The organism is Serratia sp. BIGb0163 (assembly GCF_024809935.1).
Taxonomy (GTDB): Bacteria; Pseudomonadota; Gammaproteobacteria; order Enterobacterales; family Enterobacteriaceae; genus Serratia; species Serratia quinivorans.
Genome location: NZ_JANUDZ010000001.1, coordinates 1,260,957 through 1,318,627, shown reverse-complemented (window position 1 = coordinate 1,318,627; position 57,671 = coordinate 1,260,957). Strand labels below are relative to the sequence as shown.

The 57,671-nt window shown below is 53.7% G+C and carries 47 protein-coding genes (2 of these 47 cut by a window edge); 28 read left to right on the top strand and 19 right to left on the bottom strand.

Annotated elements, in window-relative coordinates; all coding sequences use genetic code 11:
• The 4 genes from fdhF to M2406_RS06360 all read left to right on the top strand — a co-directional run.
• Positions 1 to 1,811, top strand: partial view of a formate dehydrogenase subunit alpha gene (gene fdhF, locus M2406_RS06375; protein WP_259189320.1) — the 3' portion only. 346 nt of this gene lie to the left of the window's left edge; only the last 1,811 of its 2,157 coding nucleotides appear in the window; its start codon lies beyond the left edge, outside the window; it ends in the stop codon at positions 1,809 to 1,811.
• Between the two features lie 99 nt (positions 1,812 to 1,910).
• Complete coding sequence (hypF, locus tag M2406_RS06370; RefSeq protein WP_259189319.1) at positions 1,911 to 4,208, top strand: carbamoyltransferase HypF; 2,298 nt, start codon at positions 1,911 to 1,913, stop codon at positions 4,206 to 4,208.
• Position 4,209: 1 nt separating this feature from the next.
• A complete protein-coding gene (locus tag M2406_RS06365) occupies positions 4,210 to 5,241 on the top strand; it encodes a HoxN/HupN/NixA family nickel/cobalt transporter (protein WP_012145150.1) in 1,032 nt (343 codons plus the stop codon).
• A 368-nt stretch (positions 5,242 to 5,609) separates the two neighbouring features.
• Positions 5,610 to 6,116, top strand: a complete 507-nt coding sequence (locus M2406_RS06360) for a hypothetical protein (RefSeq protein WP_259189318.1) — start codon at positions 5,610 to 5,612, stop codon at positions 6,114 to 6,116.
• Positions 6,117 to 6,191: 75 nt separating this feature from the next.
• Here M2406_RS06360 and M2406_RS06355 read toward each other — a convergent pair whose 3' ends face one another.
• A complete protein-coding gene (locus M2406_RS06355; protein ID WP_259189317.1) occupies positions 6,192 to 8,066 on the bottom strand; it encodes a diguanylate cyclase domain-containing protein in 1,875 nt (624 codons plus the stop codon).
• 609 nt (positions 8,067 to 8,675) lie between these two features.
• Here M2406_RS06355 and M2406_RS06350 point away from each other — a divergent pair.
• The 3 genes from M2406_RS06350 (at position 8,676) to M2406_RS06340 (ending at position 12,567) form a co-directional block, all read left to right on the top strand.
• Positions 8,676 to 10,067, top strand: a complete 1,392-nt coding sequence (locus tag M2406_RS06350; protein WP_259189947.1) for a diaminobutyrate--2-oxoglutarate transaminase — start codon at positions 8,676 to 8,678, stop codon at positions 10,065 to 10,067.
• A gap of 5 nt (positions 10,068 to 10,072) precedes the next feature.
• On the top strand, positions 10,073 to 11,545 hold the full coding sequence (locus M2406_RS06345) for an aspartate aminotransferase family protein (protein WP_259189316.1): 1,473 nt from the start codon (positions 10,073 to 10,075) through the stop codon (positions 11,543 to 11,545).
• Between the two features lie 101 nt (positions 11,546 to 11,646).
• Complete coding sequence (locus M2406_RS06340; RefSeq protein WP_259189315.1) at positions 11,647 to 12,567, top strand: LysR family transcriptional regulator; 921 nt, start codon at positions 11,647 to 11,649, stop codon at positions 12,565 to 12,567.
• 273 nt (positions 12,568 to 12,840) lie between these two features.
• On the opposite strand, the gene M2406_RS06335 is transcribed toward M2406_RS06340, so the two are convergent.
• Positions 12,841 to 14,358: an alpha/beta hydrolase gene (locus M2406_RS06335; protein ID WP_259189314.1), complete on the bottom strand. Its 1,518-nt coding sequence runs from the start codon at positions 14,356 to 14,358 to the stop codon at positions 12,841 to 12,843.
• Positions 14,359 to 14,450: 92 nt separating this feature from the next.
• Positions 14,451 to 14,768, bottom strand: a complete 318-nt coding sequence (locus M2406_RS06330) for a hypothetical protein (protein ID WP_129939693.1) — start codon at positions 14,766 to 14,768, stop codon at positions 14,451 to 14,453.
• Here M2406_RS06330 and M2406_RS06325 point away from each other — a divergent pair.
• The 4 genes from M2406_RS06325 (at position 14,756) to M2406_RS06310 (ending at position 23,221) form a co-directional block, all read left to right on the top strand.
• A complete protein-coding gene (locus tag M2406_RS06325) occupies positions 14,756 to 17,191 on the top strand; it encodes a glucose/quinate/shikimate family membrane-bound PQQ-dependent dehydrogenase (protein ID WP_259189313.1) in 2,436 nt (811 codons plus the stop codon). The genes M2406_RS06330 and M2406_RS06325 overlap by 13 nt on opposite strands.
• A 278-nt stretch (positions 17,192 to 17,469) precedes the next feature.
• Complete coding sequence (locus tag M2406_RS06320) at positions 17,470 to 19,563, top strand: EAL domain-containing protein (RefSeq protein ID WP_259189312.1); 2,094 nt, start codon at positions 17,470 to 17,472, stop codon at positions 19,561 to 19,563.
• A 59-nt stretch (positions 19,564 to 19,622) separates the two neighbouring features.
• Positions 19,623 to 22,145 carry a heavy metal translocating P-type ATPase gene (locus tag M2406_RS06315; RefSeq protein WP_259189311.1) on the top strand — a complete coding sequence of 841 codons (2,523 nt, stop codon included), beginning with the start codon at positions 19,623 to 19,625 and terminating at the stop codon, positions 22,143 to 22,145.
• 149 nt (positions 22,146 to 22,294) lie between these two features.
• On the top strand, positions 22,295 to 23,221 hold the full coding sequence (locus tag M2406_RS06310; RefSeq protein ID WP_259189310.1) for an ABC transporter substrate-binding protein: 927 nt from the start codon (positions 22,295 to 22,297) through the stop codon (positions 23,219 to 23,221).
• A 43-nt stretch (positions 23,222 to 23,264) separates the two neighbouring features.
• Here the strand turns inward: M2406_RS06310 and M2406_RS06305 are convergent, their stop codons facing one another.
• Positions 23,265 to 25,052, bottom strand: a complete 1,788-nt coding sequence (locus M2406_RS06305; RefSeq protein WP_259189309.1) for a sigma-54-dependent Fis family transcriptional regulator — start codon at positions 25,050 to 25,052, stop codon at positions 23,265 to 23,267.
• Positions 25,053 to 25,331: 279 nt separating this feature from the next.
• Here M2406_RS06305 and M2406_RS06300 point away from each other — a divergent pair, with 279 nt between their 5' ends.
• From M2406_RS06300 to M2406_RS06270, 7 genes are all read left to right on the top strand, one after another.
• Entirely contained in the window at positions 25,332 to 26,852 is a 1,521-nt protein-coding gene (locus tag M2406_RS06300; RefSeq protein ID WP_012145138.1) for an aldehyde dehydrogenase family protein, read from the top strand.
• 120 nt (positions 26,853 to 26,972) lie between these two features.
• Positions 26,973 to 27,566: a tyrosine-type DNA invertase gene (locus M2406_RS06295; RefSeq protein ID WP_115184674.1), complete on the top strand. Its 594-nt coding sequence runs from the start codon at positions 26,973 to 26,975 to the stop codon at positions 27,564 to 27,566.
• Positions 27,567 to 27,984: 418 nt separating this feature from the next.
• Positions 27,985 to 28,686 carry a DUF1120 domain-containing protein gene (locus tag M2406_RS06290; RefSeq protein WP_259189306.1) on the top strand — a complete coding sequence of 234 codons (702 nt, stop codon included), beginning with the start codon at positions 27,985 to 27,987 and terminating at the stop codon, positions 28,684 to 28,686.
• A 96-nt stretch (positions 28,687 to 28,782) separates the two neighbouring features.
• Entirely contained in the window at positions 28,783 to 29,487 is a 705-nt protein-coding gene (locus tag M2406_RS06285; protein ID WP_259189304.1) for a fimbria/pilus chaperone family protein, read from the top strand.
• A 62-nt stretch (positions 29,488 to 29,549) separates the two neighbouring features.
• The gene (locus tag M2406_RS06280; protein ID WP_405050620.1) at positions 29,550 to 31,937 is read left to right on the top strand and encodes a fimbria/pilus outer membrane usher protein; all 2,388 of its coding nucleotides are present in this window, start codon (positions 29,550 to 29,552) and stop codon (positions 31,935 to 31,937) included.
• A gap of 14 nt (positions 31,938 to 31,951) precedes the next feature.
• Positions 31,952 to 32,527 (top strand): hypothetical protein, encoded by a 576-nt coding sequence (locus tag M2406_RS06275; protein ID WP_012145133.1) that lies wholly within the window; start codon positions 31,952 to 31,954, stop codon positions 32,525 to 32,527.
• A gap of 64 nt (positions 32,528 to 32,591) precedes the next feature.
• Entirely contained in the window at positions 32,592 to 33,074 is a 483-nt protein-coding gene (locus M2406_RS06270; protein WP_259189297.1) for a LuxR C-terminal-related transcriptional regulator, read from the top strand.
• 54 nt (positions 33,075 to 33,128) lie between these two features.
• Here M2406_RS06270 and adhP read toward each other — a convergent pair whose 3' ends face one another.
• The 5 genes from adhP to M2406_RS06245 all read right to left on the bottom strand — a co-directional run bounded on the left by adhP (position 33,129) and on the right by M2406_RS06245 (position 38,815).
• Positions 33,129 to 34,142: an alcohol dehydrogenase AdhP gene (adhP, locus tag M2406_RS06265; protein WP_012145131.1), complete on the bottom strand. Its 1,014-nt coding sequence runs from the start codon at positions 34,140 to 34,142 to the stop codon at positions 33,129 to 33,131.
• A gap of 153 nt (positions 34,143 to 34,295) precedes the next feature.
• Positions 34,296 to 34,496, bottom strand: coding sequence for a hypothetical protein (locus M2406_RS06260; protein ID WP_017892824.1), 201 nt, complete (start codon positions 34,494 to 34,496; stop codon positions 34,296 to 34,298).
• A gap of 292 nt (positions 34,497 to 34,788) precedes the next feature.
• Positions 34,789 to 36,543: an ATP-binding cassette domain-containing protein gene (locus tag M2406_RS06255; RefSeq protein ID WP_259189296.1), complete on the bottom strand. Its 1,755-nt coding sequence runs from the start codon at positions 36,541 to 36,543 to the stop codon at positions 34,789 to 34,791.
• Positions 36,544 to 36,780: 237 nt separating this feature from the next.
• Entirely contained in the window at positions 36,781 to 37,560 is a 780-nt protein-coding gene (locus M2406_RS06250; RefSeq protein WP_259189295.1) for a Fic family protein, read from the bottom strand.
• Between the two features lie 148 nt (positions 37,561 to 37,708).
• Positions 37,709 to 38,815 carry a succinylglutamate desuccinylase/aspartoacylase family protein gene (locus tag M2406_RS06245; RefSeq protein WP_115184681.1) on the bottom strand — a complete coding sequence of 369 codons (1,107 nt, stop codon included), beginning with the start codon at positions 38,813 to 38,815 and terminating at the stop codon, positions 37,709 to 37,711.
• Between the two features lie 14 nt (positions 38,816 to 38,829).
• Here M2406_RS06245 and M2406_RS06240 point away from each other — a divergent pair, with 14 nt between their 5' ends.
• Positions 38,830 to 39,285, top strand: coding sequence for an Lrp/AsnC family transcriptional regulator (locus tag M2406_RS06240; RefSeq protein ID WP_012145128.1), 456 nt, complete (start codon positions 38,830 to 38,832; stop codon positions 39,283 to 39,285).
• Positions 39,286 to 39,291: 6 nt separating this feature from the next.
• Here M2406_RS06240 and M2406_RS06235 read toward each other — a convergent pair whose 3' ends face one another.
• The 8 genes from M2406_RS06235 to M2406_RS06200 form a co-directional block, all read right to left on the bottom strand.
• A complete protein-coding gene (locus M2406_RS06235; protein ID WP_012145127.1) occupies positions 39,292 to 40,014 on the bottom strand; it encodes an ABC transporter permease in 723 nt (240 codons plus the stop codon).
• The gene (locus M2406_RS06230) at positions 40,014 to 40,706 is read right to left on the bottom strand and encodes an ABC transporter permease (protein WP_017892822.1); all 693 of its coding nucleotides are present in this window, start codon (positions 40,704 to 40,706) and stop codon (positions 40,014 to 40,016) included. The genes M2406_RS06235 and M2406_RS06230 overlap by 1 nt, the downstream gene beginning before the upstream one ends.
• Positions 40,707 to 40,742: 36 nt before the next feature.
• Positions 40,743 to 41,516: an ABC transporter substrate-binding protein gene (locus tag M2406_RS06225; protein ID WP_012145125.1), complete on the bottom strand. Its 774-nt coding sequence runs from the start codon at positions 41,514 to 41,516 to the stop codon at positions 40,743 to 40,745.
• 27 nt (positions 41,517 to 41,543) lie between these two features.
• On the bottom strand, positions 41,544 to 42,305 hold the full coding sequence (locus tag M2406_RS06220) for a dimethylarginine dimethylaminohydrolase family protein (RefSeq protein WP_115184682.1): 762 nt from the start codon (positions 42,303 to 42,305) through the stop codon (positions 41,544 to 41,546).
• A gap of 138 nt (positions 42,306 to 42,443) precedes the next feature.
• Positions 42,444 to 43,637 carry an MFS transporter gene (locus M2406_RS06215; RefSeq protein WP_259189288.1) on the bottom strand — a complete coding sequence of 398 codons (1,194 nt, stop codon included), beginning with the start codon at positions 43,635 to 43,637 and terminating at the stop codon, positions 42,444 to 42,446.
• A 201-nt stretch (positions 43,638 to 43,838) separates the two neighbouring features.
• Positions 43,839 to 44,762 carry a substrate-binding domain-containing protein gene (locus M2406_RS06210; protein ID WP_259189287.1) on the bottom strand — a complete coding sequence of 308 codons (924 nt, stop codon included), beginning with the start codon at positions 44,760 to 44,762 and terminating at the stop codon, positions 43,839 to 43,841.
• Positions 44,763 to 44,855: 93 nt separating this feature from the next.
• Positions 44,856 to 45,635: a TIM barrel protein gene (locus M2406_RS06205; protein ID WP_259189286.1), complete on the bottom strand. Its 780-nt coding sequence runs from the start codon at positions 45,633 to 45,635 to the stop codon at positions 44,856 to 44,858.
• Positions 45,635 to 46,651, bottom strand: coding sequence for a Gfo/Idh/MocA family oxidoreductase (locus M2406_RS06200; RefSeq protein ID WP_012145121.1), 1,017 nt, complete (start codon positions 46,649 to 46,651; stop codon positions 45,635 to 45,637). The genes M2406_RS06205 and M2406_RS06200 overlap by 1 nt, the downstream gene beginning before the upstream one ends.
• Positions 46,652 to 46,843: 192 nt before the next feature.
• Here M2406_RS06200 and M2406_RS06195 point away from each other — a divergent pair, with 192 nt between their 5' ends.
• Positions 46,844 to 48,802, top strand: coding sequence for a sigma-54-dependent Fis family transcriptional regulator (locus M2406_RS06195; protein WP_259189284.1), 1,959 nt, complete (start codon positions 46,844 to 46,846; stop codon positions 48,800 to 48,802).
• Between the two features lie 44 nt (positions 48,803 to 48,846).
• Here the strand turns inward: M2406_RS06195 and arsH are convergent, their stop codons facing one another.
• A complete protein-coding gene (gene arsH / locus M2406_RS06190) occupies positions 48,847 to 49,545 on the bottom strand; it encodes an arsenical resistance protein ArsH (RefSeq protein WP_112363374.1) in 699 nt (232 codons plus the stop codon).
• A gap of 86 nt (positions 49,546 to 49,631) precedes the next feature.
• On the opposite strand from arsH, the gene M2406_RS06185 reads away from it, so the two are divergent.
• The 4 genes from M2406_RS06185 to M2406_RS06170 all read left to right on the top strand — a co-directional run bounded on the left by M2406_RS06185 (position 49,632) and on the right by M2406_RS06170 (position 53,736).
• Positions 49,632 to 49,952, top strand: coding sequence for a transcriptional regulator (locus tag M2406_RS06185; RefSeq protein ID WP_218216964.1), 321 nt, complete (start codon positions 49,632 to 49,634; stop codon positions 49,950 to 49,952).
• 45 nt (positions 49,953 to 49,997) lie between these two features.
• A complete protein-coding gene (locus tag M2406_RS06180; RefSeq protein ID WP_259189282.1) occupies positions 49,998 to 51,287 on the top strand; it encodes an arsenic transporter in 1,290 nt (429 codons plus the stop codon).
• Between the two features lie 12 nt (positions 51,288 to 51,299).
• Positions 51,300 to 51,731 carry a glutaredoxin-dependent arsenate reductase gene (gene arsC, locus M2406_RS06175; RefSeq protein WP_115184687.1) on the top strand — a complete coding sequence of 144 codons (432 nt, stop codon included), beginning with the start codon at positions 51,300 to 51,302 and terminating at the stop codon, positions 51,729 to 51,731.
• Positions 51,732 to 52,266: 535 nt separating this feature from the next.
• Positions 52,267 to 53,736: an MAC/perforin domain-containing protein gene (locus tag M2406_RS06170; RefSeq protein WP_259189281.1), complete on the top strand. Its 1,470-nt coding sequence runs from the start codon at positions 52,267 to 52,269 to the stop codon at positions 53,734 to 53,736.
• Between the two features lie 44 nt (positions 53,737 to 53,780).
• On the opposite strand, the gene M2406_RS06165 is transcribed toward M2406_RS06170, so the two are convergent.
• On the bottom strand, positions 53,781 to 55,253 hold the full coding sequence (locus M2406_RS06165) for a serralysin family metalloprotease (RefSeq protein ID WP_310473592.1): 1,473 nt from the start codon (positions 55,251 to 55,253) through the stop codon (positions 53,781 to 53,783).
• A gap of 309 nt (positions 55,254 to 55,562) precedes the next feature.
• On the opposite strand from M2406_RS06165, the gene M2406_RS06160 reads away from it, so the two are divergent.
• The 4 genes from M2406_RS06160 to M2406_RS06145 form a co-directional block, all read left to right on the top strand.
• The gene (locus M2406_RS06160; RefSeq protein WP_012145114.1) at positions 55,563 to 56,057 is read left to right on the top strand and encodes a TIGR00645 family protein; all 495 of its coding nucleotides are present in this window, start codon (positions 55,563 to 55,565) and stop codon (positions 56,055 to 56,057) included.
• 253 nt (positions 56,058 to 56,310) lie between these two features.
• Positions 56,311 to 56,766: a 3-hydroxyacyl-ACP dehydratase FabZ gene (fabZ, locus tag M2406_RS06155; protein ID WP_012145113.1), complete on the top strand. Its 456-nt coding sequence runs from the start codon at positions 56,311 to 56,313 to the stop codon at positions 56,764 to 56,766.
• Between the two features lie 36 nt (positions 56,767 to 56,802).
• Positions 56,803 to 57,591 (top strand): spermidine synthase, encoded by a 789-nt coding sequence (locus M2406_RS06150; protein ID WP_259189276.1) that lies wholly within the window; start codon positions 56,803 to 56,805, stop codon positions 57,589 to 57,591.
• A 56-nt stretch (positions 57,592 to 57,647) separates the two neighbouring features.
• Positions 57,648 to 57,671: the 5' end (the start) of a ribbon-helix-helix protein, CopG family gene (locus M2406_RS06145; RefSeq protein ID WP_012145111.1), read on the top strand. The gene runs 171 nt beyond the window's last position; 24 of the gene's 195 nt are visible here — the first part of the coding sequence; it begins with the start codon at positions 57,648 to 57,650; the stop codon falls past the right edge of the window.

Below are 57,671 nucleotides of genomic sequence, written 5' to 3'. Positions count from 1 at the left end.
CCAACTACGTGATGCAGAAGTTTGCCCGTGCGGTCGTCGGCACCAACAACGTCGACTGCTGCGCCCGCGTCTGTCATGGCCCGTCGGTAGCGGGTTTGCAAGCCACGCTGGGCAACGGCGCGATGAGCAACTCGATTGGCGATATCGAAAACTCCAAATGCCTGCTGGTCATCGGTTACAACTGTGCCGATTCGCATCCTATCGTGGCTCGCCGGGTGCTGAAGGCCAAAGAGAAAGGCGCGCAAATTATCGTCTGCGACCCACGCCGTATCGAAACCGCGCGCATTGCCGACCAGCATTTGCAGATCAAAAACGGCTGTAATATGGCGCTGGTGAATGCCTTCGCCTATACGCTGATTGAAGAAAATCTGTATGACCGCGACTACGTGGCGAAATACACCGAAGGTTTCGAGGCTTACCGCCAGCAGTTAGCGGATTACGCACCGGAAGCGGTAGAACAGCTGACCGGCGTCAGCGCCCAGCAAATTCGCCAGGCGATGCGCACCTACGCCAGTGCCCCTTCCGCCACCATCATGTGGGGCATGGGAGTCACCCAGTTCGGTCAGGCGGTCGACGTGGTCAAAGGGCTCGCCAGTCTGGCCTTGCTGACCGGTAATCTGGGCCGGCCCAACGTGGGGGTTGGCCCGGTGCGTGGGCAGAACAACGTTCAGGGTGCCTGCGACATGGGCGTGCTGCCCAATGAGTTCCCAGGTTATCAGGCGGTCACCGACGCCGCGGTACGCGCCAAGTTCGCCGCCGCCTGGGGCATTGACGCCGCCAGGATGGACCCGGAAGTCGGTTACCGCATCACCGAGATCCCGCATTTGGTGCACGAAGGCAAAGTGAAGGCCTACTACATCATGGGGGAAGATCCGTTACAGACCGAAGCCGATCTGAGCCTGGTGCGCGGCGCGTTCGAAGCGCTGGAGTTTGTGGTAGTGCAAGACATCTTTATGACCAAAACCGCTGAACAGGCCGATGTGATCCTGCCAGCCACCTCCTGGGGTGAGCATGGCGGCGTGTTCTCCTGCGCCGATCGCGGGTTCCAGCGTTTCGAGAAGGCCATTGAACCGCAGTACAACGTCAAACGCGACTGGGAGATCATCAGCCTGCTGGCCACCGAGATGGGCTATCCGATGCATTACGACGATAACCAGCAAATCTGGGATGAAATGCGTGAGCTTTGCCCGCTGTTTTATGGGGCCACCTACGAAAAAATGGGTGAGCTGGGCCATGTGCAATGGCCTTGTACCACGCTGGAAAGTCAGGGCACCCCTTACCTGTATCAGGGCAACCAGTTCACCACCCCGACCGGTAAAGGCCAGCTGTTCGCCACCACCTGGCGTGCTCCGGCGGAAGTGCCGGATGCATATTATCCGCTGGTGCTCTGTACCGTGCGTGAAGTCGGCCACTACTCCTGCCGCTCGATGACCGGCAACTGTGCCGCGCTGCAAACCCTGGCGGATGAACCCGGCTTTGTGCAGATCAATCCGCAGGACGCCGAAGCGCTGGGTATTGCCGATCAGCAACTGGTGTGGGTCAGTTCGCGCCGTGGCAAGGTGATCAGCCGTGCCAACTATAACGAGCGTATTAACCTGGGCGCGGTGTATATGACCTACCAGTGGTGGATCGGTGCCTGTAACGAGCTGACCCAGGAGAATTTGGACCCGATCTCCAAAACGCCGGAAACCAAATACTGCGCGGTAAAACTGGCGGCAATTAGCGATCAGCACTGGGCGGAAAACTACGCGCAACAGAGCTACAGCGATATGAAGGCCCGCCTGCGTCGCGCAGCAGAAGATGTGATGTAAAGTTGCACTGTCACTTTGTAGAGGGGCGAAGGAATTCGCCCCGATTCACCCGGGCGCAGCATACAGCGCCCCTACAAAAACCACAGAGAGTAATAAAAAGTGTCCCATTCAGGATTACTGCTGCGCATCAGCGGCAAGGTACAGGGCGTCGGCTTCCGGCCTTTTGTCTGGCAACTGGCCGAACAGCTCAACCTGCGTGGTGAAGTCTGGAACGACAGCGCCGGGGTGGAAATTCGCCTGGTGCAACCTGTCGATCTTGAGATACTCCTGCACGTATTACATCACCAGGCGCCACCGTTGGCACAAATCGACCGCATTCAGCAGCGTTCGTTTACCTGGTTGCAAGCCCCCACCGATTTCAGTATCCGCCCCAGCCAAAGTGGCGCCATGGCAACCCAGATCGTGCCGGATGCCGCGACCTGCCCACAGTGTTTGCGGGAAATGAACGATCCGCAGGATCGGCGTTACCGTTATCCCTTTATCAACTGCACCCATTGCGGCCCGCGCTTTACCATTATTCGCGCCATGCCATACGATCGCCCGGCAACCAGCATGGCGCCCTTCACCCTCTGTCCGCACTGCGCCTGGGAATATCATTCTGCGCAGGACCGACGTTTTCATGCCCAACCGGTGGCCTGCAGTGATTGCGGCCCACAGCTGTTTAGCTGTCTGGCGCCAGGGCAGTCGCAGCATCTGGGGGATGAAGCGTTGCAACAGGCCGTTGCTGCGTTGGCTGCCGGGCAGATTGTGGCGATCAAAGGCCTGGGCGGTTTTCATCTGGCCTGCGACGCCACCAACACTCAGGCCGTCGAACGGCTGCGCCTGCGTAAACGGCGGCCGGGCAAACCACTGGCGGTGATGCTGCCGGATGCCGGCTGGCTGGTACGCTGCGTAAGTGGCGTTAGCCTGGCGCAATTACAGGCATTGTTAACTTCACCCGCCGCGCCTGTGGTGCTGGTCCCCCAATCCCCTTACTCGCCGCTGTCTGCCGCCGTGGCTCCGGGGTTGGATGAAGTCGGCCTGATGTTACCCGCCAACCCGATTCAACATTTATTGATGCAGGCGATACAGCGTCCCCTGGTGATGACCTCAGGCAATGCCGCTGGCCGTGCTCCGGCGTTAACCAATGAGCAGGCATTGGCTGATTTGGTCGGCATTGCCGATCTGTGGCTGATGCACGATCGCGAGATCCTGCAACGCGCTGACGACTCACTGGTGCGTTTGCTCCCCAAAGGCCATGAAATGCTGCGCCGGGCGCGCGGGTTCGTTCCCGACGCCCTGCCGCTGCCGCCCGGTTTCCCTGCTCAGCAGGCCCTGCTGGCGGTGGGCGGCGATCGCAAAAATACCTTTTGCCTGGTTCAGGGAAATCAGGCCCTGCTCGGCCCGCACTTTGGCGATTTGGAGCAAGAGGATATTCAGCAACAGTGGCAACAGGCCATCAGGCACTTTACCGGGTTATACCATTGCCAGCCGCAGCGGCTGGCCAGCGATGCCCATCCCGGTTATGTCAGCCACCAATGGGCGGCCCGGCAGTCACTGCCGGTGACCCCGGTGCTGCATCATCATGCGCATCTGGCCGCTTGTCTGGCCGAGCACCGTTGGCCACTGGAAGGCGGTGCCGTGATTGGCCTGGCGCTGGATGGTCTCGGTTATGGTCAGGGCGGCGCCCTGTGGGGCGGCGAGTGTCTGCTGGTTGATTACCGCCGCTGTCGTCATCTGGGGGGATTGCCCGCGGTGGCGCTGCCCGGTGGCGATCTTGCGGCTCAGCAACCCTGGCGCAATCAGTTGGCGCACTTCGCGCGCTTCGTACCGGACTGGCAAAGCTACCCTCAGGCCGAACGGCTGTTGGCTTCCCCATGGCGACCGCTGCTGCAAGCGATTAAGGCCGGTATTAATGCCCCGCTGGCCTCCTCCTGTGGCCGCTTGTTTGATGCTGCCGCCGCCACCCTGGGCTGTGCTCCGACACAACAAAGTTGGGAAGGCGAAGCAGCCAGCCGGTTTGAGGCGCTGGCGCACCAAAGTGGGCCTTGCCCACACCCGGTGACATTGTCACTGACAGGCGAGCAATTTGATCTTGCCGCGTTCTGGCAACGCTGGCTGGCCTGGCAAGCGCCTGCCTCGCAACAGGCCTGGGCCTTTCACGATGCGCTGGCGCAGGGTTTTGCCAGTCTGGCCAAGCATTTTGCCCTGCAGTATGGCATTGGCCATGTGGCGTTGAGCGGCGGCGTGCTGCATAACCGCCTGCTGCGTCAACGCCTGCAGCACCATCTGGCCCCTTTGCAGATACTGCTGCCACAGCAACTGCCTGCAGGTGATGGCGGGCTGGCGCTGGGCCAGGCGCTGGTCGCTTGCGCCCAACACTCTCCGGCTTCTTCTTCCACCTTTGACAGGACCTGACATGGTAAACCGCGAGTTTTTCCACACCCATACCCGCGCCTTTTGGCTATTACTGGCGCTGGTGGCGCTAAACCTGTTGGCCTGGGGAGCGGCTTTTGCCGCATTCCATCACTACCCGGCGTTAATCGCTGCCGCTTTGCTGGCTTATGGCTACGGGCTGCGTCATGCGGTAGATGCCGATCATATCGCCGCTATTGATAACGTCACCCGCAAACTGATGCAGCAAGGCCAGCGCCCGGTTTCCGTCGGCGCATTCTTCTCTTTGGGCCACTCCAGCATTGTGATCCTGGCCTGCATCGCCATTGCCGCCACTTCATTGGCATTTGGCGATCGTATTGGCTGGCTGCATCAGTACGGCGCGACACTGGGCACGCTGATCTCCTCGCTGTTCCTGTTGGCCATGGCGCTGTTGAACTGGCTGATTTTCCGTGATGTTTACCGAATTTTCCGCCAGGTGAAACGCGGGGAAAAACTGGTGGAACAAGATGTCGCCCTGCTGGTTAACGGGAGCGGCGGCGTGATGACACGTCTGTATCGCTTCGCTTTTAATCTGGTGAATAAAAGCTGGCATATGTATCTGGTCGGCTTTTTATTTGGCCTGGGTTTTGACACCGCCACCGAAGTCGGCCTGTTGGGCATCTCCGCAGCCGGTGCCACTTCCGGCCTGTCGGTCTGGTCGATTATGTTGTTCCCGTTGCTGTTCGCCAGCGGCATGGCGTTGATTGACTCGCTGGATAATTTTGTGATGGTCGGCGCTTATGGCTGGGCCTTCAATAAACCGATCCGCAAGCTGTATTACAACATGACCATTACCGCCACCAGCGTGGCTATTGCTCTGGTGATCGGTGGCCTGGAAGGTTTGGGGTTGTTGGTCGACAAACTTGGGTTACAAGGCGGGCTGTGGCGCGGTGTTGAAGTCCTCAATGACCATATGGGTAGCGTGGGTTACGCCGCTATCGCATTATTTGTGGTGCTGTGGGCGTTGTCCGCGCTGAATTACCGCCGCAAAAACTATGACTCGCTGACCCTCTAGTCCCCTTACCGGCAGCCACCGAGGCTGCCAGTAAAAAACACTGCATTGGTTATTAAATCCTTTCAGTTAATATTATAACCCAGGATATTAATCAACCTGCCACGCATATTATCTTTATCAACCAATAACAATGAGTTATTTAAATAACCAAAAATTACAATAAAAAACACTTAAGAAAAAATGACGTACCATTGAGATTCAGACTATGTTTATTACTGTTGCAATTCACTAGCGACTAAATAAAACTAAAGTTAGTCGCCATCTTTGTTAGCCATTATTATTCCAGTTTAAAACAGCATTCGCATGTTACTCGCCACGTCCGAGCTACAGGCAATATCCGATCCTAACTCATTAATACAGGTGATATTATGTCCATTGATAAAACACAGATGACTAATGCCATCAATGCGGCGTTAGAAGAACTTCACTCCGCAATAAGAATCGCTAATTTAAACTCTGATAAAACTACTGACGGGTCAATTGGTTGCGTCCCTTTTGCAGGAGCCGTTTATGAAAAGGCCGGAGGAAAAGACACGGATAAAATGTACAGAATCAACGTCAATAACCTGACCGGAGACGAACTTAAAAAATATAAGAATGGCGATCTGGTTAATATACTGCTCAACTACAATGACTGGAATTACACTCACGCATGCTGCATTTATTTCTCTTCAGACACCTCTTATGTTATTCAGACCTACCTTAACCACACCGTACGCATCGTCACCTCATTTGAACACGCTGTTTTAAATCAACGTTGGCATCAATACGCAGAGACCAAAGGCGGCAATGCCGACGTCTTTAATTCGCTTTTTTCAGTAAAACCCGTGAACCTGCCCAATGTGGTCGAGGTTATTATCACTGAATTGCTTTGAAGACGGCTTGGCACTTTGATTGCCTTTAACGGCAGCCCAGCTCTCCTTGGTTGGGCTGCCCAGCGCAGGCTCGCATTAACGGATGGCATAGGTCCCTTTGCCGGCGGATTTGGCCTGATACATGGCATCGTCCGCTTTGGTCAGCAGGGCTTCGGCGCTCATATCGTCGCCAGAAGTAATGGCTGCACCGATACTGGCAGAAAGTCTCACGTTTTGATTACCGACCCGTTCCGTTGCCGCCAACCTGGCCAACACGCTCTCGCAAAACGCGCTGACCTGCAGCTGCGGATGCGCCAAAGGCCAGAGAATGACAGTAAACTCATCGCCGGCGAGGCGCGAAACGCTGTGATGAGGCCCGGCACAGACACTGAGCAATTCGGCGAAGGTTTTCAGGATAAGATCGCCGAAATCATGGCCAAAACTGTCGTTAAGCGTTTTGAAACCATCAAGATCGATAAACAGCAACGCCATCTGCTGCTGTGGGCAACAAGCCTGCAGCGTCGCGCCTAACCGGAGCAAGAAAGCTCGCCGATTGGTTAACCCGGTCAGCATGTCATGAGAAACGTCGTACTCTAACCGCCGCTGCAAACGTTTAAGCTCGGTAATATCCATGGAAAGAATATAAAAGCCCCGGGTTTCGCTGGGTACCAGGGTGTTATGAATGATCGCTGTCCCCTGGCGCGTTTGCAGTTCGTTCTCAAAACTGACGGTTTCCCCCTTTAACGCCCGCTCGATCATCGGCTTGGCTGAGGCATAAGCCTCGTCGCCCATAAATGCCTGTACGGTCATCGCGCTGAGGTGAGATTCATCCAGACCGAACCAGCTTTTGTAAGCGCTGTTGGCAAACAGATAACGCTCATTGGCGTCGATCTGACTGATCAAGGCCGGCATATTATCGGTAATGGCCCGCAGGCGTTCTTTTTCACTACTCAGTTGCAGCTCGGTGAGTGCCCGATTGGCAATCTCGTGATTGAGTTTATTAACGGCAAAATTCAACTCACGGGTACGTGTCACTACCCTGTCTTCGAGCTCATGTTGCAGAGTGTAGAGGTCGGCCTCTGCCGCTTTGCGCTCGCTGATATCGACAATAACCGAGATAAAATGATGAGGCTCACCATTGGGCAAGCGATTAAGCGACACGGTAAGCTGAACCCAAATCCTTGAGCCATCAGCGCGGATATAGCGCTTTTCCATCGAATAGGTGTCTATTTCATTGGCCAATAACTGGTGCAGCAGCCCGAGGTCGTTGTGCAGGTCTTCGCGATAGGTGATGTCCTGGAAGGTACGCTCCAGCAGTGCCCGTTCAGAGTACTGCAACATTTCACAGAGCCGCGGATTCACCCGCAGCCAATATCCCTCTAATGAGACCAGGGCCATGCCCACTGCCGCTTGTGAAAAGGTCTGTTCAAATAAGGCTTCGCTACGTTGCAGGTTTGATTTCAGAGCCTCGGTATAAATATCACGCTCAATACTGTGCAAATACTCTTCGATAACGGCGGCAAAATCGCGTAAATCATGCACCATCTCTGAAGAGAACGCCTGTGGGTGACCGTCGATAATGCACAGGGTGCCCAACGGCAGACCATCCAGAGACAACAAGGGTTGCCCGGCATAAAAACCGATTTTGGGCCCGCCGGTGACCAAGGGGTTGTCGAAGAAACGTGGATCGGCCGCGGTATCGGGCACCACCAACGCATCACGTTGCAAAATGGCGTGTCCGCAAAACGAAATATTGCGTGGCGATTCCCGTGCCTCCAAACCCGAGCGAGAAAGGAACCATTGGCGCTCACGATCGATCAAGGAAATCAGGGCAATACTGACGCCAAAATATTTGGCGGCCAGGCGCGTGACCCGATCTAATTTCTCTACCGAATTCGTGTCCAGTACGTTGAGTGAATGCAGAACCGACAGCCGTTCGGTTTCATTTTCTGGAAAACAGGGTTCGTACATAGGTTGCTCCGGCTTATCCTTTCTGGGCGATGCTGATTCACAACCTGCATGGCTAGCCGTTACCTTTAATGGCTTAACACCGCACCGTAAATGACTTATTTCATTCAGCTTAGACGGTTCTGCTGGTTTTACTGACCCTTGGGAGGAATTAATCATGCCGACTAAACGTCAATAAAACCCTCGATTTTAAGTTCAACGACCATAGACCCTGCTTTCCCTCCGGGTATACCAGCCTTAAGTCGGTTAATTTCTAAGCAACGATTTATTTATAATAAGTTATTGCTTAAAAAACACCCAGACGTCAATCCGACGACAATCAGAAAATTGTCAGCAAAATAAATGCATTGGGCCAGTACCCCTACTTTTATTGCGGTAGCATTACGTGCCTTGTCAACTCCCCTGTCACGGCCATACGGCAGGATTATTGGCCAATAAACCAGCAATTTATTGTTTTTAATAGAAAAAACATTAAATTTCATGCGGCTAAATAACTATTGAGCCGGGGGGTAAAAAGCCATATATTGGGCGCGTTTTTTCACGGTAGTTACTTATTCATTTTAATAATTCAACTAGGGCGTTACTGATACCCCCAGTTGTAGGAGAGATATGATGACGGATAAAGTCCGTATTGATAATTTCGGTGTGAATTTAGAAAATGTAAACAACGAAACATATTTGGCGAGACAAGCCGAATTTGAATCGAATGTCAGGAGTTACCCCCGTAAATTGCCGTTGGCAATTGCGAAAGCCCAAGGCGTGTGGATCACCGATGTTGAGAATAATCAATATCTTGATTGCCTGGCTGGTGCGGGTACGCTGGCTCTGGGTCATAACCATCCTGACATCCTCCAAAGCATCCAAAATGTCATTACCAGCGGCTTGCCGTTACATACCCTCGATCTTACAACGCCGTTGAAAGATCAGTTCTCAGCTTATTTGCTCTCTTTATTGCCAGGACAGGGCCAGGAATACTGCCTGCAGTTCTGTGGCCCTTCGGGCGCAGACGCGGTTGAAGCCGCTCTGAAACTGGCGAAAAAGCACACCGGCCGTTCTGGCGTGATCAGCTTCTCCGGCGGCTATCATGGCATGACCCATGGCGCGCTGGCAGTTACAGGCAACCTGTCACCGAAAGAAGCGATTAACGGCATGATGCCGGAAGTCCAGTTTATGCCTTACCCGCATGAGTACCGCTGCCCGCTGGGTATCGGCGGCGAAGCTGGCGTTAAGGCACTGACTTACTATTTTGAAAACCTGATTAATGACGTCGAAAGCGGCGTGCGCAAACCTGCGGCAGTCATCCTGGAAGCGGTTCAGGGTGAAGGCGGCGTCAACCCGGCGCCGGTCGAATGGTTGCAGCGCATTCGCAAGGTCACTCAGGAACACGGCATTCTGCTGATTATCGACGAAGTTCAAGCCGGCTTTGCCCGTACGGGTAAACTGTTCGCCTTCGAACACGCCGGTATTGAGCCGGACATCATCGTGATGTCCAAAGCGGTGGGCGGCGGCTTGCCGTTGGCCGTTCTGGGTATCAAGAAAGAATTTGACGCCTGGGAACCTGGCCACCATACCGGCACCTTCCGCGGTAACCAACTGGCGATGGCCACCGGCCTGACTACCCTGCAGCATCTTAAAGACCACAACGTGGCCGGTAAGGTCGCCGCACAAGGCGAATGGCTGAAAGCCAAACTGGCCGAGCTGCAAAAACGTTATCCGGCCATTGGCCACGTGCGCGGCCTGGGCTTGATGATCGGCATGGAAATCGTTAAACCAGGTGAAGCCCAGGATCATATGGGTTGTTACCCGGCGGACCCGCAATTGTCTGCCCTGCTGCAGAAGAAATGTTTCGAAGCCGGGTTGATCCTGGAGCGTGGCGGCCGTAACGGCAACGTACTGCGTCTGCTGCCTTCGCTGTTGATCACCAACGACGAACTGGGCATTTTCCTGGATAAATTTGAACAGGCCCTGTTAGCCGCCGGCGTCAAGCCTGTAGGTATGGAGTGAATTCGATGTCCCGGTTAAACCCGATTCTGGCCGCTTCGGCGCAAAGCACCGAAGCCTACCAGCAAGCGATCGAGCAAAGCAGCCAGGCGGTAGTGCAGTGGCTGCAACAACCCGAGATGTATCAGGGGAAAACCGTTGCCGAATTGCGTGAACGCATTACGCTTGATTTTAATCCGCAGGGCCTGGGCAACCAGGCGGCGATCGAACGCGCGATTGAGTACTTTTTAAAAGACAGCCTGTCGGTACATCACCCACAGTGCGTCGCGCATTTGCATTGCCCAAGCCTGGTGATTAGCCAGGCCGCGGAAGTGCTGATCAACGCCACCAACCAGAGCATGGACTCCTGGGATCAAAGCCCGTCAGCCACCATCATCGAGATGAAGCTGATCGAGTGGTTGCGTACCCAGGTCGGTTATCAGCCTGGCGATGCGGGCGTGTTCACCAGCGGCGGTACCCAGAGCAATCTGATGGGCCTGATGCTGGCACGCGATGCCTTCTTCGCCAAACAGGGCCACTCTGTGCAACAGGATGGCCTGGTCGGTAACCTGCGCAAGATTAAAGTCTTATGTTCTGAGAATGCCCATTTCTCGGTGCAAAAGAACATGGCGTTGCTCGGCCTGGGTTATCAATCCGTGACGCTGGTGAAAACCGATCAATTCGCACGAATGGATGTGAACGACCTGGCCGAAAAACTGGCGCAAGCCCAGGCCAATGGCGAACAGATCCTGGCGATCGTCGCCACCGCTGGCACCACCGATGCCGGAGCTATCGACCCGCTGCGTGCGATTGCGCAGTTGGCGGCAGAACACCAGATCTGGGTGCATGTTGATGCGGCATGGGGTGGCGCGTTGCTGCTTTCCGAGAAGTACCGTGACTATCTGGACGGCATTGAATTAGTGGATTCCATTACCCTGGACTTCCATAAACAGTTCTTCCAGACCATCAGTTGCGGTGCCTTCTTGCTGAAAGAAGCTCGTCACTATGAGCTGATGCGCTATCAGGCGGCTTACCTGAACTCCGAATTCGACGAAGCTCAGGGCGTGCCTAACCTGGTGTCCAAATCCTTGCAGACCACCCGCCGTTTTGATGCGTTAAAACTGTGGATGGGGCTGGAGGCATTAGGGCAACAGCAATATGCTGCGATCATCGATCACGGCGTGACGCTGGCGCAACAGGTTGCTCACTATATCGGCGACCAACCGGCGCTGGAACTGGTGATGCAACCGCAGTTGGCCAGTGTGCTGTTCCGCTACCGTCCGCAGTCATTAGCCGCCAGCAGCGATGCCGCAGTAGCACTGCTGAACCAGCGAATTGGTGATGCATTGCTGGAGTCAGGACGTGCCAACGTTGGGGTGACCGAATTTAATGGCGTAACCAGCCTGAAAATGACGTTGTTAAACCCAACGGTCAGCCTGGACGATATCAAAGTCCTGCTGGCACTGGTGGAAAAAACCGCGCAGCAGTTGCCTGCCGCCTAATCCACCTGCCCTGACCGGCAGCCAAAAGCCGATAGCCTTTACGGGTTATCGGCTTTTTTGCACCAGACGCCTTCCGTTATTGCCTGCTCAGGATGCCCGACATGACAGATCCCGATCTTAATTTACTGATTTCTCTCGATGCCCTGCTTTCCCTGGGCAGCGTCGCGGGTGCTGCCCGCCGTCTTAAATTAAGCGCCTCTGCGATGAGCCGCACGCTTAGCCGCCTGCGAGCGGTCACCGGCGATCCCTTATTGGTGCGCGCTGGTCGCAAAATGGTGTTGACGCCCTATGCCGAAGAGATACGCGAGCGGACGCAAAACGCCGTGTTTGAAGCCCGTTCGGTATTGCGCCCCTCGGTGTCAGAACTGAATTTAGCTACTCTGGAACGCACCTTTACCCTGCGCGCCAACGAGGGTTTTGTCGAAGCCTTTGGCGCCGTGCTGATCGCAGCAGCCGCAAAGGAAGCCCCTTTGGTACGCCTGTGTTTTGCCCCCAAGCCAGAGAAAAGCTCCACCCATTTGCGCGAAGGATTGGTCGATCTTGAGATTGGCGTGCTGGGGGAAATGGGGCCGGAGATTCGATTACAGACCCTGTTCCGTGACCGATTTGTCGCGGTAGTCCGCAAAGGCCATCCGTTTGAGCAGCAGACCGAAATTACTGCCCAACAGTATGCCGCCTGTGGTCATGTGGTTGCCTCGCGCCGTGGGCTATTAACCGGGCCAGTAGACCAGGCGTTGGCCGAATTAGGACTGGAACGCAAGGTGGCCGCCGTAGTCCCGAGTTTTCCCGCCGCGCTGGCGGTGGCTCAGGCCTCTGATTTAGTGGCATTGGTCCCCGCCTCTTTCCTGATCAACCAACCGGTTGGCACCACACTTTATGCGTTTGAACTGCCGGTAAAAACACAGGGCATTACCGTTTCACAAATGTGGCATCCGCGTTTAGAAGCCGATCCAGCCCATCGTTGGCTGCGACAATGGGTGTTAGGCGTGGTTAAACAGCGTTTCGCGACGATAAATGATTGAGTTGTACTGAAAATTATTCATCGGGGCCGGGGGGGATTATTGATTTATTACTTAAGAATAAAGCCAGATTTAATAGTGCCCACTATGCAGTACATTAAAACGATGACGCCCAATCAACCGAAGCACTGCATAGCGGAATACTAATAATAACGTAACAAATTAAAACATTTAACCTTATGTAACTAAATAAACCGAAAAGGCCCGATTAACGGGCCAGAGATATCAATAACACCAAATACAACCTGGGTTTTGTATATTAGCTGTTCATAAACACTAGCAGCTTTTATTTGCCCTGATTTTCTCAGGGTTAATAAAGTAATCAATAACCTCATCATCAACACATTGATTCAGTCCGGTAAGTGCGAGGGTATGTCCGTCCCCTTCTACCCTAATGATCGGAGCATTAAAATCTTTTGCTATCTTTTTGGCTCCCTCATAAGGGGTAGCCGGGTCAAAACGCTGTGCGACAAATAATAATGGCGGCAGTTTGGATGAGGCTACCGGCGTATGCGGCTGTAGCTTTCCTTTAAAGGGCCAGGTATCGCAAATATTACGTGGCCATTCTTGCTTGCCGGGATAGTTACTGAATGCCGAAGCCTCCTGCAATTTTTGCTCTTTTAACCGGCTCTTTTCCAGATCGCCCCCCGGATTGGCGGAGTCCGCACAGGAAATGACCGTTAAATTGTCAGCTTCTTGATCTGCCTGGCTTTTATCGTCCGATTCCCTGTTATTACCAGGCATGCGGGCGGCTCTTGGCTGGGGGACCGCCTCCGTACTCAGGGTATTATCCAATGATGCCAGCGTTTTGAAGTCGAATTTGTCGCTATCGATAGAGCGCAACAGTTTTGCCAACGCAGGCCAATCCTCGGATGAATACAGGGTGCTGGTGGTAACGCGAACGATATTATCCGCGTTGATCTCCTCGCCGTTTTTATCAGTCAGCGCCAGTTCATCCACCTTTTTAAGTAACCCGTGATAGATCTCCGTGGCATTGGCTTTATTTAACTGACATTGGTTTTTTTGCTCACAATAGAGCGCAAACTGCTCAAAGGTTCTTTGGAACGACAGGGCCTGTTTGTAATCACTGGTGTAAGCATCCTCCGTGATGTCGACGACGCCGTCCAATACCATGGCTTGCACTTTATCCGGGAAGCGTTCTGCATATATTTGCGCCACCTGGGTACCGTAGGATAAGCCGATAATACTCAGTTTGTCTTCCCCCAGCACCGCCCGAAGCCTATCCACATCATTGACCGCTTCATCGGTACCCAGATGTTTTAATACATTAAGTCCGGTGTTAGTAATACAGCCTTTTACCCAATCGGCATTTTGTTGCTCAAGCGTCAGAGTATCAGGTTCAGCATCGGTATCATTATCCGGCTTTGCTGGGCAGGATATTTTTGGCCGGGACTGCCCTACACCGCGTGGGTCATAGCCAATAATATCGAAATTTTCATTTAACGTGTCCGCTTCGAAAGGAACTACTATCCCCGCCATTCCCGGGCCACCGGTAATAGACAGCAGGCTGCCCTGTTTTTCGCCGGTCGCGGGTAAACGCGTGACCGCTATTTTGACGGTTTCATTCTCTTCATCGCCAGCATAGGACAACGGGGCTTCCAGATAACCGCACTGCAGACGTTCGGGAATTTCTTGTCCGTCGAACCATGGATTAAATTGGCCATTATCACAGGATTGCCAATTTATCGGCTTAACCTGAGCTGGCCCCTCACTGGCAAAAGCCGCACAGGGGGAAAACATGCCGACAACAAAAGCTATTTTCAACAACCTCACATCACCACCTCGGTCAGATAAAGCAGAATTAAGTCTGTAACTTGCTCACGACCTAGTTATATACCTAAACCATCAGCGGTAAATTTAAGAAACTAAATAAACGCGTGTTTTTTGATCGGCAGGCGAAGCTTGAACAGCATCCCACCCTCGGGATGGACTTCGGCTACCAGGCTCCCACCGTGTAGCTCACAGAGTTCCCCGCTGCATTTGTTGCAATTCGGGCTAATATTTACCGCAACAAGCAACATATCCTTAACCTCATAACGAATCAAATGGTACAATAGCGAAATCCCATCGTTTGATTTACGCTCTGCACCTTTATCCTGCCAGGGAACAGCAAGACCGCGATCACTCGAGGTAAACATGAAGAAAAACATTATCTTGGAGTCTGTCAGCCATGCCTGAATCAAATACCCGTCCGGGTATAAAACTTAAACTATGGTGTTGTTTATTGGGGATAATCCTGACCCTGGTCGGCTTATTCTTTGCCATTGCCGGCGGTAAATTAGTCTCGCTGGGGGGCAGCTGTTACTTCCTGGTTGCCGGTATCGTCACCCTGCTTGCCGCAGTGCAATTCTTCCGCCGTAAATCTTCCGCGGTGGGGCTGTTCCTGCTGGTGTTTATCGGCACGCTGATTTGGTCGGTGTACGATGCCGGTTTCGATTTCTGGCCACTGGTTTCGCGCTTAATGGTCCCTACCGGTTTGATGCTACTGGCCTTGCTTGGCTGGCCAACGCTGCGTAAATCGGAAGGCAAGGCGCCGCTGGCGAAGCTGTCCTACCTGCTCAGCGCGGTACTGGCGGTTGGCATGGTTGGCACCTTTGTGCAGATGTTCCAGCCGCACCCTACCGTTGCTTTCAGCGGAAAACCCTTGCCGTTGATCCCGGTGGATAAAGCCAAACAGCAGAAAGACTGGGACAACTACGGCAACACCCCAGGCGGCAGCCGCTTTGTAGCGTTGGATCAAATCACCCGCGACAATGTTAAAGAGCTGAAAGTCGCCTGGACCTTCCACACTGGCGATACTCCACTAAGCCCGGACGGCAACGGTGCGGAAGATCAGCAAACGCCGCTGCAAATCGGCAACCGCGTCTTCCTGTGTACGCCGCATAACAATGTCATCGCCGTCGATGCCGACAGCGGCAAAGAAATTTGGCAGCGTGAGATCAACGCAAAATCTCAGGTCTGGAACCGTTGTCGCGGCCTGGCCTATTTTGATGTCACCAAGCCACTACCGGCACCGACGGTACCGGGTTCAACGCCGGCCATACCTGCTACTTTGGCGGCCGGTGACAGTTGCCAGCGCCGTATTCTGATGAACACCATCGACGCGCGCCTGGTGGCGATCAACGCCGATAACGGCGAGTTCTGTCAGAACTTTGGCAACCAGGGTGTGGTCGATCTTAAGGCCGGTTTGGGTGATGCTGCAGATCCCAAATACCAACTGACCTCGGCCCCTACACTGGCCGGCACCACCATCGTGGTCGGCGGCCGCGTGGCCGATAACGTGCAAACCGATATGCCCGGTGGCGTACTGCGTGGTTTTGACGTGATCACCGGCGAAATGCGCTGGGCGTTCGACCCGGGTAATCAAGATCCGAATTCGGCATTGAAACCGGGCCAGACCTTCGTGCGCAGTACGCCGAACTCCTGGGCGCCAATGTCCTATGACCCGGCAATGAACACCGTGTTCCTGCCCATGGGCAGCTCTTCGGTTGACCTGTGGGGCGCTAACCGCAACGCACTGGATCACAAATACGGCGCCTCTATCCTGGCGCTGGATGCCACCACCGGTAAAGAAAAATGGGTTTATCAAACCGTTCATAACGACCTGTGGGACTTCGATCTGCCCATGCAGCCAAGCCTGATCGATTTCCCAATGAAGGATGGCACCAGCAAACCGGCGCTGGTGATTGGTGCCAAAACCGGGCAGCTCTTCGTGCTGGATCGCCATACCGGTAAACCTTTGACCGAAGTTAAAGAGCTGCCGGTGAAAACCCGCTCCATCCCAGGCGAGCAATATTCGGCCACTCAACCCTTCTCTGTCGGCATGCCGCAGATCGGCAATCAAAAACTCACCGAATCCGACATGTGGGGGGCAACGCCGTTCGATCAACTGATGTGCCGCATCAGCTTTAAATCGATGCGTTATGACGGGCTGTTCACCGCTCCAGACACGGATATCTCGCTCAGCTTCCCCGGCTCGCTGGGTGGCATGAACTGGGGCGGCCTGTCGACCGATCCAAACAACCACTATATCTTTGCCAATGATATGCGTCTGGGCCTGTGGGTACAGATGATCCCGCAGAAAACCGATGCCAATGCACCGGCCAGCAACGGCGGTGAGTCGGTCAACGCCGGGATGGGTGCCGTACCGCTGAAAGGTACCCCTTACGGCGTGAACAAGAACCGCTTTATGTCACCGCTGGGCATTCCATGCCAGAAACCGCCTTTCGGCACCCTGTCCGCTATCGATCTGAAAACGCAGAAAGTGGTGTGGCAAGTCCCTGCCGGTACGGTGCAGGATACCGGGCCATTCGGCATCAAAATGCGCGCACCTATGCCGGTGGGCATGCCAACGCTGGGCGGGACGCTGGCGACTCAGGGCGGCCTGGTGTTCATTGCCGGCACTCAGGATTACTACCTGCGAGCATTTGACTCTTCCACCGGTGAAGAAGTCTGGAAAGCACGCTTGCCTGTTGGCAGCGGCGGCACGCCAATGAGCTATATTTCACCGGTCACCGGCAAACAGTACGTAGTGATCTCCGCCGGTGGCGCGCGTCAGTCGCCAGACCGTGGTGACTACGTGATTGCCTATGCGCTTGATAAATAAATTTTCCCATAAGCTATAATTAACCAGCCCCCGCTTAATCACGGGGGCTTTTTTATATCTGTCGGCATAACGGTTTAATGATATTTAACAGTGAGAACCGCCGGAGAAAACCGGATGAGTTAAAAAACATCAATACAAGAGTATTCTTAATGTGTTACCCGGGATTATATCTCATTCTCTCTGGTGTTTTTTATTGCGCAGGCCAGGTTATATAATGATTGCCGCTGGCAAAATATTTTTTGGCATGAATGTCCGGCGGTTTTCAGAGGAAATGACAAATGAGTGTTTTACCCGAGTGCAATGATGGCAACCATCCTTTTGATATAGCTAATGAAATATTTGACGGTTTGCCGAATCTCATTGGCGTAGGTAATAGCCTCGGGGGACATTTCAATAAATTGTGGTGTGAGTATTCCGGCCTGTCTTCATATGATAACCGGAATACCGGCTGGTTGAAGGCCTTGCACCCGGATGACTATGCCCTGGTTGATTCGTTGTGTCAGCAAGCAATGACCACCGCAACTTCTTTCGTTAAACAAGCCCGTCTGCGCCATTGCAGCGGTGAGTATCATTGGTTTCTGCTGTCGTTCGGTGTAAAAAAAGCCCCGAATACCGCGCATAACCATTGGTTTCTCAGCTGTACCGATATCCATCATCAAATGCTGGAAAAACAAATCATTGCCGAAAAACTGGCGGCGCAGAAAAATATGCTTGATGCCAGTGTCGACTGTATCAAAGTGATTAATAATGATGGTTCATTGCTGCATATGAACAAAGCGGGCAGCATCGCTTTGGGTGTAGATGAGAACCAGCAACAGTTTGGCATGCCCTGGTTGGGTCTGCTGCAGCCAGAAGTTCGCCAGCGTGGCCAAAAAGCGCTCCGCAAGGTGCTGAGCGGGAAAAATGCCAGATTCGCCGGCCTTAGCGCCACCCCGGATGGCAGACTGCAGCATTGGGATAATATCCTTAGCCCGGTGTTCGACAAGGACGCCCGGATACAAAATATATTGTGCGTTTCGCGCGATGTCAGCTCTCAACGGATAGCGGAAAAACGCTTACTGATCGCCAGTGAATATGACGAACTGACCGGTTTGCCCAACCGGCGATTATTCAAGAAAAGATTAAAACAGGAAATGAAACGCTCGCGGGCCAATAATAAATCGCTTGGGCTGATTTTGCTGGATCTCGATCACTTTAAGTTGGTCAACGACACCCTGGGGCACGATGCCGGCGATCATCTGTTGCGTGTATTGGCCCGGCGGCTCAAGGCCGATTTGAACGCTAACTCATTTGTTTCCCGATTGGGTGGCGATGAGTTTGCGGTAGTGATCAGCGACGTCGAAAACGAACAGGATATCTTCAAAATCGCCAATAACTTTCTGCTGCAGCTTGAAACGCCAATTACCCATGGCGGTAAAGCACTTCATTGCGGCATGAGCATTGGTGGAGCCCTCTACCCGCAGGATGCCCGTGATGCGTCAGAATTGATGAAATGTGCCGATACCGCTCTGTACGAGCTTAAGGACGGCGGCCGTGGCGGCGTTTATATGTTTAATCCGCAGATGATGGATAAGGCCAGGGAACGTGCGACACAGCTTAATCACGCACGTCAAATTGTGCGTAACAACCAGATCCGCCCCAGCTATCAGCCCAAGGTCAATCTGGCAACCGGTGCCATTGTCGGCTTTGAGGCCCTGCTGCGCTGGTATTGCCCGCAAAATGGCATCCAGACGCCGGATAGCGTCTGCGAAGCGTTTAACGATTACGAACTGGCAACCAAAATCGGCGAAACCATGCAGATGAAAGTGTTTGCCGATATCTCGGCCTGGCTTGCTTCTGGTGCCGAAGTTTTGCCAGTGTCGCTGAACGCTTCCCCTATCGAATTTTTACGTGATAGCTACGCCGAAACATTCCTTCAGCGCTTGCAGATGTTTAATATCCCTCACCATCTGATTGAGCTGGAAGTGACCGAACATGCCTTTAATAAGCATGGCTCGAAATATGTGCTGCGGGCTTTGCAAATGCTCAAGGAAATGGGGATACGGATTGCGCTTGATGATTTTGGCACCGGGCACTCTTCCTTTACCCACCTGATGAACTACCCACTGGACTGCATAAAACTGGATCGCGACTTTATCCGCCGTATGAATAACGAGACGGCTATTCTAGGCATTGTGGAAAGCATGGGCATTTTGGGACAAAAATTATCCATCGATATCATTGCCGAAGGGATTGAAACCGAACAGCAGCGGCAAACGCTGTGCAACTCCGGCTATCATTTGGGCCAGGGTTTTCTGTTTAGCCAGGCCGTTGAGGCACCCCGTGCGCTCAGTATGTTGTTAAAGAGACCCGCCCCCAAAATAACCGCTTGACCTTCCCGTGGTGGGAAGCTTTAAGCTCTCCACCAACAGACACTATAAGGGACAGTTCAATGACTTCCGTTTCTCTCAAACCCGACTCCACCCCGGCGATGGCCCCGGTCGCCCGACTGAGCCTGCCGGTCGAAGGCATGACCTGCGCCTCTTGTGTAGGCCGTGTCGAACGTGCGCTGAAGGCGGTACCCGGCGTGGATAGCGCTTCGGTCAATCTGGCCACCGAACGCGCCGATCTCACCTTCAGCGGCACGGCTGACCCGCAGGCAGCAGTCCATGCCATTGAGAACGCCGGATATAGCGTGCGTGAGGAAACTACCGAGCTGGCGATAGAGGAAATGACCTGCGCGTCCTGCGTCGGCCGGGTAGAAAAGGCACTGAACCAAATACCCGGCGTGCTCGAGGCCAATGTCAATCTGGCGACCGAGCGTGCGTGGGTGCGTCATCTTGCCGGTGTCGTCTCTATAACAGACCTTGAGGCCGCGGTTGAAAAAGCAGGCTACCGACCACGACGCCTGTCCACCGCCACCGTCAGCACAGAGGATCAGGATACCGAGCGACGTGAGCATGAGGCCCGGGGATTACGGCGCTCGTTGCTGATTGCCGCCATCCTCACCCTGCCGGTGTTTATTCTCGAAATGGGGTCGCACCTGATCCCCGCCGTGCATCACTGGGTGCTGGGCGTGCTGGGTGAACAAACCAGCTGGTATCTGCAATTTGTTCTCACCACCCTGGTGCTGTTTGGGCCGGGGCTGCGTTTCTTCCGCAAAGGGATCCCGGCGCTATTGCGCGGCGCTCCCGACATGAACTCGCTGGTGTCGGTCGGCACGGTGGCGGCGTATGGCTATTCGGTGGTGACGACTTTCATTCCCGAGGTGCTGCCGCAGGGTACCGCCAACGTCTATTACGAAGCCGCTGCGGTCATCGTCACCCTGATCCTGCTTGGCCGGACTTTAGAGGCTCGCGCCAAGGGGCGTACCTCACAGGCCATCAAGCGGCTGGTCGGCCTGCAGGCCAAGACTGCACGCGTCGAGCGCAATGGCGAAACCGTCGAAATCCCGCTCGATCAGGTGGCCCCCGGTGACATCGTGCTGGTTCGTCCAGGCGAAAAAGTGCCGGTTGACGGCGAAGTCGTCGAAGGAACCTCTTACGTAGACGAAAGCATGATCACCGGCGAGCCGGTGCCAGTACAAAAAGGCGTGGGTGCCGCTGTTGTCGGTGGCACCATCAACAAAACCGGGGCTTTCAGTTTCCGCGTCACCAAAATCGGTGCCAATACGGTGCTTGCGCAGATCATTCGTCTGGTCGAGGAAGCTCAGGGCTCCAAACTGCCGATCCAGGCGCTGGTCGACAAGGTCACCATGTGGTTCGTGCCGGCAGTGATGGCCGCCGCCGCGCTGACTTTCCTGGTTTGGCTGGTATTCGGCCCGTCCCCGGCACTGACTTTTGCGCTGATTAATGCGGTGGCGGTGCTGATTATCGCCTGCCCTTGTGCCATGGGGCTGGCTACGCCAACCTCAATTATGGTCGGAACCGGCCGCGCCGCCGAGCTTGGCGTGTTGTTCCGAAAGGGCGAGGCCTTACAGGCGCTGCGTGATGTCAGCGTGATTGCGCTCGACAAGACGGGCACCCTGACCAAAGGTCGCCCTGAACTGACTGACCTGGTGCCCGCCGAAGGCTTTGAATACGATGAGGTTCTGGCTCTGGTGGCGGCAGTGGAAACTCGCTCCGAACACCCGATCGCCGAAGCGATTGTGGCGGCGGCCAGGCAGCGGAACATGACGCTCGCCGCGATAGAAAGCTTTGATGCCACACCGGGCTTCGGCGTCTCTGCCGGCGTCGCTGGGCGCACCGTCGCCGTGGGTGCGGACCGCTTTATGACCCAGCTCGGCCTCGATGTGAGTCAATTCCAGCAGGCTGCCCAGCGCCTCGGTGAACAGGGTAAAAGCCCACTTTATGCGGCCATCGATGGCCGTCTGGCGGCGGTGATCGCGGTCGCTGACCCGATCAAGGAAAGCACCCCGGAGGCAATCAAGGCGCTGCATGCGCTTGGCCTTAAGGTGGCGATGATCACCGGTGACAACGCGGCCACCGCTGCGGCGATCGCCAAACAGCTTGGTATTGATGAAGTCGCAGCCGAGGTTCTGCCCGACGGTAAGGTTGCGGCGCTGAAGAAATTCCGCAGCGGCGGTGCCCGGGTGGCCTTTGTGGGTGATGGCATCAACGACGCACCGGCACTTGCCGAAGCCGACGTTGGCCTGGCCATCGGCACAGGAACCGATGTGGCCATTGAGGCGGCCGACGTGGTGTTGATGTCGGGCGACCTGCGTGGCGTACCTAATGCCATCGCCCTCAGCCAGGCGACGATCCGCAACATCAAGCAGAACCTGTTCTGGGCCTTCGCTTACAACGCGGTGCTGATCCCGGTCGCGGCCGGCGCGCTCTACCCGCTGAACGGCACATTGCTTTCACCGATCTTCGCCGCGGCGGCGATGGCGCTCTCCAGCGTCTTTGTGCTCGGCAACGCGCTGCGGCTCAAAGGCTTCCAGGCGCCCATGAAGGTCGAAGCCAAACAGCGCTGATTGTTCGCGGTCGGCGGGTCCCGTTCCCGCCTGCCGCGCAACCACCCCATTTTTAAAATTAGTTAGCCAATTTTGTTCGTTCACAGATTTAGCGGCATAAAGGATAGTGAGTTGACCGCCTCAACCACATAATAATGCAGGTAATAATAATGATGTATAGCGCAAAACTCACCGCAGCGGCGGCACTCCTGAGCCTTTCCGCCCTGGCCCATGCCGCGCCGGGCATTGACCTGGTTGCCAACGAAACACCGATCAATACGCAAAAAAGCCCTGAAGCGGCCGCCAAAATCCCGGCCGGATTCAAATTTGTCGAACCGGGCACATTGACCGTAGCCGTGTCGATACTGGGCAGCGGCCCGCCGTTTGGGCTGTACGCCCGTGACAATAAAACGGTGATCGGCAGTGAGTCGGATATTGCCCGCTTGGTGGCCGATGGCCTGGGGCTGAAACTCAAGCTGGTACCCACCTCGTGGGAAGACTGGCCGCTGGGCGTCACTTCCGGCAAATACGACGCGGCGATTTATAACATTACCGTGACCCGAGAGCGTAAGACCAAGTTCGACTTCGCCACTTATCGCCAGGATACGCTGGGGTTCTACGTTAAGACCGGCAGTAAAATCACCTCGATAAAATCGGCACCGGATATCGCCGGCAAGAAGATTATCGTCGATTCCGGCACCAATCAGGAGGCGGTGTTGCTGGCCTGGGACAAAGAAAATCAGGCCAAGGGGCTACCCGCCCTTCAGCCGATCTACGTGACCGACAAGGCGGCCGCCACGCTGGCGATTCAGTCCGGCCGGGCTGACGCAACCTTTGGGCCGAACGTCGCCGGTGCATACCAGGCAAAATTGAACGGTAAAACCACGTTGGTCGGTATCGTGCCGGGCGGCTGGCCACGCAGCGCCAACATTGCCGTCACGGTGAAAAAAGGCAATGGCCTGGTGGATGCGGTGCAGGCTTCGCTTAATAGCGCTATCGCCAACGGTAGCTACCTGAAAGTGTTGGATCGTTGGGCGGAAAGCGACGAGAAAATCGAACATTCTGAAATTAATCCACAGGGGCTGGGCGACAACTAACCCTCCGGCCTTGGCCCTGAAAGGGGCCTTGTCGATTGGGCGGTCATTCTACTGCCCGCCCACGGCTTTTCTCCATCTTGCGATAAAGCGTGCTGCGTGAAACACCCAGCCGTTTCGCCGCCAGGCTGATATTGCCATTAGCGCTTCGGATAGCGTCCAGCATCTCCTGCGGTGCGGCGTGGGGATCAGCGGGCAGCGGTAAGACGCCAAACTGCTCGGGGAGTGCGTCAGGCGTAATCAGCTCGCCATCATCCGCCAGGGCCAACAGCACCTTCAACGTACTCAACAACTGCCGAACGTTACCGGGCCACGGATAGCGAGCCAGCACCGCGACGGTCTCCGGCGCCAGCCGGATACTCCGAGACTCCGCACCCAATTCACGCCACAGATTAAGGATAAAACGATCGACGTGCGCCCGTTGGCGCAGCGGTAAAATACGCAGGTTGAATTCCTGAATCCGGTACATCAAATCTTCACGGAACGCCCCCGCCGCCACCTGCTGCGCCAAATCCTGATGGGTCGCGCAAATAAGCGAAAAGTCGACGGCATAGCTGAGACGGCTGCCGAGCGGTGTGACCGTTTTTTCCTGCAGCACCCGCAGCAGCCGGGTCTGTAAACTCAATGGCATATCGCCGATTTCATCCAGAAACAGTACGCCACCGTCGGCCTCTCTGATTTTTCCGAGGTAGCCTTTCGGATTAGCGCCGGTAAAGGCACCGGGCGCATAGCCAAAAAGTTCTGATTCGATCAGGTTTTCCGGCAGCGCAGCACAGTTGATCGCCACAAAATTGCCCTGCCGCCGATGACTTTCCTCGAACAGCCGTTGGCTAAAATACTCTTTGCCACAGCCGGTTTCGCCACTGATGCACAGCGCCAGCCCGGCATTCAAAATACGTAATGCTTTTTGTCTGTCGGCACCGTCCCGATCAAAGGGCAATTCCCGAGGCCGGACGACCTGCGAATGCCGTTCCGGCATCTGCAACAGCGAATAATAGTGGCGATTATTGACCGCCAGCGTTTGGCGTGGCGCGTTCAGCGTCTGACGCTGCATTTCCGGGAACAGCGTGGCGAAGTCAAGGGTGCCAAAAGAAGCGGCGGAGAGATTAAATTCCTGCATTGCCAGCCGGTTGGCGGCGGTGAGAATCTCGTCGCGAAACACCAGTATCAGTTCATGGGCGCTGCCGAGCACCCGCGCATCGCTGTGCAGGCGTAACGTCCAGTGCTGAGACGTCACGCAGCCCATCACCCACTGGTGTTCTATGTGCCTGACAGCCTGCAGGATCAATGAACGCGCATCACCAAAAGGCCGTTGCGCGGGCGTCGAGATGTCCAGTACCCCGGCAATCAGGCCGTCTGGCCGGTAAATCGGCGCGGCTGAGCAGTAAAGCCCGGCATTTTGATTGAGAAAGTGCTCATCGCCATTAACTTCACACAAACCGCCCAATGCCAGCGCAGTGCCGATGGCATTAGTCCCACGCGCCTGTTCACCCCATAAATTGCCCGGGGCCAGCGAGATACGCGACGCCTTACGCAAAAAATGGCTATTGCCACAGGTTTCCAGCACCAGTCCCTTGGCATCGGAGACCACCACTATTGAGGGTTGCCGGTTAATTTCGCCGCCCAGGCGTTCGATCAACGGCCGCGCCAGTTGCGCCACCCAACCGTTTTGCCCACGGACTTCATTGAGCAACGCAGGCCGAACAAAAGGGACAAGATCGTCGGTCCGATCAAGGCCGTAATGCCGACTGCGCAGCCATGATTCTGACAAGGGGCCAGGGAGAGACAGGTTATCGCTATCAGAGACAAACCCGGTCTGGTCTTTCTGCAACATGCCCGACTCCCGTCAATAAAGTGTTGCATTTTTGTATCACGAATGTGTCGCATGCGTTGCGACATGGGACACAAAAAATAATAGAAATGAATAATAAGCCAGGGGTTTTATTGCCATCGACAGGCATTTTTATTCTTTAATAACTTGATATTAAACATTTTGTATTTTTATAAGCCTGGCGCTGACGCAATGTGGCACAGGCAATGCTTAGGGTTACTGTGATGGTGCCACGCAGTCGGGCACAACCCTACACAGTCTGTTCCCCTGAGAGGTGTTTACATGAAATACGTTCATCCCGGTTTACCTGGTTCGCTGGTTTCTTTCAAACAACGTTATGGCAACTATATTGGCGGCAAATTTGTCGAACCCGTTTCAGGCAACTACTTCACCGATACCTCCCCAATGACCGGTCAGACTGTCGCCGAGTTTCCGCGCTCCGACGCGAAAGATATCGAACTGGCGCTGGATGCCGCCCATGCCGCAGCCGAAACCTGGGGAAAGGCCAGCGTACAGGAGCGTTCCAACGTATTGCTGGCGATCGCCGATCGTATGGAGTCAAAACTGGAGCTGCTGGCGCTGACCGAAAGCTGGGACAACGGTAAGCCGATCCGCGAAACGCTGAACGCGGATATCCCACTGGCGATTGACCATTTCCGCTACTTCGCCGGTTGCCTGCGCGCACAGGAAGGCACCGCCGCAGAGATCGACCAGAACACCGTCGCCTACCATATTTACGAGCCGCTGGGCGTGGTTGGGCAGATTATCCCCTGGAACTTCCCGCTGTTGATGGCGGCCTGGAAACTGGCTCCGGCGCTGGCTGCCGGTAACTGCGTGGTGCTCAAACCGGCCGAGCAAACGCCGCTCAGCATCTGCGTGTTGCTGGAAATGATTGGCGACCTGCTGCCACCCGGAGTACTCAATGTGGTTCAGGGCTTTGGTAAAGAAGCCGGAGAGGCACTGGCGACCAGCAAGCGCATCGATAAAATCGCCTTCACCGGCTCCACCCCGGTCGGCCGACATATCCTGGCCTGCGCGGCGGAGAATATCATCCCGAGCACCGTGGAGCTGGGCGGCAAATCACCGAATATTTTCTTTGAAGACATCATGCAGGCCGAACCGGAGTTTATCGACAAGGCGGTTGAAGGGCTGATCCTCGGCTTCTTCAACCAGGGTGAAGTCTGTACCTGCCCTTCACGCGCCCTGATCCAGGAGTCTATCTACCCGCAATTTATGGAAAAAGTGCTGGCGCGTATCACCACCATTCGCCAGGGCGACCCCTTTGATACCGACACCATGATCGGTGCGCAGGCGTCCCAGCAGCAGTTCGACAAGATCCTGTCTTATATCGAGATCGCCAAAAACGAGGGTGGCAAAATCATTGCTGGCGGCGAGCGCGCCAGTCATGAGCAGCAGTTGCAGAGCGGTTTTTATCTGCAGCCCACGCTGATCACCGGTAACAACAGCATGCGTTTCTTCCGCGAAGAGATCTTCGGGCCGGTGATTGGCGTCACCACCTTCAAAGATGAAGCCGAAGCCCTGGCATTGGCCAACGACAGCGAATTCGGGCTGGGTGCCGGCCTGTGGACCCGCGACGTTAACCGCGCTTATCGCATGGGGCGCGCCATCAAGGCCGGACGCGTTTGGACCAACTGTTATCACCTCTACCCGGCGCATGCCGCCTTCGGTGGTTATAAAAATTCCGGCGTCGGTCGCGAAACCCACAAAGTGGCGTTGTCACATTACCAGCAGGTGAAAAACCTGTTGGTCAGTTACGATGCCAAACCGCTTGGGCTGTTTTAAGCGCTTGCCGTGAACGCCAATTCCCCGTTGCCGGGGTAACGTTAGGCTATACTCCTCCCACTCTGTCTGTGACAGACCACGGTCGGCACCCGCCGGCCGTTTCTTTTCGAGGAAAATACTTTGATAAAATTACCACAGCACCGCAAACACCTCACCCGGGGTGAAGTCGGGCGTCTGCTGCTGCAAGCCGCCGCCGGCCGGGCGCCCGAGCGTGACACCTGCCTGATCTGGATGGGTTTCATTCATGGCTGTCGCGTCAGCGAACTCACCGGCTTGCGCCTCGCCGACCTCGACATGGACGACGGCTGCCTTTACATCAGCCGTCTTAAAAACGGCCTGTCCACCACCCACCCGCTGGAAACCACCGAGAAACGCCTGTTGCAGCGCTGGCTGGAAAAACGCCAATCCTGCCGCAACCTGGACGACCAGGACTGGCTGTTTCTGTCACAAAAGGGTTATCGCCTGTCGCGTCAGCGTATCTTTCGTATGTTGCGTGAGTATGGCCGTCGGGCCGGGCTGGAGGTCGAGGCGCACCCGCACATGTTGCGTCATGCCTGTGGCTATGCGCTGGCGGATAACGGCGCAGATACGCGGGTGATTCAGGATTATCTGGGGCATCGCAACATTCAACACACGGTGCTGTACACCGCCGCCAATGCCGGACGATTCAGGGACTTATGGGAGGAAAAACGCCGAAAAAATGTAACACTTTGAGCCAAACTGACACATAAACTAAGAATTACCCGAAAAGAAGTCAATACCGCCGTCGTATTTTTTTCATCCCCCGAATAAACATCACATTATCAGTAAGATATATCCCACTCCGTTTACCCGTTCCTTTCCTGATAAAAACCCGGTTTCGCTCACTGCCCTGTTTGTTTTTTACCCGCCACGCTCGATGGTTACTATTTACCCAGATATAGACTCATTAAAAACACCGTCCATGGTGTTATATCCTGAAAACACCTCTACTTAGTCTGTCTTTTAGAACAATATGTAAAAAGTAACACTTTGGCTCAAAATGTTACCTTTGCTTCAACGGGAAACCCACCGAGCCAAACCAAAAGGAACAACCTTTTCAAAGGGTTAATGGACATCCATGTGTGGAACACATATTGAAAGGAATATATCAATGAAAAAAACTCTACTTGCCACCCTTTTGGCCGCTGGTGCCGTTTTCTGCGCCTCATCCGCCTTCGCTGCCGACAGCGTAGACCTCAAGGTTATCGGAACTATTACACCGGTGGCCTGTATTCCAACCCTGAGCGGCGGCGGCACCGTTGACTACGGCACCATCAAGGCCGATACCCTGAAGGCGGACGATTACACCGTGCTGCCGCTAAAATCGCTGGATTTCTCCATTACCTGTGATGGTCGAACTAAGGTAGCACTTCAAGCAATCAATGGTCGTATAGGCTCAGGTCCAGGTGAATACAACGCTGTCACAGGGGTTTCAATCACACCTGTACCATTCCCTGGTTTTATCAAAGAGAATGATGGGGTAGTTGGCCTGGGCTTAGATGGTGGGGCCAAAATTGGCGCTTATGGGATCGCAATAAACCGCATAACCGCTGACGGCGTCGCTGTTGACGCTATTGAATGGACTAATGCGGGAAGTACTGCGTGGATAAAATCAATAGCGGGGGAGATATATAACACCGCACCAGGACGCCAATTCTCTTGGGCAGCCGCCGGCACTTTGATACCAGTAACATTCAAGAACATGGCAGCCAAGCTAGATGTCCAGGCCTACATCAACAAGACCTCAGAACTGGATATCACCAAACCGATCAAACTGGACGGCCTGACCACCCTTGAACTGATCTATCTGTAACCCGGCCTGAAGCCCCGTCATTGACGGGGCCTACCCAACCACAGCCCTACCGGTCAGGCCGAGGGTTACCTGACCGGTCCAAGAAAGAGTCCATTTATGCCACACATTCCTTTTGTGCGTTATGGGGCGCTGGCCCTGTGCCTGTTTTCTGCCCTGGCTCAGGCCAGCGGCGTGGTGCCGGACAGCTCGGTGGTGATTGTCGAAGCCGCCGACGGCGAAGGCACCATCAATGTCCAAAACACCGATCCCTACCCGGTGCTGCTGCTGACCACCCTGGTGCCCCTGCCTCAGGACAAGGCGCCGTTACTGACCGTCACCCCACCGGCCGCCCGGGTTGAACCCGGCAAGAGCCAGAGCGTGCGCTTCTTGCTGACCGACAAAACGCCGTTAAGCACCGAGCGCCTGATGCGGGTGATCTTCGAAGGGGTACCGCCCCAGCAAAAAGATAAAAGTGAAGTCCGCATGACGGTGCGCCAAAACCTGCCGCTGATTATTCGCCCGGCCGGTCTGGCGCGCGATCTCGCCCCCTGGAAACGGCTGGTCTGGCAGCGCACCGGCAACACCCTGAAAGTGAGCAATCCCTCGCCCTATGTGGTGCGCCTGGGAGAAGGGGTTCAGACCCTGCCGGGCAACGGCGTCTGGACACTGCCGCACAGCTATGTCCTGCCGGGGCAGGCGCTCACCCTGACCCAAAACGGGACTAAACCGCTGGGTACGGAGACGCAGGTGCGCATTGCCCCGGCCACCACCTGGGGGTTCAGCGTCGCCCATTATGATGCGCCCCTGACACCATTGCCGTGAGGGGAATAACCGTGAGGAGTCTATTCTGCTTTCCCCCCACTCGCCCGCTACGTTGGCAGGCGATGGCGATAAAAGTGGCCCTGGCACCTCTGTTCCTGGTGTCGCCGGCCAACGCAGAGGGTTCCCCTTCTCGGCCGGAAGAAACCCTGTTTGACCCGGTCATGCTGCAGTCCCGGGGAATCGACCGCGTCGTGGCGGACAGTTTCCGCCACGGGCCGCGCTTTTTACCCGGCGAAAATGCGCTGATGCTGAACGTTAACGGACGCGGCCGGGGGCGCATCACCGCGCGCTTTAACGAGCAGGGGCAACTTTGTGCCGACGCCGCCTTCCAAAAACAGGCCGGTCTGGAGACGCCGCCGGGCTTTACCGGCCGGGAAGCCTGTTTTGACCTGCGCAGCGCCTGGCCACAAACCGAACTGCATCTGGACCCCGCTGAACGTCGGGCAGATCTGGTGGTGCCCGCACAGGCGGTTTCCGCCCCTGGTTCGGCCGAGGGCAATTGGCAGCACGGCGGCATCGCGGGCCTGTTCAACTACGATGCGCAATACATGGACAGCGCCGGGAATAGCGGTGGGGTCAGTTTTGTCCAACTGGACAGTGAGGCCGGGTTCAACGCCGGGGACTGGATCGTGCGTAGCCGCCAGACCCTCTCGCGCTTTGATGGCGAAGATAGCCTGCAACATCAGGCTGCCTATGCCCAGCGCAGCTTTGCCGGTATTAAGAAGGTGTTTCAGACCGGGCAAATTAGCCTGGGCAACTCGCTGTTCGGTACCGGGCAGGTGATTGGTGCCCAGCTGTTTCCGGAAACCGCCCTGACCGGCAATTCGGGCGGAGCCGGTCTGGTGGAAGGGATTGCCGACACTCAGTCGGTGGTGGAAGTCCGCCAGTCCGGCGTGCTGCTTTACAGCACCACCGTCCCCGCCGGGCCATTCCGCCTGCAAGGGTTCTCGCTGCTCAATACCCGTAGCGATCTGGCGGTCAGCCTGAGCGGCAGCAACGGCGAAAAACGCCAGTTTACCGTCCCGGCCAGCGCACTGCTGCTCAACGGCAACAGCGTCGCACCCGGTCTGTCCGTCGGCGTGGGCAAGATGGATCAACAGGGCAGCAGCGAAGCGCCCTGGCTGGGCACCCTTGCCAGCGGCTGGGCACTGACGCCGCGCACCACGCTTAACACCGGCCTGCTGGTTTCGGTGCCGTACCGGGCGGTGGCAGCAGCAGTGGACAACCAGCTTCCCGGCGCGGGTCAACTCTCATTGCAGAGCACCGTGGCGCAGGATGAGCGCCATAACAACACCGGTACGCTGGTTTCGGTTTCGCTCGGTTATCCGCTGACGGAACGGCTGGGGGTCAGCCTCAACAGCCGTCAACAGACCCGTCAATACCGGGAATTGAGCGATGCCTTGCAGCGGGACACTCAAGATAGTCAGGGTCGTTCCCGCAGCCAGTACGGTGCGGGTATCAGTTGGGGAATGCCGTCAGTCGGTAATTTCGCCCTCTCCTGGGCGCAGGGCACCACCTTTGGCGGCGACGACACCCGCTACTTGCGCGCCGGCTGGAGCGCTCAGATTGCTCAGGCCTATGTCGGACTAAGCCTGGAACGCAATACCGGTAGCGGCGACAACGGCAATGAGGATCGCGCCTACCTGACCGTCAGTATCCCGTTCGGCGCACGCAGCCTCAGCAGTTATATCAATACGGCCCGTCACAACAGCCGTGCCGGGGTGCGCTACAGCGACCGCAGCAGCCAGGACCGGGGCTGGAGCTTATCTACCGAACATGATACCGGCAGCAGCCGAACCAGCGGTACCGGCACCCTGGACTGGGTCACGCCGGTCAGCCAGCTCAGCGGCAGCCTGACCCGTGACTCGAACGACTACACCAGTTGGAATGTCCGGGCATCCGGCGGCGTGGTGGCACACGGCGGCGGGGTCACGCTCACGCCGTACTCCGTCGGGGACACTTTTGCCATTGCCCGGGTCGGTCAGGAAGGCGGGATCCGGCTGGAAACACCGGCAGGCCCGACCTGGACCGATGCCCGGGGTTACGCGGTATTGCCGTCGTTGAGTGGCTATCACCGCTCAACCGTTCAGGTCGACACGCGCAGCCTGCCGAAAAATGTGGATATCAGCAACGCCTGGCTGGAGACGGAACTGGCGCGCGGCGCGGTGGGACGGATGGATTTTGACGTGGTGCGTACCCGCCGGGTCCTGGTCAACGTTCAGGATGCCCAGGGCGCTCCATTGCCCCACGGCGCGGCCGTTTTCAATACCGAGGGGCAATTTGTCACCGTGGTCGGTTCGGCCGGGGCGGTATTCCTGCCGGACGCGGCACCGGGAATGCAACTGGAGGTGCAGAATGCCGGACGGCCACTGTGTTCGCTGACGCTCTCTCTGCCGGAACAGGCTGACAGCAGCGGTTTATATGAAACCAGCGCGGCAGTTTGCCGCTGAACAAGGAGTGTGAAATGAAAAGATTCATGGCGCTGGCGGGGCTGCTGGCCAGCCTGACGGCGCAAAGTGCCGAGCTGGAACCTGCGCAACTCATCCCGCATCCAGCGGAAAGCCGCTGCAGCGTATCGGCCAGCACCGACCAGATTGATTATGGCCGGCAGACCCGCTGGCAACTGCGGACTACGCCGGGTACGGCGTTGTTATCACCCGGGGAGCGCCCGGTAACCATCAGGGTAGCCTGCCCGTACCGCCAGACGCTACGCCTGAAGTTACAAGGGGAAACTGGCCCGAATGGTCGGCTGCGCTACGGTGATCGCGGTTATCTCCAGGTCCGGCTGGATAGCGCGCAAATAGACGGTCATCCGGCAAATTTAACGCTGAGTCCTGCAGGAGAAGCGGAAACCACCGTGACGCTGCCCGCCATGATGCCAACCAATGCGGTGCTGACCGCCGGGGAGCCGGGGCGGGCTGAGATCGGCCGCAGCTTAAGCCTGCAAATATCGCTCACCCCTCTGCTGACCGAACAAGATAGCCGGGTCAGCGCTCAGACCGACAGCCGGGGTGCATTGTCGTTTGTACTGCTGGATTAATCACCCTCGCCCACCGGGCAAGGACAGTTCGCCGGAAAGGCGTTTAATCGGACAGGAGAGTCCCATGATGACCATATTGTTGCCCCCGCATCTGGCAGAGAAATTAACGCCGAACGAGCGTATGGTGCTGCAGGCCCTGCTCAACGGGCAGGACCTGACTACCATTGCCCAACGGCGTAACCGCAATATCCGCACCGTCAGCAACCACAAACAACGGGCGATGGAAAAACTGGGCCTGAACAACAACGCCATGCTGTACGCGCTGGCCGCCCTGCTGAGTCCGCCCTTGCCGCAGGCCTCCCCTCAGCAAATGCAGTCGCTCTCACCGCGGGAGCATCGGGTGCTGGCGGGCCTGCTGCAGGGTAAAACGGTGGGCGCGATTGCCCGCGAGCAGCATAAAAGCATCAAAACCATCAGCCTGCAAAAGCAGCGGCTGATGGAGAAACTGAGGTTATGCAGTGCGGTAGACTTGTTCAGGTCAACGCCCGGACAGGCGCAGACGCTGTTGGCCAACTGGGGGCAGGTTTTTAAGACGTCGGCGGGTTAACCCGATATTCCCTCTTCATTGGAAGAGGGAATAAGTCACCTCAACAGAGCAGGATTAAGAGGCGGAAAGATCGATAACCATACGGCCACGAATGGTGCCGGATTTCATCTCTTCAAAGATGGCGTTGATGTCACCCAGCGGCCTTTTGGTGACTTTCGGCGTCACTTTGCCTTCGGCGGCAAACTGGAAGGCTTCTTTCAGATCTTCCCGGGTCCCGACCAGCGACCCCACCACCTGGATCCCGTCCAGTACCAAACGCGGAATGCTCAGGTCCATACTTTCTGGCGGCAGGCCCACGGCCACGACCTTGCCCCCGGCACGCACGGCATTCACCGCAGAGTTAAAGGCCGAACGCGCCACGGCGGTAACCACGGCGGCATGTGCGCCACCGACTTTTTGCTGAATAATTTCTTCGGCGTTTTCAGTTTTAGAGTTGATAACCAGATCCGCCCCAATTTCTTTGGCGAAATCCAACTGGCCCTGATTAACGTCAATGGCGATCACTTTGGCATTGAACACGTTCTTGGCGTACTGCAACGCCAGATTGCCCAATCCGCCCAGGCCATAAATCGCGATCCATTGCCCCGGTTTGATGTCGGAAATTTTAACCGCCTTATAGGTGGTGACCCCGGCGCAGGTGATGCTGCTGGCAGCAAACGAGTCCAGGCCGTCAGGCACCTTGACCGCATAGTCCGCCACCACGATGCACTCTTCCGCCATGCCGCCGTCCACGCTGAAACCGGCATTTTTAACCGAACGGCACAGGGTTTCGTTACCGTTGACGCAATATTCGCAATGGCCACAGCCCTGATAGAACCAGGCGACGCTGGCACGGTCCCCGACTTTTAACGAGGTTACGCCCTCGCCGACGGCAGTGACCACCCCGACCCCTTCATGACCCAGGGTGATACCGGGGACTTCGCCAAAATCGCCGTTTTTGACGTGAAGATCGGTGTGACAGACCCCACAACACTCCATCTTGAGTGCCGCTTCGCCATATTTCAGTGGGCGAAGCTGCTTTTCCTGAATATCTACACTGTGGTTTTTAGTGACTACGGCAGCTTTCATAGGATGTCTCTCCTCAGGTGAGTTGAAGTACAGCTGTTAATGTAGTTACTGTACCCCCTGAGGGCAAGAAGTCTGGCGTTTACTTTAAAAACAGAAAGTTAATAATTATTTCTTGCGAAATAGTTAAACAAAATTCTTCAGCCGAAATAATGATTAACGCTTGGTTTTAGTGATTTTTGTTGCCTTGGCGGGGTTGCCGGCAACAAATTCCAGGGTGGGCGAGTAGTAAAACGGCAACCAGGCGTGGTAACTGCTCTCCCACTCCCACTTGACCGGGCAAGGCCACAGAATATCTTCGTGCAGAATATAGTAGACCCATCGTCCGTGCGGGCGGCGTGGTTTGGCTGTGCGCATAGACCCTGACTTCTTTGGCACGGGTAGCCGTTGTTCCATATGAAATTCTCTTTGTCATCAGGGGCTACGGAGTGGCAAAGGTCAAATTTAACATGGACGGCGGTCGGCAAGCCATCTTTCCCGTAGGGACATTCGTCAGGTACGACACACAACTGTCATTAATTATTCATACCTGATAAATACACGCCAGCCAGGGTGTACAGAACACGCCAGTTTTGAAGTAAAAGAAGGTGATTTTATAGTGCTGCTATGGGGTAATTCAGACCGCTGGGGTATCGCGATCCTTCGTTTATCACCCCGCTTCCCTTAACGCCTCCTGCCGTAGGATCGATTGTATATAAGCATTTCTATTTTTTAACGAGGTAAAGTCACCTCGGTCAATGATACGGCCGTTGTCCATGACGATGATTTCATCCGAGAAGTTAAAGGTGGAGCTTCGATGACTTATGTTAAGTACCACTGCATCTGGATAATGCAACCTAATGTTTTTTATCACCCCCCTCTCATTGATGACATCAAGAGCTGATGTCACTTCATCAAGAATAATGACGCAGGGGTTGCGAAGAAATAAGCGCGCCAGAGACAACCGTTGACGCTGGCCGCCAGAAAGCGTCATACCATTATCTCCGATTTTCATATCCAGTAAATCTTGAGTATTGTCGACGGCCAGATCATCAAGCCTGGCTAATTTAATAGCCATGACCAATTGCTCATCCGTAGCTTGCGGGCAGGCAATTTTCAAGTTAAACCTTAGCGTATCCATAAAAACATAATCGTTCTGCGACAGGTGAAAAATTGCGTCAGCCCGCTGACTGGATGACAATTCGCTAATGTTTTTTTCGTTTAATAGAATGTCACCGCTTTCGGGTTTTAGCTCACCAGCCAATAGTTTAGCCAGCGTACTCTTTCCTGAACCGCTGCTGCCTGTCAATGTGATGAAATGCCCTTTGGGGATTTTCAGGTTAAAGTCATTAATCACGGGGATAGCTGTTTTTTCATAAGAAAAATGCAGACCTCTAATTTTTACGAACTCAACCGGAGTAATCAGATCGGAATCACTCTCCTGTACTGCGGTCATGTCAGACAAGTTGTCAATGAATATATAGAGTGATGCCGTGGACTTTTGTAATGCCGTATACATTGAGCCAATACTTTCCAAAGGGGATGATAGCATTAGTATATAAGAAGAAATCATCACAAAGTGTCCAATACTTATATCTCCACGGCTAACCTGATACAATGAATAGAGAAATGATACACCAAAGAATATAATATTGCACACTGATTCAACCATTAAAAACCGCATGTCGGCCTTTAGTAAACTCTCATGTTTTCGTTCAATCTTATTAAGGAGATTCTCATATCGGGAAAACAGATAGTCATAGGAATTACATACCTTTGCGGCCCTCATATTCTTAACGCTATCTGTGATTAAACTGTATTTCTTTACCGACGTGTTGTAAAAGTCATTATATAAACCAACTATCCCAGGGTTAAATATACTTTTAATAAAAAAATACAAGATGAAATATAGGGTAAAAAACACAGCGACAATATAATCACCAGATAGAACTATGAAGGTGACGCTAAAAATCAACTGTAATAACGGTGGAATAAAATTATGCGATACGTTTCTTAATAAAATGGTGAGTTCATCGATGGCCTGATTCAGTCGTTGAGTGATATCACCAGTATTCTCATTGTTTTTTATGGCTTCTTCACTATAGAAAAGACTTTTTAAATAATGATTGGTCATACTGATGACAAGGTTGTTTCTCAAAGAGGTGACCAATATGAAATTCAACGCCGAAGATAGTTTTCTGAGACTCATTATAACAATATAACTAACTGCAAGCAGGTAAACAACTGCCTGAAAGTCAGTAAGTTTAGCTTCAATTACGCCAATCATTCGCGCCATGATAACCGGCTGCAGAGAAATCAAAACGGTAGATAAAAACGAAATGGTAATAATGACAAAGAACTTGGCCTTAGCTGACGAGCCTGAAGTATTTTTAAAGTACCTTAGTATAAACCAAAAATTTCTCATCCAAGTTCCTTGTGTCACTTATTATGAAAACATAACGGGGGCCCCCGTTATGTTTTTAAACATTAAATTTTGATAAATCGTTTATAACCTAACGTCGGATCTATTTTGTCTACCTGAGTATCAGTCATGGTTGTTGTTTTAATCAGTAAAAGATCTTTTTCAGTTAACATACAAGCTCCTTTAAGCAATTAAATGAATCTGTTTAGTATGTAATTTTACAATTACACACTAGAGAGATCAGTTTATATGCTTCAAGTGAACAATCTCGATGCACTTGCAATAGAATACAATAATTGGTTCCCATTCTGAAAATAAAAACGCTTCTCGCAAACTTAAAACATATCCACTTCTTGCAACATGGCACAGTTCTGTCATTGGAATATAATTACTTTTTCCCCTCCCTAAAATCAGGTTAAATAACACTCTAGCTACACGACCATTCCCGTCATAAAGTGGATGAATATGCATCAAGAAAGCTGACGCAACAATTGCGCACAATAAAGGATTTTTTTTATGATTGTTTAAAATGAATAGTCTTAACTTACCAAGTTGATCAGGTAGGTGCTGGAAATCCAGAAACTCCGTATATCCGCCATCTGCTTCAGGAACAGTTCTTACATTAACATCACGAATTTTATTCTTGGCATTAAATTCCTTTCCCGCCGAGAAAATAAAATAAAAGAAATTATTATCACTATTTAAAATACTAGACAAACTGAGTTCTAAAGCACAAAATACCATAAAATCTTTATCACTATTTTTGTTCTCGTTAGCAAACATAACATTATCAACATACGGACTGAGTCGGTGTTGCAAGATGGAAATGCTTTTATTTTCAACAGACATTATAATATTACTAATAAAATAATCATAATTGCATTCTGAAGATATACAATCTTGTAAAATAGATAAGCTACGATTTAAAATAGCCCATATATCTCCTGCTATTTCTTCATGCTTGGGAAATTCCAATGGCATTAGTTTGACCACATTCCCTTGTAATAAATAGTTTTCCATAAATGTCTGCCCTTAGCGTCGCACTCCATATCTGTTTAACTTTTTTAATCTATTCACATGACACTAAAGTTTCATATACATTAATTATTTTTAACAATAATTTCGTATTTTGTCCTGACCACTACGGTTGCGACAAAGAAAACCCACATCAGGACGCCAGCCCACCGCCGCCTGCGTAGGGAGTCTTACCGGCAATCTTCATCACTTCGGCCCCCAGGGTGACAAAAGGCGTCTGGCGGCTGGCATAAATCAGTCCACCCGCTTTAGCGCGCACCGCTGTTATCGTATCGGTGATCGGGTCGATAATTTCAGCTACCGCCTCATCCGCTTCTACCCACTCCCCCGGCTGGCGGAGTAACAACAGAATACCGCTGGCGGGCGCGGTAACAATCTCCCCAGCGGCAAATGGCAACATGGCGACCTCAAGCTGCGGTATCACCGAGGAAGCACCGGCAACGGCACCGCGGTGTTGCAAGTATCGATAGAGGCGCTCGGCATCGCCGCTGGCCAGCTCGTGGCTAATATCCCGCTGACCGCGTAACTCCAGCGTAACCGCCATGCAACTCGGTGGCATCCCATCCAGGGCGGGATGCTCTGCGGCCAGCCGGTGCCAAGGCAGGCCGCAGGCTTCATCAAAGGAACCGCCGCCGCTGTCTTGCGAAAGCAGCACCGCCCCCATGCCCATAAAACGAGCCAATGTTTCTGCCTGTTCGCCCCAGGCCGGGTCGGCGTACATGTGCAGGATCGCCCGGTCGTCGCAGTGCAGATCCAGCACCACATCCGCATCACAGGCCAATAGCAACAGTTGCCTGCGCAGCGCCGTGACTTCGCTGGTGTCTGGCACCGCCTGTAAAACATTGCGCATTGCGATGCGCACCTGCTGATGCAGGGGTTCTGTGGTACTGAAATCCTGCTGCCGTAACAAACGGGCTAAATCAGGGAAATCACGGTTAAAATTGCGGCCACTGACCAGATCAAAGCGCCCTACACCCGCATTGAGCAGCACCTGCGCCAGCCCCGGCGGGTTGGCTACCGGGACAAGAATTATTTCACTTTGCAGTTCACCCCGCCGTTCCGCCTGGCTGAGCAATCTTTTAAGATAGTGCAGCACCAGCATGCCGGGCAGTTCATCGGCATGCAGACCGGCCTGCAGGTAAATTTTTTCGCCTTTACCCGGCTGGCCGAAATGAAAACTGGTGAATTGGCGCTGCCCACCCAGAGCATGTTCAGGTAACTTATGATGATTAGTTTTCATTGGACGCCCTATCTGTGGAAAAGAAAGCCCGGCTTGATCGCATTGACAAAAAAATCCTTGAAATACTGTGCCGGGATGGCCGCATTTCGTTTCAGAAACTGTCCGAACAGGTCAATCTGACTGCCCGCCCTTGCCTGGAGCGGGTTCGTGGGCTGGAGCGCGACGGAATTATTCGTGGCTACAGCGCCATAATCGAACTGCCGGAACCCGAACATGCGTTTGTGATCCAGGCGCAGATCGCATTGGCCGATCACGGCCACTCCCAACCGGCCTTCGAGCAGGAAATGCGTAATACCCCAGAGGTGCTGGACTGCTGGCTGGTCAGCGGCAACTTCGATTTTCTGGTGCGCATTGGCTGCCGCAGCATGGAAAACTACCGGCTGCTGGCCGATACCTGGCTGACCAGCAAAAAATTTCGGGTGGATAAAATCGTCACCCTGACCGAGCTGCAGTCGATCAAACGCTCCTGAACTGCATCAGTCGCGGCGGATAAACGCCAGCCAGCGACGCTCTGCCCGTGAAAACATGAAGATCAGCAGGAAAGTGCACAGCAAATACAGTGCCGCCGCCATCAGGAACGGAATAAAGGGTGAATAGGTGGCGGCATAAAATGCGCGTGCCACGCCGGTAATATCCAGCAGCGTGACGGTACTGGCCAGCGAGGTGGCATGCAGCAGGAAGACCATCTCGTTATTCAGCGCCGGAATGCCACGCCGCAGCGTTGCCGGCAGCACCAGGCGGCGGATAATCTGCCACTGGCTCATGCCATAGGCCTCGCCGGCAATCCACTCCTGACGCGGGAAGGTTTCCATCATGCCTGCCAACAGTTGGGCAACGTAAGCGCTGGTATTGAGTACCAACGCCAGCGTGGCGCAGAAAGTGGCGTCGCGAAACAGCAGCCAGAAAGGCTGGTCGTTCTGCCAGCCCAATTGCACCACGTCAAACTGTGACAGGCCGTAGTAAATCAGCATTAATTGCAGGTAGAGCGGCGTGCTGCGGAAAAAGTAAGTCACGCTGCGTATCAGCCACGACAGCGGTCGCGGGCCGTATACCTGGCCGATCGCCATCAGCGCTGCCAGCAGTAACCCTGGCACCACCGATAACAAGAACAGTTTGGCGGTCATCGCCAGCCCGGTGACGTCGGAACCGTCGCTCCACAGAAAGCTCGGTGCCGCATCCAGCATATTTTGCAGATTCATCAGCGTGCTCCTGCCGAATGTGAGGAAGCCAACGCGTAACGCCGCGCCAATCGGCTAAAACCCCAACTGGAGACGGCGGTAATCACCATATAAATCAGCGCCACCAGGAAATAAAACAGGAAAGGTTTTTGCGTGGCTCGCCCGGCCTGCTCTGCCAGCCAGACCATGTCCTCCAGACCGAGGATCGACACCAGCGCCGAGGCTTTCATCAGCCCCAGCCAGTTGTTGTTGATACCGGGAATGGCGAAGCTCAGCATCTGCGGCAGCAGCACCCGGCGAAACACCTGGCCCGGCCGCATGCCGTAGGCCATTGCCGCCTCGAGCTGACCGCGCTCCACGGTGAGAAACGCCCCGCGAAAGGTTTCGGTGTAGTAAGCACCAAACACAAAACCAATCGCCAGCACCCCGGAGATGAAAGTGTTAAAGCGCAGCGGCCCCAATCCCACCAGGCCAAGCAAGCCGTTGACCAGCATTTCGCCGCCAAAGAACAGCAACAGCATGATCACCAACTCGGGAATGCCGCGCACCAGCGTGGTGTAACCCGTCGATACCCAGCGCAACCAGCGCGGACCAAAGAGTTTAATCAGCGCATTGATCATGCCGAGCGTCAACGCCACCGCCAGTGAAACCAGCATCACGCACAGTGACAGCAACGCGCCATGAGCCAGCAACGGCAAATACTCTATGACCATTCCCGGCCTCCCCTGGATGACTGGATCCGAGCCGGTTTAGTTGCCATATATGTCGAAGCTAAAATATTTTTTCTGGATGGCTTCATAAGTCCCGTCGGCACGGATCGCCTTGATGGCCCCGTTAAGCGCATCGCGCAGCGCCGGATTGTCTTTACCCACCGCAATGCCAACGTCAGAGGAGATACTGCTGTCTTCAATCACCGGTCCGGCGAAGGCAAACTTCTGGCCGCGTGGGGTATCGATAAAGCTGCTGGCGGCCTGAGTGTTGTCCTGCAGTGACGCGTTAATGCGCCCGGACATCAGATCCAGATAAACATTATCCTGGTTGGCGTAAGAGACAATTTTCACCCCTTTCCCGCCCCAGTGCTGTTTGGCATAGGCCTCATGGATCGAGCCGGTTTGCACGCCAACGGTTTTGCCTTTCAGGCTGGCAACGTCCGGCAGTAACGCGCTGCCCTTACGTGCCACCAACTGGGCAGAACTGCGGTAATAGCGGTCGGTAAAATCCACCTCTTTCTTGCGTTCATCGGTAATGGTTAACGACGCAATAATGGCATCGAATTTATGGGCGTTAAGCGCGGCAATCATGCTTTCGAACGGCTGTTTGACGAACACGCATTTGGCATGCAGCTGGGTGCACAGCGCGTTGGCGATATCGATATCAAAACCGGTGATCTCACCGCTGGGTGCCAGCACGTCAAACGGTGGATAACCGCCGTCCACGCCAAAACTGATGGTGTCGAAGGTCTGAGCCGCCGCAGGGCCGCTTAATGCCAGACTGGTCAGTAAAACTGCTAATGTTTTTTTCATGGCTGAGATCCCCGGTAAAAGAAAGTGTCAGAAACGCAGTGACAGGCAGGTCAGGCCGCCGTCCATTTTTTTAAATTCGCTGGTGTCGAGCTGAACGATCGGCATGCCTAATTTTTCGATTTGCGCCAGCGTTTGCGGGTAACCCTGTGGGGTGATCAGCGTATCGTTGATCCACAGCGTATTACCGGCGTAGGACTCCGCTTCCGGAATGACGATGCTGTTAAAACCGCTAAAGGCAGCATGGTGCTGGTAGTCTTCCGTCAGCAACAGGGTATTGCGACCCACGTAATTGACGATTGATTTCAGGTGCAGCCCGGCGCTCACTTCAATGGCCGTGACCCGGTAGCCGTAGGGTTCTACCGCCGCGGCAAATTCGCCGATACCGGCCTCATCGGTGCGAGACGTCAGGCCGACAAAAAACTGGCGGTCGACCAACAGCACATCCCCACCATCAAGATGGCCGCGTTGGCTCATTCGCACGACCGGGCGTTCTCCTTCGAACAGCGGTGCAATGGTGGCGACTTCGCCCTGGCGGCTTGGCGCGCCCGGATGGGTGATCACCGCCAGCTCCGGCATCACCACCGCGGTGTCTTCAACAAAGTGGGCGTCAGGAAATGCCGGGGCAGCCGGTAACACTGTCACTTTTAGCCCCAGGCGGAGCAAGGTGTCCACATAGGCCAAAAACTGGTGGCCGGTGACGGCAATATCCGGCGCCCCCAATTGGGCGGTGGTCTGGCCGCTGGCGCAGCTATCGGCAGGGAGTCTGGCAATGGCTTGAGTAAAGTGCATGGGCGATTCTCTCGGTTGAAAAGGACGGTCACTGTTGCTTCGATTATCAAACAGATACCCGTACCAATCAGGCTGAATCCACTCACCGGCACTCTACATTTGCGCTGTTTATTATCTCAGCGACGACCTATTCTGCTGTCAGGCGCTCTTGTACACCACAGGAGCCAGACGCATGCCCACCAGGGTGATCACACAGATGGCGGCACCGAAGTAAAAGGTCGAGGCTGCGCCCCAGGTTTGCCACAGTACACCCGCCCCCAGACTCGCCAACAGCAGCGCCACTCCACTCATCAGGTTGAACATCCCGTAAGCTGTTCCGCGCAGGTCGGCTGGGGCAGTATTAGCGATCATGGCGGCCAGCAGGCCCTGAGTCATCCCCATATGCACACCCCACAACGCCACACCGATCAGGAGACCTATCCAATGGTGACTGACGGCCAATACGATATCCGCCACAATCAACACCACTAAACCGGCTTGCAGCATGTTGCTGTGGCTCATACGATCAGAAAGTTTGCCAAAGGGATAGGCGGATAACGCATAGAGTACATTCATCGCCACCATCACCAGAGGGATTAAGGCCAGTGGAATATCCATTTGCTGCGCACGCAATACCAGAAATGCTTCACTGAATCGGGCCAGCGTAAATACCGCCCCCAGACCGACCACCCACCAATAGGCTTGCCCCAGCCGCCGCAGGTTTTCACGCTTAATAGGATTGGTGCGTTTATGTTCAATCGGTGATTTAGGCTCCTGAAGGCCAAAAAACAACAGCGCGATGGCTAAGACTCCCGGGATCACCGCTATCCAAAAAATGGCCCTGAAATCATCGTGCCACAGCAACATTAACCCGACGGCCAATAGCGGCCCCAAGAAAGCCCCTATGGTATCCAGCGATTGCCGTAACCCAAAAGCGGCACCACGGATCTCCGCAGGGGTAACATCAGCCACCAGAGCATCGCGGGGCGCACCACGGATCCCCTTGCCCACTCGGTCTAACAGACGGGCACCAAGAATGACGCCGGATGAACCGGCAACAGCAAATAAAGGCTTGCTGACGGCACCCAACCCATACCCTAACAGCGCCAGCCCTTTCCGCTTGCCGAGATAGTCACTGAGTACGCCAGAAAATACCTTGATGATTAGCGCGGTGGCTTCGGCCAGCCCTTCAATCAAGCCAATCACCACCACACTGACCCCCAGGGTGGTCACCATAAACAAAGGCAGCAAACTGTGGATCATTTCCGAAGAGATATCCATTAACAAACTGACGCCACCCAGTACCCAAACCCCCTTAGGGATGCGGCTTAACGTTGAAAAGCGTGAGAACATCGTGTTACTCCGTCAACCACGAACCTGAATTCAGTCCATTATTAAAGCAGTCGTTTAGGTCATTGATAAGATGCAAAAGAAAATAATTATCAATCAAGTTCACGCGGAAAGATGACGGGGCATTATTTTGACAATGACGTAACGGCCGATAAATGAGAAAGCAACGCTTATTCACTCTACCGGCCGCCAGGATTTCTTCGCTTATTTCGAGTTAGCCGCCATAAACTCGGCCAGATTATCCCGGGTGATAACTTTATAAGGCACCCAGTTGTACGGCTCGGTTTTTTGCTTTTCCAGCAGCGCTTTGGTCACCAGCACCGCCCCGGTGGCCTGCCCCTTGGCGTCCTGGAAGATGGTCAGGGTCATACCGCCATTTTTGACAAACTGCTGACCGTCCGGCGTGCCGTCAATTCCCGCCACCAGAATGTTTTTATTTTTGGCCTGGTTCAACGCCATGATGGCACCAATCGCCATTTCGTCATTGTTGGCGGCGATGGCGTCAATCGGGCGGCCGTTCAACAACCAACCGGACACCACATCCACCGCCTCATTGCGCTGCCATTTGGCGGTCTGTTTCTCCAGCACCTTCATGTCTTTATACTTGGCGATCACCGCTTCCACCGCACGCGTGCGTTCGCGCGCCTCTTCGTTGGACAGCGCTCCCATCAGGATCGCCACGTTGCCGCGATAGTTCATCTGTTTCGCCAGGGCTTCCATCTGCATTTCACCGCCCGCCGCCGAGTCAGAGCCAACATAGGCCATTGCTTTGCCCAGTTTCACCTCTGGCTTGCGGTTGACGAAAATCAGTGGAATGTTGGCGCGTTCGGCCGCATCCATCATCGGCTTCACGCCCTGGGTATCAACCGGATTGAGGATAATCGCGTCCACCCCAAGGTTGATAAAGTCATCCACCTGCTGCACCTGCAGCGCTACGTCCCCTTTGGCATCGACAAACTGCCCGTCCATATTCAACAGCTTTAGCTCACTGACCATCTGCGAGCGCAAAATAGAGACAAAGTTAAGATCGAAATTGGCCAGCGCTACGCCGACCTTATAGGTTTTCGCCTGGGCGCTGAAGGCCATGACCAGGCTCAGCAGTATCAACAACAAGGTTTTGGTTTTCATGATGACATCCCGTAGGTTGAGGTTTATTTATTATTAAAATCAAGGCATCACTAATTATTCCGGGCAACAGGCCAATACCCGGTTTGTTGTGGTTTATAGGGTGAAATGGTCGCGGAACTGGTGCAGCGCCTCGGTGCTGTCACCGGATGCCCAGCCTTCCATCGCCACCACCCCCTGATAGTCCATTTCATCCAACGCGCGGGCAATGGCGCGGTAGTTGATTTCGCCGGTACCGGGTTGTTTTCGCCCCGGCACGTCCGCCACCTGAATTTCACCGATTGCCGGGCCGCAGCGGCGCATCAACTCAATCAGGTTGCCCTCGCCAATTTGCGCATGGTAAAGATCGAGGTTCATCTTCAACCCCGGTCGATTAACCGCCTCCACCAAAGCCAAAGTGTCGTCGGCTTTGGCAAAAGGCGTACCCGGGTGATCTAGCGGCAGGTTGAGGTTTTCCAGCGTGAAAACCTTCCCCACGCGCTCTGCCATTTCTGCCAGCCGGGTCAGCGTATTGGCCGCCTTCAGCCACATTGCGCCCGTCACCACCGCCACCGGTTTCACCGGCAGCCCTTGCGAGTCCAGGCCGGTACCGTGCAGATTCAGGCTCGGGCAGTTCAAGCGTTGCGCCACCGCCAGCGACTGCTCGGCGCTTTGCAACAGTTGAGCGATTTCCTCTTCGTCGGTCAGATTGCCGCTGAGATAGCCGGTCATCGAAGTCAAGCACGCTCCGGTAGCCACCAAAGCATCAAGGTCTTTATTGGCCCAGTTCCAGATTTCGACGCCGAAACCCAGCGCATCAATACGCGCTACACGTTCTGCAAACGGCAGGTCGAGAAACACCATTTCGGCGCAAACGGACAGTTGAAAACTCGCCATTATTGTTCCCCCAACCTGATCGGTTTGCCCTGCTGTACCGACGAAATACAGGCCAGTGCGATTTCCAGGGCATTGCGCGCATCCTGCCCCGTCGCCCGAGGCTTTTGTCCTTGCTGAATGCATTGGGCGAATTCGGTCAGCTCCGCCACATAGGCGTCATGCAGCAGATCGGTATCCTGGCGCGAAGTCTCGATGGCGATGCCCCCGGCGTGATAACGCACGCAGTTATTCAAATTGATATTGCCCGCCTGCAACATGCCTTTACTGCCAAACACTTCACCGCGTACGTCATAGCCGTAGACCGCCTGGAAATTAGCCTCGGCCGTCGCGATAGCGCCGTTATCAAAGCGAATAGTGACTACTGCGGTGTCCAGCAACCCCTTGTCCTTGAAGTCCGGACGCACCAGCGCATCCGCCAGGGCGTAAATCTCTACCGGCCTGGCTCCGGGGTTGAAGTGCAGCAAGGTGTCAAAATCATGGATCAGGGTTTCCAGAAAGATGGTCCACGCCGGGATCGGCGCCGGATCGCGCAACTGCGGGTCGCGGGTGACCGAGCGGGACAACTGGGTGGTGCCATTTTCGCCCGACTTGACGGCGGCAATGGCCGCTGCGAAACCGCTGACAAAACGGCGGTTAAACCCCACCTGTAGCACCACACCCGCCTGATTGGCGGCGGCGATGGCGCAGTCTGCCTCCTCCAGCGTGACGGCCATCGGTTTTTCACAGAAGACGTGTTTACCCGCCCTGGCTGCCGCTATCACCCACTGCGCATGGGTGCGCGCCGGAGAAGCGATGACTACGGCATCAATGGCCGGGTCATCCAGCATCGCCTGCAGATCGCTATGGGCCTTGACGCCCAGACGTTCCGCCAGCCGCTGCGCGGCCCCTGGTAACGGATCGGCCACCGCGGCCAGTACCGCGCCCGGCACACGCCGCGCCAGAGACTCTGCATGGAAACTGCCCATTCGTCCGGCACCAATCAGACCAACACGCAGGGTTTGGGGTAAATGGCTCATCGTGATTCCTCATGTGGGTAACGCCCTTGCGGGCAACAATTTCACTGAGGGTATTGCAAAGGGGATGCCAGCTTAAAACGCGGGGAATTTGTGAGGCGTTGCACAGATAGCCATAACAAAGTGACAACTAAGTTGACATGTAAATTTCACATGCCAATAAAATGGACATTACATTCCAAAGTGGAGTTGCCGATGCCTACCGCCGCAGACCTGCTGCCAATCAAAGATGAGAGCGATCCGATCTTCAGCCTGCCGGAAGGGCCGGAGGCCGGTGAATGGGACAGCCTGTTTTGGCAAGGCTGGCAGGCATTTAACGAAGGGAGTCAGCCGGGCTGGATACGCAAGTCAATCCTGCAATCCTGGCGGCGCTCGCGTGAGTACGGTATTGATCCTGATGAGTTTGTCTATCACGCACCGCCGGCAGAACAACTACAGGCCATCCTGTTGCACAACGCCGGGCTGATTAGCGTGGCACGCAGCATCATGGAAAATCTGTTGGCCTATAATCCCGACGGCCATATCAATCTGACCGATGCCCACGGCGTTACCCTTCACTACTGCGGTGCGGACATGACGCCGGTCGGCAGTATTCTGCGTGAAGAGGTTCAGGGCACCAATTGCACCGCACGCTGCCTGCTGGAACAGCGACTGGTGTATGTGTTAAGCGGCGAAAACTGGAAGATGGGGCTGCGCCAGCGTCATCGCCAGTGTGCCGCCGCACCGGTACGTAACGCCGAGGGAGTGATGATTGGCGTGCTGACCCTCACCGCTACGCCGGATAATTTCAATGCCCACACGCTGGGCACCGTGCAGGCAGCGGCGGAGGCCGTCGGTCAACAGCTCAAGCTGCAGCAACTCCTGGCAGAACAGCAGTCCATTCTGGAAACCCTGAATGAAGGCGTGATGGTTTGCGATCGCCAGGGTCGCCTGAAAACCGTTAATCGCTATGCGCGCCAGATTTTTGACGGTCTGGAGCCGGGCAACAAATCAATCGATGAGCTACTGCGCCCGCAGTCCGGCTCGCTGCTGACCATGCCATTTTGTAACGATCGTGAAATGGTGTTTATGCCAGCCGGTAAACCGGCCCTCTCCTGCGTCATTTCATTGATGCCTGCGCCGGATGACGGTCGGGTGCTTTCAGTGCGTGAGAATCAGCGCATCCGTGCCATTACCCGCCGCGTCATGGGGGTTAGCGCCAGCTATACCTTTGAGATGATATATGGCCACTCCAGCCGTATGCGCGAGGCGATCATGCAGGCGCGCACCTGCAGTCGCAGTGACAGCACGGTACTGTTGACCGGCGAAAGCGGCACCGGCAAGGAGCTGTTCGCCCAGGCAATCCACAATGCTGGTGGACGTTGTAACGAACCCTTTGTCGCCGTCAACTGCGGTGCCTTACCGCGTGATTTGGTGCAGAGCGAGCTGTTTGGTTATGTGGACGGTGCCTTTACCGGTTCGCGCCGAGGGGGAGCCGCCGGCAAGTTCGAACTGGCGGACGGGGGCACCCTACTGCTGGATGAAATTGGTGAAATGCCGCTGGAAGCCCAAACCAGCCTGCTGCGCGTACTGCAGGAAAGTGAAGTGTTGCGCATTGGTGCGGCGCAGCCGGTAAAAGTGAATGTGCGCATCATTGCCGCCACCCATTGCGACCTGGTGCAGGCGGTGGAGACAGGCGCGTTTCGTCGCGATCTCTATTACCGTTTGAACGTGCTCTCGATCCCGGTTCCGCCGCTGCGTGAACGCCGGGACGACATCGCCGGTCTGGTCAACGGCTTTATTCACAAGCTTAGTGCGCGGATGAAAAAAGTCCCACCGCAGGTTTCGCCAACGGCGATGGCCTGCCTCAACGCCTGGCATTGGCCGGGCAACGTGCGCGAACTGGAAAACCTGGTGGAGCGGATGGTAAACCTGTGTGAAGGATTACTGATTGATCTAGGCGACCTGCCCGAGGATATCCGCCGCATTGCGCCTGAACCGGCCCCGCTCCCCTCCAGCCGGATGGAAGACCATGAGCGCATACATATCATTCAGGTCATTGAAACCAACGGCGGCAATTTGAGGCAGGCCGCCCAGATGCTAGGGCTGTCGCGCACCACGCTGTACAACAAAATCAATAAGTGGCAGATCGATTTGACGCTTTTGCGCCCCTGAGTGCTCTGGAGATAGGCCGTTTTACGCTCAGGCATCAGACCCGGTTATATTTTTGTCTGATTAACGCGTGCGGACAACTCCTGATGGCTTTCCTTCCGCTCACTGTATCTGTCTGCAAGATAGTCAGCCTGCCCCTTCAGCAGCAGGGTTATTTTGAACAACTCCTCAGTGACATCGACGATGCGATCGTACCAGGAAGAGGGTTTCATCCGCCCGTTATCATCAAACTCCTGCCAGGCTTTCGCCACTGAGGATTGGTTGGGAATAGTGAACATCCGCATCCATCGGCCAAGAATGCGCATCTGATTCACGGCGTTGAATGACTGCGAACCACCACAGACCTGCATCACTGCCAATGTTTTCCCCTGGGATGGGCGAACAGCGCCTTCGCTTAACGGGATCCAGTCAATTTGGGCCTTCATCACTGAACTCATCGCACCATGTCTCTCTGGAGAACTCCAGACCATACCATCACACCATCTGACCAGTTCGCGCAGCTCAGCGACTTTCGGATGCGTTTCTGGCGCATCGTCAGGCAGCGGCAGACCCGATGGATTAAAGGTTTTGACTTCAGCCCCCAACGCGCTCAGCAGGCGACCCGCTTCCTCAGCAGCAAAGCGGCTGTATGAGCGTTCTCTTACCGAACCATACAGGATCAGGATACGCGGTGGCTCTTGCAGAGGCAGACGCTCGGCAATTTTATTATCAAAGCACTCAGCGTTCAGGGCTGGAAATTTCTCCACTTTTTTTCCTCATTTTGCACATGGTGATTCAAATGCCAACATATATGAATTAACATATGTGAAATTTAAGCGCATTGAGGTCCAAAATGCTACAACCCGTTCAGCTTTTCAAAATTTTGTCGGATGAAACTCGACTGGCCATCATTATGCTTCTCAGAGAGTCGGGGGAGTTATGCGTTTGTGATATCTGCGGGGCCACTTCGGAGTCACAGCCTAAAATATCCCGCCACATGGCGATACTACGCAATGCAGGGCTGGTCATTGATCGCCGTGAGGGGAAATGGATCCACTATCGACTCTCGCCACATATCCCTGCCTGGGCGGCAGAGACCATCACGGCATCCTGGCAGTGCCTGCGTGAAGATGTTCGCGGATGGCTGGCAAAATCAGCGACATCCTCCTGTTAAGCCATAGGAAACACATTGCTTTAATCATATATAACGGAGTCTGATATGTTACTGGCAGGGAGTCTCTTTTTACTGACGCTGATTCTGGTCATCTGGCAGCCCAGAGGTCTCAGCATTGGCTGGAGTGCGAGTATAGGTGCCGTGCTGGCATTGGTCTGTGGTGTTATCCACCTTGATGACATTCCTGTCGTCTGGAATATCGTCTGGAATGCCACGGCAACCTTTATCGCGGTGATCATCATCAGCCTGCTGCTCGACGAGTCGGGCTTCTTTGAATGGGCCGCATTGCATGTTTCCCGCTGGGGCCATGGACGAGGACGTTTGCTTTTCACCTGGATTATATTGCTGGGTGCGACGGTCGCCGCCTTGTTCGCCAACGATGGCGCAGCGCTTATCCTGACGCCAATCGTCATTGCCATGTTGCTCGCGCTGGGTTTCAGCCAAGGAACAACGCTGGCCTTCGTGATGGCAGCCGGATTTATCGCGGATACGGCCAGTTTGCCGCTAATCGTTTCAAACCTGGTGAATATTGTCTCTGCTGACTTTTTCCAGCTCGGTTTTACGCAATACGCATCGGTGATGATCCCCGTAGATATTGCCGCTATTGCCGCTACGCTGGTCATGCTGCACCTGTTTTTCCGCAAGGATATCCCGGCGACCTACGACGTAGCGCTATTGAAAACACCTGCCAGCGCCATTAAAGATCCGGCAACGTTTAAAGCCGGCTGGATCGTCCTTGTGCTGCTGCTGGTGGGTTTTTTCGTTCTTGAACCGTTAGGGCTCCCCGTCAGTGCCATTGCCGCAGCTGGCGCTGTCGTCCTGTTTGCCGTAGCAAAAAGAGGCCATGCCATTAATACCGGGAAAGTGTTGCGAGGGGCACCCTGGCAGATCGTTGTCTTCTCGCTGGGGATGTACCTGGTGGTCTACGGACTGCGGAATGCTGGGCTGACAGATTACCTTTCCGGTGTTCTCAATATACTGGCAGATAAAGGACTATGGGCTGCAACATTGGGCACCGGCTTCCTGACGGCATTGCTGTCGTCGGTCATGAATAATATGCCTACCGTACTGATTGGCGCATTGTCGATTGACGGCAGCACGGCCTCCGGTGTCATCAAAGAGGCGATGGTTTATGCCAACATCATAGGCTGCGATTTAGGTCCAAAAATCACGCCTATTGGCAGCCTCGCCACACTGCTGTGGCTCCATGTGCTTTCACAAAAAAATATGACGATCACCTGGGGATATTACTTCCGTACCGGCATCGTCATGACCCTGCCCGTTCTGTTTGTCACTCTGGCCGCGCTGGCGTTGCGGCTCTCCGTTACTTTCTAATGAGATACTGATATGAGCAACATTGTCATCTATCACAACCCGGCCTGCGGCACCTCACGTAACACGCTGGAGATGATCCGCAACAGCGGTAACGAACCGACGATTATTTATTATCTCGACACACCACCATCGCATGATGAACTGGTTCACCTTATTGCGGATATGGGAATTAGCGTCCGTGCGTTGCTGCGCAAAAACGTTGAACCCTATGAGCAGCTTGGCCTGGATAATGGAGTATTGACTGACGAGCAGCTGATTGAATTTATGCTTCAGTATCCGATCCTGATCAACCGCCCCATCGTCGTCACCCCCATGGGAACCCGATTGTGTCGTCCTTCCGAAGTGGTGTTGGAGATCCTTCCAGATCCGCAACAAACCGCATTCACCAAAGAAGACGGTGAAAAGGTAACCGACCAGGCAGGCAATAGAATCAAGCCAGATTGACATCCTCCCCGTCCTAAATGAACTGCCCCCCAAAAGGACGGGGTTTTACGGCACGCTGGATAATAAAGGGGTTAAAAGTTAAGGCATAACCGCCTGCGGCGGGAGCTATGACGCTATCAGAAGGTATATTATTCATCAGCCATAATTCGTTATAATCCGCGCATATATATATATCATCAGGGAATTCGATCTTAACGATCTTAAAATAATATTGTGAAAAGCCTAGCCTTTGCTATTAATTAGATGTCACACAAAACACATTCGAAAATAAATCATCCCTTCGTTTGTTGAAAATAGATTAATTAATTGAAGCAACCAATTATTGGTTGTGCCAAACGTGTGGCATGCCTTTGAATTTACCACCTTAAATACACCACCGTATAAATTAAAAATCAAAGGAAGATGAAGTTACCATCCTATATATTTTTAATTTTCACAAATAAACCCGGAGGTGAAATATAACGTTAACTTTTCAACGAAAATAATTTTAAATTAGATTTTTCATGAGTTTAACCAAGCATTAAGAGGATTTAAAATGAAAATTGAATCATCCAAGGTTGAAGGTTTGTTTAGCTCATCTTTTACTCGTGTTAATGCTGTCCCTCTCCCGAGCGATACTTTACCCGGTGTAGGTATTATTGGTTGTGGCTACAATCCATTTTTAGCCTATGCAGATGCTTCTGCTGTCCTGCATCCTATTCTCGACTGGTCAAAATCTCAGTTTCACGAAATTACTATGAACGGCCAGCAATATCAATTACCTGATGTGCTTCAGGCGGTATGGCTCAGTAACCAGTCTTACGCATCGGTAACGGGGAAATCGCTCCAAAGTTATTTAACTGAATTGGCTAACAGTATTAAAGTAAGTGGTAACTATGGCTTTTTTAGTGCCTCAGCCACAAATGAATTTAGCGACAGTTCATTGAGAAAGTCAGAAAATGAGTTTAGTCGATGTCAGCAGTCATTTGATTTGTGGTCAATTAGTATCCCAGCCGATATTGCAAGGTTGCAAAACTATGTTTCAGATGATTTTATAAAACTGATTAATGCAATAAATCCAGAAAGTAAAGATTCAATAGCCACTGTATTCAACGTTTATGGCAGCCATGTTCTAATGAGTGGTGTTATGGGCGGGAAAGCTCACGTATCCGCCTCAGCAAACAAGTTAACACTTACCCAAAAATTTGAGATGAGTACGATTGTTCAGGCTAAATACGAACAACTAACATCACAACTTAGCGTCGAAGACAAACTTAAGTATTCAGAAGCCTTCGATAGTTTCAGCGAAAGCGGTAGTTACACATATGATATTCTAGGCGGTAGCCCTTCTTTAGGGGCGCTTGTTTTTAAAAATAACTCGCAAGGTAGTAGTGACGATAATTTAAAAAATTGGATACAGTCTATTTCCAGTATGCCGGTGTTGACCAAGTTCATAGACCAAACCTCGTTAATGCCTGTATGGCTATTGTGTGAAGACAAGACAAAAGCCGATGCATTAAAAAAATATTACGATAATACATGGTCAAAATCGCAGATGGCCGTTGCCAGTCTCAGAGCAAACTACATCGACGAGCTGACATTTGTCCTGGGTGACAACTCAGATATCCCTGCTCCAGTCGGATACACTAAAGTTCCGATTGATCTTAATTCTGATGCTGGGGGTAAATATGTCTATCTTTGCTATCATGAAGCGCAGTTCACGCCAGTAAATGGCAAACAGCCGATTGTTGATATCCAAGTGCTCTATGGTAGCCAGATGCCAGCGCCTGGATATATAAAAATTGATGTTGATTTGAATAGCGGTGCTGGCGGGGAATTTGTCTACCTTTCATACAAAAAGGGAGAACCAACGTCGTCCGATGTAATTAATAAAATCACCGCTGTATATGGAAAAAATGAGTACGTCCCAACCCCATATGGATATAAACAAATTAGCGGTGACCTTAATGCTGGAGCAGGCGGTGACTTTGTTTACCTCTGTACTTACCAAGGTGGTACAGAATAATAAAAGAGCGTTAAAAACGGTGGGTATAACCCACCGTGACTGATTTAAACAATAAAGTCAGTGGCAGTATTTGCTTGCCCGACAATATTAACCAGGAAATCCGGAGCCGCCTGGCCATTTATATTTAGCGCCAACTCACTTAAATTACTTTGTGAGTCATAGGTTAGCAATGCCTCCCCCGCCTGCCCGCTAAACGAGTCGACGAAATGAATAAAGCCTGCGCCATTGTCGCCATGATTAAAGAAGGACAGATCGATTTTGTCGATGCCGGTTTCAAAGTCCAGGATTTTATCCGGTGATTTGAACGACGAATCACTCACCGCAGAGAAAACAAAGATATCTTTACCGCTGCCACCGAATAACTGATCCTGCCCGCCGCCACCGTAGATAACGTCATTACCCGCACCACCATGGATAATATTGGCCGCATCATTGCCGACAATCACATCATTACCTGAACCACCAATGGCATTTTCAATCACAGCACCAACGGCGATGGAAACGTTGCCCTTCAACCCGCCGACGTCAGAGAAAGAGCCTTCCGTCAGATTGATGCGTTGGTTTTGCGTATAGCCCGAGAAATCAAGCGTATCATTGCCGCCGGCATCCCAGACAGAGAACACCAGCTTCTGGTTACTGTCCGTCAGCGTGTAGAAATCCCTTCCGGTATTAGAATTGAACCCGTACACCGTATCCCCGGTGCGCGTAGTGGTATTGGCGCCATAGAGATATTGAATAGCGGCAATATCGTCAACCAGCGGCGCGGCGGCGAAATGACCGCCGTTATCACCACCGGTAAGGGACTCATCCCAATAGCTCATTACGCTGAATTGGCGCGTATCCTCGGCGTAATTCGCCATGCTGTAGTTGGGTGGATTGTTTGCATCGGCATTATATTTTCCTGGATGATCCAGTCCCAACGTATGCCCCAGTTCATGGGTGATGCTCAAACGGCCATAGTTACCCAACTCCGGGTGCAGATTGGCGTAAACCCCATCCCGGGGATCCGCGTAATCGTAATTGATGTTGAACCAGCTTTGACCATCGGTATTATGCCCTCGATAGTCGTTACCCGCCCCGCTGAATGGCTTAATTGCATAAGCCTGGCCGGAACCCTCATAATTTCCGAAGGTAATATTGGACTTTTGATCCGGGGCAACTTCAACAAACGTAAGGTTAGCTACATCAGCCCAGGATTGCAGCGAAAGCTTGGCCTGGGCCTTTTGCTCTGCGGTAAAGGCGCTAAGGCCGGTATCTTGATTATTGGATCCAAATCGGAAGTTTAAATTACTCTGATTATAATCCCAGTCAGGGAACGAATAAGTGACGGTGGCACCTTTGCCGGTCACATGAATGCCATTCCAGGTCTGCTCACTACGCGCTATTTGCTTGCCAGCCTCTTCCACACCAAAAGAAGGCTTATTATTGAGGGTTAAACCATTTCCTCTATTATGATAATTCAGCAAATCATTAACATCATCCCAACCGCTGGTCTTTCCATTTAGGGAATTGTCCATATCCATCTCCAGTAGGTTAATTCATTTCCGTTATATAGAAATAAAATTTCGATATATAGAATTACCGCAACATCATATCGCAGCATTTAAATGCTAGTATGATTTTCAGATACCTCAATATATTTTGACAAAATAATTTATGGCGGAGTAATCATCTTTCAAATATCTAATTATCAGGGTGAATAACCCAATGACACCGACCAGTGATAATCCAGGGCTGCTCCCCTCAATCGAGCCAAGTCCGCTTGCCATTTGCCGGGCCTGTTGCGCTATACTGTGGCCCACTTTTTGTAACGAACTCAGTTGACTATGGAACGCTTTCTAGAAAATGCCATGTACGCCTCTCGCTGGCTACTTGCCCCGGTTTACTTCGGCCTGTCGCTGGCCTTGCTGGCGCTGTCGATAAAATTCTTCCAGGAGATCATCCATGTTCTGCCGAACATTTTCGCCATAGCCGAGGCGGATTTGGTTCTGACGCTGCTGTCGTTGATCGATATGGCGCTGGTAGGCGGACTTCTGGTAATGGTGATGTTCTCTGGCTACGAGAACTTTGTTTCGCAACTGGATATCAGCGACGACAAAGAAAAGTTGAGCTGGTTGGGCAAAATGGACTCCACATCGTTGAAGAGCAAAGTGGCCGCGTCAATTGTCGCCATCTCTTCCATCCATCTGCTGCGGGTGTTTATGGATGCCAAAAACGTGCCGGACAATAAGCTGATGTGGTATGTGATCATCCACCTCACCTTTGTGCTTTCCGCCTTTGTGATGGGCTACCTCGATAAACTGACGCGCGATAAAAAATGATCCTCCGTTAGCCGTCACCCTCTGCTGACGGCTAACCACTCCCCTGTTTAAACCTGCTATTAATCAATGAATTGAGTCGCATTTTAAACCTCTCCTTTTAGTGACACCGTCACCATTTGATTTTTATCCACTCATCTGCTCAATTTCACTTGGTGCATCCAATGATAATAACATTATAATGTTATTACACTTCGACAGGCACAGATGCCGGCACAAGCTGAGCTTTGTCCCGCTGACAGGACCCTAATCAATCATGCCGCTCAATGGTAAACCACTACAGTTTCAGGATGTTCAATCTATCCTGCCGCACCGCTTCCCCTGTCTGCTGGTTGACCGCATTCTGCCTGACGGCACCTCCGTTGCCGAAGGCCGCTTAAGTGCCATCAAAAATATCACTGCCAACGAACCGACCTTCTGGACTGGCCACCACCAGACCACGGTGTTTCCCGGCATATTAATGGTGGAGGCACTGGCACAAACCACCGGCTTGTTGGCGCATTACTTTCTCAGCCCGCTATTACCCGGCGAACATTACTATTTTGCCGCCATTCATCACGCTCGCTTCTATCGCTCGGCCCGGCCTGGCGATCAGCTTCGCATGGATGTCGCCTTTGTCCGACAGCGCTCCGGCCTTGCCCGCTTTACCGGTCGTGCTACGGTAAATGGCCGCCGCATCTGTACCGCCGAGTTTATGTGCGCTCGTAAGTAGAACCGCCGTTTTTGATGGAGGCTTAAAGAAATAACTATGTCTATGGTTGATAAATTGCTCAATAGCCTGGATTTTTCTCCTCGCGGTCAGGTGATTGCTCGCGAGCAAGACCACTGCGGTGAAATTATTGTCTCTGACCACAAGGGCTACCGAACCCTGCGTTTTGACGGTATTTGCGAACAAAGCAAAATGTGCATCGATGCGCCACAGGTTCCGGTTCACAACTACATCAAAACCATGCTGATGGCCGTGGCCTGGCAACCACCTTCGGCGGTGCTGATCCTGGGATTGGGCGGCGGCGGTCTGGTACGGGCATTACATGCCTATGACCCCAATATGCTGCTGGAAGTGGTGGAACTGCGCGAAGCGGTGGTCTCTGTTGCGCAAAGTTATTTCACCTTGCCCAGCGACGAGACGGTTATCTTGCGCGTTGCTGACGCGGGCGACTTTTTACGTGCCCCCATAACCCGGCAGTATGATCTGATTTTTTCCGATCTCTACAGCGCCTTCAGCATGGATCCGCAACAGGGTACGCAAAGCTTTCTTCAGCGGTGTGCCGGACGGCTTTCACCACAAGGTTGGTTGGTGCTGAACTACCATGAAGTGCCCGATGAAGATTCACTGCTGTACCACAGTTTGCACCGGGTGTTTAACAGCGTGTTGTATTGTGTTGCCCCCAGCGGCAACGTGATTATCTATGCCGCATTAGCTGAAATCGAGACGCCGCTAAATCTGCTGCGTCGCCTTAGTGCCGAAGTCGGGCCGAGTTTTAACTGTGACCTCGGCTACCTGTCACGCAAGATTGAACGCTTGCACTTTAGCTAAGTCGGCATGGTCATTTCACTATTATCATTTGATTATTATTCTCTGGAGTCACCATCATGGAAAAGAAAACGGCGCGCCTG

Bases quoted from the DNA above. Each gene is read 5' to 3' on its own strand.
- M2406_RS06170 (WP_259189281.1), top strand. From the start codon at position 52,267: ATGAAAATTGAATCATCCAAGGTTGAAGGTTTGTTTAGCTCATCTTTT.
- M2406_RS06320 (WP_259189312.1), top strand. From the start codon at position 17,470: ATGAGTGTTTTACCCGAGTGCAATGATGGCAACCATCCTTTTGATATA.
- M2406_RS06200 (WP_012145121.1), bottom strand. From the start codon at position 46,651: ATGAGCCATTTACCCCAAACCCTGCGTGTTGGTCTGATTGGTGCCGGA.
- M2406_RS06260 (WP_017892824.1), bottom strand. From the start codon at position 34,496: ATGCGCACAGCCAAACCACGCCGCCCGCACGGACGATGGGTCTACTAT.
- M2406_RS06365 (WP_012145150.1), top strand. From the start codon at position 4,210: ATGGTAAACCGCGAGTTTTTCCACACCCATACCCGCGCCTTTTGGCTA.
- M2406_RS06325 (WP_259189313.1), top strand. From the start codon at position 14,756: ATGCCTGAATCAAATACCCGTCCGGGTATAAAACTTAAACTATGGTGT.
- M2406_RS06290 (WP_259189306.1), top strand. From the start codon at position 27,985: ATGAAAAAAACTCTACTTGCCACCCTTTTGGCCGCTGGTGCCGTTTTC.
- M2406_RS06220 (WP_115184682.1), bottom strand. From the start codon at position 42,305: ATGCACTTTACTCAAGCCATTGCCAGACTCCCTGCCGATAGCTGCGCC.
- arsC (WP_115184687.1), top strand. From the start codon at position 51,300: ATGAGCAACATTGTCATCTATCACAACCCGGCCTGCGGCACCTCACGT.
- M2406_RS06230 (WP_017892822.1), bottom strand. From the start codon at position 40,706: ATGGTCATAGAGTATTTGCCGTTGCTGGCTCATGGCGCGTTGCTGTCA.
- M2406_RS06340 (WP_259189315.1), top strand. From the start codon at position 11,647: ATGACAGATCCCGATCTTAATTTACTGATTTCTCTCGATGCCCTGCTT.
- M2406_RS06355 (WP_259189317.1), bottom strand. From the start codon at position 8,066: ATGTACGAACCCTGTTTTCCAGAAAATGAAACCGAACGGCTGTCGGTT.
- M2406_RS06225 (WP_012145125.1), bottom strand. From the start codon at position 41,516: ATGAAAAAAACATTAGCAGTTTTACTGACCAGTCTGGCATTAAGCGGC.
- M2406_RS06180 (WP_259189282.1), top strand. From the start codon at position 49,998: ATGTTACTGGCAGGGAGTCTCTTTTTACTGACGCTGATTCTGGTCATC.
- M2406_RS06270 (WP_259189297.1), top strand. From the start codon at position 32,592: ATGATGACCATATTGTTGCCCCCGCATCTGGCAGAGAAATTAACGCCG.
- M2406_RS06165 (WP_310473592.1), bottom strand. From the start codon at position 55,253: ATGGACAATTCCCTAAATGGAAAGACCAGCGGTTGGGATGATGTTAAT.
- M2406_RS06195 (WP_259189284.1), top strand. From the start codon at position 46,844: ATGCCTACCGCCGCAGACCTGCTGCCAATCAAAGATGAGAGCGATCCG.
- M2406_RS06210 (WP_259189287.1), bottom strand. From the start codon at position 44,762: ATGAAAACCAAAACCTTGTTGTTGATACTGCTGAGCCTGGTCATGGCC.
- M2406_RS06300 (WP_012145138.1), top strand. From the start codon at position 25,332: ATGAAATACGTTCATCCCGGTTTACCTGGTTCGCTGGTTTCTTTCAAA.
- M2406_RS06305 (WP_259189309.1), bottom strand. From the start codon at position 25,052: ATGTTGCAGAAAGACCAGACCGGGTTTGTCTCTGATAGCGATAACCTG.
- M2406_RS06275 (WP_012145133.1), top strand. From the start codon at position 31,952: ATGAAAAGATTCATGGCGCTGGCGGGGCTGCTGGCCAGCCTGACGGCG.
- fabZ (WP_012145113.1), top strand. From the start codon at position 56,311: ATGCCGCTCAATGGTAAACCACTACAGTTTCAGGATGTTCAATCTATC.
- M2406_RS06255 (WP_259189296.1), bottom strand. From the start codon at position 36,543: ATGAGAAATTTTTGGTTTATACTAAGGTACTTTAAAAATACTTCAGGC.
- M2406_RS06280 (WP_405050620.1), top strand. From the start codon at position 29,550: ATGGCGATAAAAGTGGCCCTGGCACCTCTGTTCCTGGTGTCGCCGGCC.
- M2406_RS06150 (WP_259189276.1), top strand. From the start codon at position 56,803: ATGTCTATGGTTGATAAATTGCTCAATAGCCTGGATTTTTCTCCTCGC.
- M2406_RS06350 (WP_259189947.1), top strand. From the start codon at position 8,676: ATGACGGATAAAGTCCGTATTGATAATTTCGGTGTGAATTTAGAAAAT.
- M2406_RS06205 (WP_259189286.1), bottom strand. From the start codon at position 45,635: ATGGCGAGTTTTCAACTGTCCGTTTGCGCCGAAATGGTGTTTCTCGAC.
- M2406_RS06235 (WP_012145127.1), bottom strand. From the start codon at position 40,014: ATGAATCTGCAAAATATGCTGGATGCGGCACCGAGCTTTCTGTGGAGC.
- M2406_RS06245 (WP_115184681.1), bottom strand. From the start codon at position 38,815: ATGAAAACTAATCATCATAAGTTACCTGAACATGCTCTGGGTGGGCAG.
- M2406_RS06360 (WP_259189318.1), top strand. From the start codon at position 5,610: ATGTCCATTGATAAAACACAGATGACTAATGCCATCAATGCGGCGTTA.
- adhP (WP_012145131.1), bottom strand. From the start codon at position 34,142: ATGAAAGCTGCCGTAGTCACTAAAAACCACAGTGTAGATATTCAGGAA.
- M2406_RS06310 (WP_259189310.1), top strand. From the start codon at position 22,295: ATGATGTATAGCGCAAAACTCACCGCAGCGGCGGCACTCCTGAGCCTT.
- M2406_RS06345 (WP_259189316.1), top strand. From the start codon at position 10,073: ATGTCCCGGTTAAACCCGATTCTGGCCGCTTCGGCGCAAAGCACCGAA.
- M2406_RS06215 (WP_259189288.1), bottom strand. From the start codon at position 43,637: ATGTTCTCACGCTTTTCAACGTTAAGCCGCATCCCTAAGGGGGTTTGG.
- M2406_RS06185 (WP_218216964.1), top strand. From the start codon at position 49,632: ATGCTACAACCCGTTCAGCTTTTCAAAATTTTGTCGGATGAAACTCGA.
- M2406_RS06250 (WP_259189295.1), bottom strand. From the start codon at position 37,560: ATGGAAAACTATTTATTACAAGGGAATGTGGTCAAACTAATGCCATTG.
- M2406_RS06315 (WP_259189311.1), top strand. From the start codon at position 19,623: ATGACTTCCGTTTCTCTCAAACCCGACTCCACCCCGGCGATGGCCCCG.
- M2406_RS06160 (WP_012145114.1), top strand. From the start codon at position 55,563: ATGGAACGCTTTCTAGAAAATGCCATGTACGCCTCTCGCTGGCTACTT.
- M2406_RS06285 (WP_259189304.1), top strand. From the start codon at position 28,783: ATGCCACACATTCCTTTTGTGCGTTATGGGGCGCTGGCCCTGTGCCTG.